The sequence below is a fragment of the Sphingomonas sp. CCH5-D11 genome (assembly GCF_001557395.1).
Classification (GTDB): Bacteria; Pseudomonadota; Alphaproteobacteria; order Sphingomonadales; family Sphingomonadaceae; genus Sphingomonas.
Map to the genome: position 1 here is coordinate 1 of NZ_LSKH01000130.1, position 57,273 is coordinate 57,273.

Consider the following 57,273-nt stretch of genomic DNA (forward strand, 5'->3'; position numbering starts at 1 on the left):
TCTCGTGGGCTCGGAGATGTGTATAAGAGACAGCCGAAAAGGGCCGCGCCTTGCGTGAGACTGCGCTTCATGTGCCGGATACGATGGCGGATGGCTATGATCCGGCGGGCCTGGAAGAATTGCGTGAGCGTGTCACAGCGCTCGTCGCGATCCTGGCACAACATGACGGACGGGGACGTCCCCAGGATGGCGCTTGAGCGATAATTGACGCAACGGCGCCAGCGATGCCACATTCAACGTTGCTCAAGCGGAGCTCGCAAGAGCGCGGCGCTTTTCAATTGCCGTGGCTCCGCCATTTGCCAGGTCACGCAGCATATCTCTTGAACGTGCGTTCCGTGCGGTTGAGCAACGCAGTTTCCTGACGAGCCATGCCCTTCCTGATCAGTCCGACGCGGTTTCTGCTGCATTACGTGGCCGCGCGGCCCTGGATATTCCTGCTTCTTGGCTTGCTCGTCGCCGGCGCCTCGGTGAGTTCCATCGGCGTACAATATGCTATGAAGCTGTTGATCGATGCGATGACGAGCGCCGATCGCATTCGCTCGCTTGTTTATACTGCTTTGGCCCTGTTCCTGAGCCTCGTCGTTCTGGAAAGCCTGCTCCAGCGCCTCGCCGCGATGACCCTGGGACATGCCACCGTTGTCTCTGGGGTCGGCATCCGACTGGACATGGTGGATTACCTGACCGGCCATCAGATGCCGTTCTTCCAGAACCAGCGCGCTGGCTCGCTCGGCCATCGGATCTCCGGGCTTGCCGGTATCTTCGGCGCGATCATTCATCGGCTGCTGCAGGAAGTGACACCACCACTGATCGCCTTTGTCGGTGCCATGATCATCTTCGTGGCGATCGACCCGATCATGGCGGCAGTGCTGGGCGGCATCTTTGTTTTCGTGACGATCGGTCTCGTGCTGCTCGGATTCCGCGGGCACGTGCACCACAAGGCGTTTGCAGAGCACGCGGGCACCGTCGGCGGCGAACTTGTGGACCTGATCGGCAACATCTGGGTCGTAAAAGCATTCGCCGCGGGCGAGCGTGAGATTTCGCGATTGCGCGAGTTCATGGATGATGAGGCGGTTGCACAGCGCCGCGGATGGTTCTTTGTCGAGCGGATGCGCGGTCTGCACGATCTGTCGCTGGCCATATTCGTGGGTGGCACGCTGATCTGGGCCATTGGGCGATGGTCAAGCGGCGCGATCACCACGGGCGATGTCGTGATCATCAGCACGATGACCTTCCGCATTCTTCATGGTTCGCGCGATCTGGCAATGGCGTTGATCGATGTCAGCCAACAGTTCAGCTATTTGCGCGAAACGCTCGACATCATCGGCGTGCCCCAAACGCTGAACGACGCTCCCGGCGCAGCGCGTCTCCGGGTGGGTGAGGGCAGAGTGGAGTTCAGTCACGTCACCTTCGGCTATGATCCGCGCCACCCCGTCCTTCATGATCTCACGCTCGAGATCCCGGCGGGGCAGAAAGTGGGCATCGTCGGTCCGTCGGGAGCCGGGAAATCATCGCTGCTTCAGCTAGCGCAACGGTTTCACGATCCGCAGGCGGGCCATGTTGCGATCGACGGTCAACGCGTCGACTCGGTAACGCAGGAGAGCCTCCGCGACGCGATCGCCGTGGTGCCCCAGGAGGTTCTGCTGTTCCACCGATCGGTGATGGAGAACATCCGCTTCGCCCATCCGGAGGCGGATGACGAGGAGGTCTTTCGCGCCGCGGAGGCGGCCGGATGCGATGATTTTATCCGCCGCCTCCCGCATGGCTATGACAGCATCGTCGGCGAGCGGGGCACCAATCTATCCGGAGGGCAGCGACAGCGGATTGGGATTGCACGTGCCTTCCTGAAGAACGCACGCATCGTGCTGCTGGATGAGGCAACGTCGGCACTTGATTCCGAATCGGAGCTTGAAGTTCAGAACGGGCTGGAGGCGCTGATCCAGAACCGGACGGTCATCGCGGTCGCGCATCGCCTTTCGACCGTCGCGAACTTCGACCGCGTGGTGGTCCTTTCGGAAGGGCGTATCATCGAGGACGGGCCGCCGCAGCAACTGCTGCGCCGACCGGGCGGAGCGTTCCGGCAGCTCTGGGTCATGCAGGTCGAGGGCATGGATCGGTCCTCCGGCATATCGGCGGCCGGGGAGCGCCTGCGTGCACTCTCCGAACGAAGCCGTGCGCGCGTGCAGCAGATGGTGCGCAGCGCCTGGCAGAGCAGGACAGACCGGCCCTGATCCATGCACGCGAGGTGCAGGGGGGAAGATCCGCAATCAGCTTCTAAGCGGTAGACGATCTCGGGCGCTTTGCTCTCTTTGTCTCTCGTTCCGCCACGACCTGAGCTCAGAAGCGCAAGTCAAGTCACCGGATCAACCCTGAGCGGCGAAGCAAGCGGTTCGCTCACGACTCTGTCGTTGAGGCAACTGATTGCAAACGGGAATGGGGGGTAAAGAAAAGCCCGCCCGGCAAGGTGCCGGGCGGGCCTTGTCTCTCAAGGCGACAGGCCGGGCGATCAGCCCTGCGTCGACTCCTCGCGTGCCTCTGCGCTCGCGCCAGGCTCGGCGTTCGCGTCATAGTCCTCGGTGAAGCCGCCCTGGTCGCGACCTTCTTCGAAGACCTGCGCCATCACGTCCACGCCCTGCGACTGCAGCTCAGCCTCTTCCGGCGAACGAGCGATGTTGACCTTGACGGTAACGGAGACTTCCGGGTGCAGTGCGACGCGCACGTCGTACACGCCGATTGCCTTGATCGGGCGATCGAGCACAACGGCCGACTTGGCGACCTTGTGACCCGCTTCGTTCAACGCCTCGACCAGATCACGAACAGCAACCGAGCCGTACAGCTGGCCGGCGTTCGACGCCTGGCGGATGATCGTGACCGATGCGTCCTTGAAGGTCTTGGCTTCCTTCTCGGCCTCGCCGCGACGATTCGCGTTCTCGGCTTCGATGCGGGCGCGGTTCGCCTCAAACACCTTGCGGTTGGCTTCGTTGGCGCGCAGCGCCTTCTTGTTCGGCAGCAGGAAGTTGCGGGCGAACCCGTCCTTCACCTTCACTACGTCGCCGATGCCGCCGAGCTTCTCGACGCGCTCAAGCAGAATGACGTCCATCTGCTCTTCTCCTTACTTAACGACGTAGGGCAGCAGGCCCAGGTGACGGGCGCGCTTGATCGCCTGAGCGAGTTCGCGCTGCTTCTTGGCGCTCACCGAAGTGATGCGCGACGGGACGATCTTGCCACGCTCGGACACGAAGCCCTGCAGCAGACGCACGTCCTTGTAATCGATCCGGGGGGCGTCCTTCGCCGAGAAGGGGCAGCTCTTGCGGCGGCGGAAGAAGGGACGGGCCATTATGCGTTCTCCTCTTCACGACGGCGACCGCGCTCGCGATCCCGCTCCTGCTTGCGCATCATCACCGACGGGCCCTGCTCATGCGCATCGACCTTGACGGTCATGTAGCGGATGATGTCCTCGTTGATGGAGTGCTGACGCTCGATCTCTGCGACAGTGTCGCCCGGTGCGTCGATCTCGATCATCACATAGTGAGCCTTGCGATTCTTCACCATGCGATAGGCGAGGCTGCGCAGACCCCAGGTCTCGGTCTTCACGACCTTGCCATTGTGATCTTCTACGATCTTGGTGACGGCTTCCGCCATCGCGTCCACCTGCGCCTGTGCCAAATCCTGGCGCGCAAGGAACACGTGCTCATACAGAGCCATGTGCTTTCCTTCGTTGGCCGATCGCTGACATGGCCCCGTGCCATGCCCCTCCGACTGTCGTCCAAAACAGCGAAGGCGGGGAGGCCATGCTCCCCGCCCGTGCTGCCGGATCCCCTACTCAGATCTGGAGAAAAAGCAAGTCTTACCGCAGGGCATTCGCCAGGACGGCGGCCACGATGCCACTGCCGACCGCGACCAGCACGGCATCGTTGCCGGAGCGCACCCACTGATGGCCGCGCGGCGGGGCGTAAAGATGGCGGCCACGATATTGGCGATAGTCGACGACTCGATAATTGGCGGCGTAGCGGCGATCGAAGCGCTGGCCCTTGCGCCAGGCGCGATTGTTGCTTTCACGGCGAACGGTCGTCGTCTTCTTTACCACGGTGCCGTTCGGGCGCTGCTTGATCGTGGTGACCTGCCGCTCCTGCTGACGCGACTGAGCCTGTGCGCTGGTGCCGATCATGGGCGTAGCGATCAGCGAGGCTGCAATGGTAGCCTGAACGATCTTGCTGAACATGGGTCAACTCCTTTGAACTTCTCACCGGCGCCGGAAGAACCGCGCCGTCGAGAACCTATCTGAGCCTCAACTGTCGCTACCGAATGGCGGCAGGCGCGCCATTTCGTCTCAGATTGTCGCATTGGCAGCACCAGGATGAACGGCGGTTCAGCAAGGCAAGCATTTCTATACTGCACCAGCCTATGGCATCGCTGATGAAGACCATGCCCGAGACGATCCCAGTTCATCGGTACACGACTGCGGGAAGCGGGCGTGCAGGCGCATCGTCGTGGTTGCGATTGGCTGGCTGGATCGCGGTACTCGGCGCAATCATGCTGGCTGCGCTCTTCATCGGCTGGATCGGCTTCATGGCGTCCGATGATTCGCTTTACCATGCGGGTGCGATACGGTGGCTTACCGATCCGCCGTTCCCCGGCAGCGATCATTGGTCGACGCGATTTCCGCTGACGCTGACCTTTGCGGCAGTGATCAGAGTGATGGGCAACAACTTCGCGGCATTCGCGGCTACTGCCTTGTTGTTCTACATCCTGTTGGTGGTGGTGGTCGGCGGCATCATCGCCGCCATAGACACTCCGCGGGCCGGGTGGATCGCCGCACTGCTCACCGCCACTTTCCCGGTAGTGGTCGCACATGCCAGCACCGTCAGCGTCGACCTGCTGGAAGCGACTGCCCTGGTGGTCGGAGCGTGGCTTGTGGGTTCGGCGAGTGAGAGCCGGGCAGGGCTGCTGCGAGCCGGCCTTGGCGGCGTCATGTTCGGGATTGCAGTGCTTTGTCGGGAGACGAGTGTTCTCGCACTGGCGGTTCTCGGCCCGCTTATGCTGCTGGGCCGTCCGGTGCCGCGCAGCGCAATAATGGCCTGTGGTCTTGGTGCCATGTTGGTTTTGCTCGGCGAAGCGGCGTTTCAATATACCCTCACCGGTGATCCGCTGCGGCGCTACGCCATCGCCTTCCATCACGACGAGCATATCGATCGCGCGGCGAATCATGAGGGGAACTTCCTGCTCTGGCCACCGATCGATCCGCTGCTCGTCCTGTTCGTCAACGATGACTTTGGCCTGCTGTTCTGGGCGATCGGCGCCGCTGGGCTGGGTCAGGGCTGGGAGCGGATGCTGCCGGATCGTCAGGTTCCGTTCCTGCTTCTTGCCGCCATGGCGATCGGCAGCTTTCTGCTCGTATCGGCGCTTTACACCAAGCTGGTGCTCAATCCCCGGTACTTCATGCTGCTGGCTCTTGCCGCCTCGATGATGCTGGCGATCTGGCTTGATCGTGCCGCGCGGACGACACGAATGCTGGTCCTGGCCGCTCTGATCGCAAGCAATCTGTTGCTGATCAGCGTCGGGAATGCCCATCCAAGGTGGTCGCTGGAGGCGCTGATGCTGGCCGCGGAGGCACATCCCGATGTCACGATCGCTGGGGCGGCGAACGACGTAGCTCGCGCGGACATCCCAATGGCGTTTCTTCGGCGAGCCAATATCCGGTCGCTTCCCGCCCGTCCCGGTGATCTCGTTCTTGCAGCGACCGATTCGGCGCCGGCCGGGCAGGTGATCGCGCGATACCCATCTCCGCCGACGCGGCTTGGGGCGGTGATCCAGTGGCTCGGTTTGAAACCCTTTGTCCCGAACGCGATATCCAGGCGCATGTTCGCGCCAAATGCGGACATGGTGTTGGTTCGGCCGCACGGCGGTTGACCCCGCGCCCCTGACGCGCCTACCGGGCCCCTCTTCGAATTGGGAGAGGCTGATGCGAGCGTTCATCTTTCCGGGTCAGGGCAGTCAGGCCGTTGGCATGGGTCAGGCGCTGGCCGCCGCTAGTTCCCATGCACGCGAGGTCTTCGGCGAGGTCGACGAAGCATTGGGTCAGAACCTGTTCCGGCTGATGACTGAAGGGCCCGCCGATGAACTGACGCTCACCGAAAACGCTCAGCCAGCCATTATGGCGAACGCCATCGCGACGCTGCGCGTGTTGGAAAGAGAAGGCGGCGTTCGGCTGGCGGAGAAGGCAGATTTCGTCGCCGGTCACAGCCTTGGCGAGTATAGCGCCTTATGTGCGGCGGGCGCATTCGATCTTTCCACCGCGGCACGGCTGCTGAAGCTGCGCGGGCAGGCGATGCAGGCCGCCGTGCCGGTGGGCGAGGGCGGCATGGCCGCACTGCTCGGCGCGGACCTTTCCACAGCGGAAACGATTGCCGCCGCCGCCGCCGAGGGCGAGGTCTGCACGGTTGCCAATGACAATGATCCCAGTCAGGTGGTGATCTCGGGTGCCAAGGCCGCCATTGATCGCGCCATCGCGCTGGCCAAGGAACATGGCGCCAAGCGCGCCGTCGCGCTCCCGGTGTCGGCCCCATTCCACTGTCCCTTAATGCAGCCCGCCGCTGACGCGATGGAGAAGGCGCTGGCAGAGGCCCCGCTCAGCGCGCCGCTTGTTCCCGTATACACCAATGTCACGGCGGCACCGGCGAGCGATCCTGACACGATCCGGCGCCTGCTGGTCGAACAAGTCACCGGCATGGTGCGTTGGCGTGAGTCCGTGCTGGCAATGGTCGATGCGGGGGTCACCACCTTCGTGGAGTTCGGCGGCAAGGTACTAACGCCGATGGTGAAGCGGATCGCGCCCGATGCGACGGCGGTAAGCCTGGTATCGATGGACGATGTCGAAGGCCTGCTCAAGGAGCTGTGATGCAGGCAGCATGCCGCTTCCATCGTTTGGAGGCTACGCTGACGGTGGCAGTGGTTCGTGTGAATTCAGGAGAATTGGATGTTTGACCTCACTGGTATGACGGCTCTGGTGACTGGAGCGTCGGGGGGCATCGGTTCTGCCATCGCGCAGGCTTTGGCCGCACAGGGCGCTCGCCTTGCCGTCTCCGGATCCAACGCGGAAAAGCTCAGCGCTTTCTGTTCGCAGCTCAGTGGCGACCATGTCGCTGTGCCGGCGAACCTGTCAGATGCGTCCGCTGTCGACGGGCTTGTTCCTGCAGCGCTCGAGGCTTTGGGTGGCCGCCTCGACATTTTGGTGAACAACGCCGGTGTCACGCGCGACAACCTGACCATGCGCATGAAGGACGACGAATGGGACCAGGTCATTCGCGTCAACCTGGAGGCCGCTTTCCGGCTGATGCGCGCCGCTTCAAAGCCGATGATGAAGCAGCGGTTTGGGCGGATTGTGTCCATCACCTCCGTCGTCGGTCAGACCGGAAATCCCGGTCAGGCAAATTATGCGGCGTCAAAAGCGGGCCTCGTCGGCATGTCCAAGGCGATCGCGCAGGAGCTTGCCAGCCGTAACGTTACGGTTAATTGCGTCGCCCCCGGCTTCATCCAATCCGCCATGACGCATGTGCTGCCGGAAGCGCAGAAAACCGCGCTTCTCACCAAGATTCCGGCAGGGGACCTGGGTAAGGGAGAAGACGTCGCGGCAGCCGTTGTCTACCTGGCATCACGAGAGGCCGGATATGTCACCGGGCAGACACTGCACGTGAATGGCGGCATGGCGATGGTCTAAAGCAGACTTGTATCGGGGCGCACCCCGTTCTACCTGCGTTCAGAATTCAACAACCCCCCGAATGAAACAAAGGGAATTTATATGAGCGAGACCGCCGACCGCGTGAAGAAGATCGTCGTCGAGCATCTCGGCGTCGAAGCCGACAAGGTGACCGAGGACGCGAGCTTCATCGACGATCTCGGCGCGGACAGCCTCGACATCGTCGAGCTGGTGATGGCGTTCGAGGAAGAGTTCGGGGTGGAGATTCCGGACGACGCCGCGGAGAAGATCACCACCGTGCGTGATGCGATCACCTATATCGACGAGCACAAGGGCTGAGCGTGAGCGCGGCGGAAAGGCCTTGAGCCTGCCGCTGCCACGGCCACGGATTTGAGCGGCTCCCCGTCCACGGCTAGAGGGCGGGGAGCCGTTTCGTTGTAACGTTCATGGAGTAGCGCAATGCGCCGCGTCGTCGTCACCGGTCTTGGCCTCGTCACCCCGCTTGGGGCGGACGTGGAAACTGCTTGGGCCAACATCATCGCCGGCAAATCAGGCGCCGGGCCGATCACGCGCTTCGACGCGTCCGACTATAAGTGCCGCATCGCCTGCGAGGTGAAGCCGGCAGACCATGAATATGGTTTCGACGCTTCAAAGCGGGTCGACCACAAGATCCAGCGTCAGGTCGATCCGTTCATCGTGTACGGCATCGATGCCGCGGGCCAAGCGCTCGAGGATGCGGGCCTGACCGAGATGAGCGAGACCGAGCGGTATCGCGCCGGCTGCTCGATCGGGGCCGGCATCGGCGGCCTGCCCGGCATAGAGAGCGAATCGATCGTTCGCCATGAGAAGGGGCCGGGGCGCGTCAGCCCGCATTTCGTGCACGGGCGCCTGATCAACCTCATCTCGGGGCAGGTCAGCATCAAATACGGCCTGATGGGGCCGAACCATGCGGTGGTCACCGCTTGCTCGACCGGCGCGCATTCGATCGGCGACGCAGCGCGCATGATCGCGATGGACGATGCCGATGTCATGCTGGCCGGTGGCGCAGAGGGTGCGATCTGCCCGCTGGGGATTGCCGGCTTCGCGCAGGCACGGGCACTCAGCACCAACTTCAACGACACGCCGGAGAAGGGCAGCCGTCCGTATGACAAGGACCGCGACGGCTTCGTCATGGGCGAGGGTGCCGGCGTCGTGGTGCTTGAGGAATATGAGCGGGCAAAGGCGCGCGGCGCAAAGATCTACGCCGAGGTGATCGGCTACGGCCTCTCCGGCGACGCCTATCACGTCACGGCGCCGCACCCGGAAGGCTCGGGCGCGTTTCGGTCGATGGAAATGGCGATGCGCAAGAGCGGACTATCGCTTTCCGATATCGACTATATCAATGCTCACGGCACCTCGACGCCGCTCGGGGATGAACTCGAGCTCGGCGCCGTGCGCCGGCTGTTCGGCGATCATATCGGCTCGCTGTCCATGTCGTCGACCAAGTCGGCGATCGGCCACCTTCTTGGCGGCGCGGGCGCAGTCGAAAGCATCTTCTGCATTCTCGCCATGCGTGACCAGATCGTCCCGCCGACGCTGAACCTCGACAATCCGAGTGACAATTGCGCGGGAGTCGACCTCGTCCCGCATGTTGCCAAGAAGCGTCAGGTGCGCGCTGTGCTGAACAACAGCTTCGGCTTTGGCGGTACCAACGCCTCGCTGGTCATGAAGGCCCTCTGATTCCATCGTCCGGCCCGGTCTCGACCGGGTCGGTCCATCCGGCCCGCTTTCTTTTCGGGGCGGAGCGACGCCTGAGGTAAGATGATGCGCAAGGCGGGTTGCCTGGGACTGATCGCCGGATTGGTGCTGATTGCCCTGTTGTTCTGGGTGGGTCGGGACTGGTCCGGAGAGGGACCGGCGAGCAAGCCGCTGGCGGTGGTCGTTCCGGAAGGTGCAAGCCTCGCGCGAGCGGCCGGAGAGCTTGAGAAGCAGGGCGCGATCCGCTCAGCATTGCGTTTCCGCGGGTACGCGCGCGTGTTCGGTGGCGGCAAGCCGATCAAAGCCGGCGAATATGCGATACCGGCCCGCGCCAGTGCGGCTGACATCCTGGCGTTGCTTGAGGATGGAAAGGTCCGCCAGCGTCTGGTTCCAGTACCCGAGGGCTATCCTTCCGTTCTGGTGCACGAGGCGCTGATGCGCGCGGAAGGGCTCACGGGAGAGGTGTCGGTTCCGCGCGAGGGCTCGGTGCTGCCGGACAGCTACGCCTATCAGTTGAACGACACGCGAGCGGCCGTCGTCGGCCGGATGCAGAAGGCGATGGCGGATTATCTCGCGGCCGCCTGGAAGAGGCGCAAGCCGGGGATCGCGGTCACGACCCCGCAGGAAGCCGTCGTCCTCGCGTCGATCGTCGAGAAGGAAACGGGCAAGCCGTCCGAACGGCGAATGGTGGCGGCGGTCTATACCAACCGTCTGAAGACGGGCATGCCGCTGCAGGCCGATCCCACCGTCATCTATCCGATCACCAAGGGAAAGCCGCTTGGGAGGCGGATCAAGCGATCCGAACTGCAGGCGAAGAACGGCTATAACACCTATGCGAGCGCCGGCCTGCCGATCGGCCCGATCGCAAACCCCGGTCGTGCCTCGATCGATGCCGTGCTGGATCCCGCGAAGACGTCTGCGCTTTACTTCGTGGCCGATGGCACCGGCGGGCATGTGTTCGCGGACACGCTCGATCAGCATAACGCGAATGTGGCGAAATGGTATGCGATCCGCCGTGCGCGCGGAGAGATGTAGGCTGTTCACTTTGCGGCGCGCGGGCGTAGAAGTGACGAACATCACCACGGACTCGCCGCTTTCTTGACCACGCCCATGCTGATCGCCGCCGGCGCTGTTTTGTTGTTGCTGATTGGTGCGGCTACCATGGTGCTCAACCGTGGTCTCCGGGCGCTTACCGCGGCTGCCGAGCAGCGGGATCGTCTGCACCTCGCAGAAGGGTTGCTCGCCGGTGCGCCGATGCAGCCGATCCTGGTGATGGCCAACCACCGGCTGGACATGCCGGCACGCATCGCTGACCTTTTCGGGCTGGTGCAGCCGCCGACCGACTTCGACGGCCTGAGTGCCGCCGGGGGTGGCTTGACCCCGCTCGATGCAGAGCAACTTCTGAACGACGTGATCTCCGTTCAGCGATCCGGCAGGCCATTCATCCGGCAGGTTCGGCCGCGGGGCGCCGCACGCACGTTAACGCTGCGCGGCGCGCGGGCGCCGGTCGGCGCCGGCAGCGCCGAGGTCGTGATCTGGGTGCACGACGCCAGTGAGGCACAGGAGGAGGTGGAGCGCCTCGCCGCAGAGCAAACGCAGGTACGAGAAGCGTTTGACGCTTTGACGGCCCTGATCGAGGCAGCGCCCCTTCCAATGTGGTATCGCGGGCCTGACTTGCGGCTGGCGATGGTCAACACTGCCTATGTTCAGGCCGTGGAAGGCGCGGATGCGGCCGATGTGGTGGCGCGCGGGCTCGAGCTGATCGAAGGTTCCGGCCAGGGTGGTCCGCTCGCGGGCGCAACAGTTGCACGTCAGACCGGTCGGCCCGAAATCCGCGTGTTGCCTGCAACGATCGGCGGCGCGCGACGGTCGATGCAGTTGTTCGACGTTCCTCTTCCCGGCGGCGGCGTCGCCGGGTTCGCCATCGACGTGGAGGAACTGGAGGAGGCGCGTGCCCGCGAACAGCGCTTTGCCGTGGCGCAGCGGGCCATGCTCGACCGACTTTCCGCCGGCGTTGCGCAGTTCGGTCGCGACCGCTCCATGGTGTTCTGCAATCAGCCTTTCCGGCGCATGTTTGCGATGCGCAGTGAATGGATGGCGGACCGCCCCGAATTTGATCGCGTGCTGGAACGCATGCGCGAGGCGAATCGGCTGCCTGAGGTGCGGGACTTTCCAGGCTGGAAGGCGGAGCGGCGCGACTGGTTTACCCGAACCGATGCGGCCACGGAGGAAACGTGGCACTTGCCTGGCGGTGTGCATATCCGCGTGCTGGCGCAATTGCTGCCGGACGGCGGCTTGCTTCTGATCTTCGAGGACCGAACGGAAGAAGTTCAGCTCGCCTCTGCGCGGGATACGCTGCTGCGCGTACGCACCGCTACGTTCGACAATCTGTTCGAGGCGCTGGGCGTGTTCGCGGCGGATGGTCGGCTTCAGCTATGGAACAATCGCTTCCGCGCTTTGTGGGAGTTCGAGGAGGAGTTCCTGAGCAGTCACCCGCGCGTCGACGCGGTGGCCGAAAAGATTGCTCCCAAATTGCGGACGCCCAATCGCGCGACATTGGTGACCGAGCTGGTCCGTTCCGCGACCAGCGATCGGCAGCAGCGCAGCGGGCGCGTGGCGTTGGCGGACGGCCGCCACTTCGCCTTCGCCGCCGTTCCACTGCCGGATGGCAACGCGCTGTTCACGATGCTGGACATCAGCGATAGCCGGCGCGCTGAACAGGCGCTGCGGGATAGGGCAGCGGCGCTTGAGGCCGCTAACAAGGTGAAGACGGCTTTTGTCGCGAACATGAGCTACGAACTGCGCACGCCGTTGACGTCGATCAGCGGCTTCGCGGAAATGCTGCACGCGGGTTATGCGGGCAAGCTGACCGAGCAGGCCGATCAATATGTGACCGCGATCCTCTCGTCAGTCAGCCGACTGGGGATGTTGATCGATGAAGTGCTCGACCTGACGCAAGGCGAGCGGGACATGCCTCTGAGGCGCGAACTGGTCGATCTTGCCGATGCGGCGCGTGCCGCAGCAGAAGCAGTGGACCAGGCAGCGGCAGAGCGAAATATCGACTTCGCCGTGGAGATCGACGCGAGCGCCGGACAGGTGAACGGCGACGTGCGGCGCATCCGCGAAACGATGGAGCACCTTCTTCGACACGCCATTAACGCCACCATGGCGGGCGGGCGCGTGCTGCTTCATGTCGATGGCGACGCCGACAGGGCGCGCATCATCGTGTCGGACGACGGCGGCGGCATGGACGAGGATGCGGCCAAGCACGCCTTTGACCGCTTCGCCCAGCCGACCACCACGCGCGGAGTGCGTGCGCTCGATCTCGGGTTGCCGCTTGCCAAGCAGTTCGTCGAAGCACACGGTGGACAGATCTCGCTCGTCAGCGAACTTGGTATCGGTACGCTGGTGAAGGCGGAACTGCCCCGATGACGAGCGGCAGCCTGCGCCTCGCCGATGCGCGCGAGACCGAGGAGGTGGGTGCCCGGCTTGCCGACCTGCTGCAGCCTGGTGATATCGTCACGCTCACCGGGCCGCTGGGCGCCGGCAAGACCAGTATCGCGCGCGGGCTGCTCGCCGGCCTCGGTTTGGCGGGTGAGGCTCCGTCGCCCAGCTTCGCGATCGTTCAACCCTATGACCCTCCGGAGGTCCGGCTGCCAGTGCTGCACGTCGATCTTTATCGGCTGGATGGGCCGGAGGAGCTGGAAGAACTCGGGCTGTCGGAAGCGCTGTTCGATTCCGCGCTGGTCGTGGAATGGCCTGATCGGGCAGGGCCGAGTGCGTGGCCCCAGGCGTTGCGCTTCGCGCTGGCGATCGAACCGGATGGCGCGCGGCGCTTGACTTGGGAAGCGCCGGCGGCATGGGAGCGCCGATGGTCCTAGACATGACGCCGCCCGCCGAAGCGCCCGATTTCCTCGCTGCGCACGGATGGGGTGGAGCAACAGTGCTGCCTCTCGCCGGCGACGCCTCCTTTCGACGCTATTTTCGCATCGTGGATGGGGGGCGCAGCGCCGTGCTGATGGACGCGCCTCCGCCGCACGAGGACCCGCGCCCGTTCATCGCGGTCGCACAATGGTTGTCGGAACGCGGTTTCGGCGCGCCGAGGATCCATGCAATCGATGAAGCGCGCGGCCTGGTGCTGATCGAGGACTTTGGCAACGATCGCATGCGGGAAGCAATCGATGCTGATCCCGAAGCCGCCTTGGGGCTTTATGCCAATGCCGTCGATGTTCTGGTCGCCCTGCGCGATCACCCGGCCGGCGCCTGGCGCCCATATAATCGAGCCGAGCTGCAGCGCGAGGCCGGGCTGCTGGTGGAATGGTATTGCCCCGCCCTCGGCCTTGACGTCGACACGGCAGGCTATGTCACGGCGTGGGACGAGGTCCTGCAGCACGCGCGCTACGATCGCGCCGTTACGGTTCTTCGTGATTATCACGTCGAAAATTTGATGCTCGTCGGCGCGTCCCGGTCACTCGGGCTGCTTGACTTCCAGGATGCGCTCGCCGGGCATGCAGCCTATGACCTGGTTTCATTGTTGCAGGATGCGCGGCGCGACGTGGATCCTGCGCTCGAACGCGCGATGCTGGATCGCTACCTCGCGGCAACCGGAGAGGGCGAGGCGTTCATGCGCGCCTATCACGTGCTCGGCGCGCAGCGGAATGCCAAGATCATCGGCATTTTCACCCGATTGTGGAAGCGCGACGGCAAGGAACGCTATCCAAGCCTTTGCCCGCGCGTCTGGGCCTATTTGGAGCGCGATCTCGCCCGTCCGGAGCTAGCCCCGGTCGCGCGCTGGTTCGATGCCAACATCCCCGCCCAACTCCGTGGTGACCCTCTGCTGCTGAGCGTACAATGACGAAACCGCGTGTTTTGCGGCCGGAACTTCCGGCGCTTATGCCGCAGACGGCGATGGTGATGGCAGCCGGCCTCGGGAAGCGGATGCGACCCCTGACGGCCACCCGTCCGAAGCCGCTGATCCAGGTGGCGGGCAAGACGCTGCTCGATCACACGCTGGATCACCTTCGCACCGCCGGCGTGAAGCGCGCGGTGGTCAACGTCCACTATCTCGCCGATACGTTGGAAGGGCATCTTCGCGCTGTCGACGGGATCGACATCACGATTTCTGACGAGCGCGCGCAGCTGCTGGAAACAGGCGGCGGCCTGATGAAGGCAAAGCCTCTGCTCGGCAGTGAGCCCATCTTTGTCGTGAACAGCGACAATTACTGGCTAGATGGGCCAATCGATGCCTTGTCGCTGCTGGCGGCGCGGTGGAACGCGGCGGAGATGGACGTCCTGCTGCTGCTGGTTCCCCTTGCTCGCGCTCATTGCCATCGCGGGCAGGGTGATTTCCACATCGCCGCGGACGGACGAATTACCAGCCGACGCCGCTCCGGCCGGCTTGCGCCCTTTGTGTTCATCGGCGTGCAAATCCTGAACCCCGCCATTCTCGTCGATGCGCCGGAAGGGCCGTTCTCCACCATGCTGTTCTGGGAGCGTGCGATCGCGGCCGGTCGCGCTTACGGTGTCGTGCATCAAGGCTTGTGGGTTGATGTCGGCACGCCTGCTGCCGTCACCAGAGCGGAAGCCTTGCTGATCGATGGGTGAGCGCACTACACCCCGGCTTTTTACCATACCCGCGCACCGCGGGTTTGCGGATGCGCTGGCTGCCGGATTGATCCGGCGGTTCGGCGATGAGCCGCTCGGGCTGGCGCGCGGCTTGGTGCTTCTGCCGAACAATCGTGCGAAGCTCGCCGTCACCAACGCTTTCGTCCGCGCCAGCGGCGGTGCGCTGGTGCTGCCGCGCCTGGTTGCCATCGGGGCTGATGATCTTGGCGAGGCGATCGGCGCCGCGCTCGACCCGGCTGACGCGCCTGATCCGCCACCGCCAGCTATCGGATCGCTCGGCAGACGCATGATCCTGGCGCGACTGGTCAAGGAGGCAAAGCCGGCGCTGGACGCGACAGAGGCGGTGCGGCTGGCGGGAAATCTGGCGGCTACGCTTGACCAGCTTGTCGTGGAAGAGGTCGATCCGGCTCGCTTGGCCGCGCTGGATCTGGGCGACCTGACTGAGCATTGGCGGCAAGCGCTTGAACTGTTCCAGGTGGTGCTGGATAAATGGCCCGGCGAACTCGCCAGCATGGGCCGGATCGACGCGGCCGCCCGCAGAACGCTGTTGCTGCGGCGCCTGGCGGAACGATGGGGTAAGACGGCACCCACCGGCTTTGTCTGTGCCGCTGGCATCACGGATGCGGCGCCTGCCGTCGCCGCCCTGCTAGGCCGCGTCGCCATGCTCGACAACGGTCTGGTTGTCCTGGCGGGTCTCGACCGAGTGATGGATCAGGCGGAGTGGGACTCGCTTGGTCCGCATCAGCCCGATCCGATCACGGGGCGCACCCCGCGTGCGATCGAGGTGCACCCGCAGTTTCACCTGAAGCAGTTGCTATCGCGCATGGGTATGGCCCGCGACGATGTCGCGCCATGGCCGGATGGGAAGGATCATCAGGCGTCCGCCGCGCGAGGACGAACAATCGCCAATGCGCTTGCCCCGGCTGAATATACCGCGCGATGGACTGAGTTGCGACCTCAGCAGCGCCAGCTTGGGGGCGTCCGCGTCGCGGAGCTTGCCAGTCCTGCCGAGGAAGCGCAGGCGATAGCGCTGGCCTTGCGCCAAGCCGTGGAGGAGCCGGAGCGCACCGCCGCGCTGGTCACGCCGGACCGGGCCCTGGCGCGGCGCGTTTCGGCGCATTGCGCCCGCTGGGGCCTCGATGTGGATGACAGCGCAGGCCGTCCTCTCTCCATCACGCCACCGGGAACGTTGCTCACCGCCATCGTGGAGGCGGCGACTGACCGCTTCGCGCCGCTCGCGCTGCTGACGCTGCTCAAGCACCCGCTCGTGCGGGCGGGGGAGCAGCGCGGCGCGTGGCTCGAGCGCGTTCGCCGCCTTGACCGCAGCCTGCGGGGGCCGAGGCCCGCACCCGGGTTGGACGGGATCGAAGCGCATCTGGGGGATCGCGCGGGTGCCTGGTGGGCAGACGTACGTGCATTGCTGGATCCGCTTGCCAGCGCCTTCGCGGGCGGGGTCACGCAGCTTCCTGCCCTGATTGCCGCCCTGCGAGATGCAGCAACGTCGCTCGCGGGAGACGACGCGTGGCGTGGCCCGGCGGGCCGTGGGGCAGCCGACTTGCTGGCCGAACTGGAAGCCGACGCCGTCCTGGGCCCGCCCGACGTTGCGGTGCAGGAACTCGCGCCGATGTTGCGGCTGCTGATGGATGAGGTCGCCATCCGCCCGCCTCAGGGCGGGCACCCGCGCATCGCGATTTACGGCCTGATCGAGGCGCGCCTGCAATCTGCGGACCTGATGATTCTCGCAGGTCTGAATGAAGGTGTGTGGCCGGGAAGCGCCGCGCCAGATCCATGGCTCGCCCCGCGTATTCGCGTCGCCCTCGGTCTGCCTGGGCTGGAGCGGGCGATCGGCGTGGCCGCTCATGATTTCGGCCAGGGACTGGGCGCGCCCGAGGTGTTGATTACCCGGTCACGCCGGGATGCCCGCTCACCGGCGATCTCTTCACGACTATGGCTCCGCCTCGCCGCCATGGCGGGCGACGAGTTCGACCGAGCCCGCGATCGCAAGCTGGAAGGATGGAGCCGACTGATCGATGACGGCGGAAGGCCGCGACCGGTCGCGCGCCCGGCTCCAAATCCGGCCGCCGCGTTGCGCCCCAAGGCCATGTCCGTGACGCAAGTTGATCGTTTGAAGGCCGATCCGTTCGCCTTTTACGCTCAGCGCATCCTGCGGTTGGCGGCGCTTGATCCCGTCGATGCCGATCCGACGGCTGCCTGGCGCGGTACGGCCGTACATGGCGTGCTGGAGGCCTGGGCACGCGACGAGGACTGCCGCGTGGACGCGCTTCGACCGCTCGCGCTGTCAATGCTAGGCGATCCCGGCACGCATCCACTCGTCCGCGCGCTCTGGCAGCCAAGGCTGTTGGCGGCGGTCGAATGGATTGCCCAGCGCATGGCTGCGGAGCAGGACGCGGGCCGCAATGTGCTGGCGGCGGAGGGCAAAGGCGGGACCGTAATCGCCGGCATCGAGCTTTCTGGCCGCTTCGACCGGATCGACTCCATGCCGGATGGTACGTTGGCGATCGTGGACTACAAGACCGGGAAGGTGCCTTCCGCGGCGGCCGTGCGCGCGGGCTTTTCAATGCAGCTGGGGCTGCTGGGCGCCATCGCCGAGGCCGGCGGATTCGCGGGAATCAGTGGCCGAGCGGGCAGCTTCGAATATTGGTCGCTCGCCAGGAACCGCGAACGGTCGTTTGGCAGTGTCAGTACGCCGGTCGACCCGAACGGCAAGAGCGATCGCATTCCGACCGCCGAATTCGTGGACCGCGCTCGCGCCGTATTCGCGGAGGCGGCGGGACGCTGGCTGACCGGGGACGAGGCGTTCGTCGCCAAACTGCATCCCGAATATGCACCCTATGCGGAATATGATCAGCTGATGCGCCGAGACGAATGGTACGGCCGTGACAACTAAGGTCTTTTATAGTCTTCAGGGACCCCGGTGAACAGCTCCTCGGGGACACGCCCGCTTCCACCACTCCGGGGCGAGCAGCGTCGTGCCAGCGCGCCCGATGCCCATGTGTGGCTCTCCGCGTCTGCCGGCACCGGCAAAACACAGGTGCTGTCCGCGCGCGTCTTCCGCTTGCTGCTGCGGGGCGTCGATCCCTCAGCCATCCTCTGCCTCACGTTCACCAAGGCGGGCGCGGCAGAAATGGCGGCCCGCGTCAGCCAGCGGCTGGCCGCGTGGGTGCGGATGAAGGATCGAGACCTGTTCGCCGATCTGACGGCGCTCGGCGAAACAGGAGATCCCGAGCAGCGCGACCGTGCGCGGACGTTATTTGCCAAAGTACTGGACGCACCTGGCGGCGGTCTTCGTATTCAGACCATCCACGGTTTTTGTCAGGGGTTGCTTGCCGCCTTTCCAGCCGAGGCCGAACTCGTCCCGGGCTTTCGCCCGATCGAGGCGCGCGAGGAAGCCGTTCTGGCGCGCGCCACTCTGGCCGATCTTCTCGTCAGCGCGGAGGCGGAAGGCCGCACCGGGCCGTTGGAGGCGATCGGCAAGCTGAGCATCCGCTTGGGAGAGGCCGGTGCCGAGCGCTATTTGCACGACTGCGCCCGAGCCGCGCTTGCGCTGGAGGAGCTGCCCACGGGTATCCAGCCGTGGCTTCGCCGTGAGCTGGATCTTCCGTCTGGCGATGTGGAAGAACATATCCGGCACGCCTGCAGTGATGACGAGATAGATCTCACCGCGCTGGAAACCATTGGCGCGTTGAACAGAGCCTGGGGCGGAAAGAAGGGCAGCGCGCGAGCCGCGACAATCGCAACATGGCTTGGCGCAGGCGCGGAGGAGAGGGCAGCTGCGCTCGAAGAGCTGCATATGGTCTGGGCGAAAACCGATGGCGATCCCCGGTCGTTCGTGAAGGGACAGGCGCCGCCAGATCCCGATTATGCCGATCTTGCCATGCAGATGCACACGACGTGCGCAGAACTGCTCGGATTGCGCGTACGGGCGGCGTTCGCCGATCTGCTCGCCGAGGGGCTGACCGTTGGTCGGGACTACGCGAGGGCCTATGCGGCGGCAAAGCGGCGACGCGGGCTTGTTGATTTCGATGATCTGATTGCGGCCACCGTCCGGCTACTCGAAGTGCCAGGGATTGGCGATTGGGTCCGGTTCAAGCTGGACCAGACGACCGAACACGTCCTGATCGACGAAGCGCAAGACACTAACGTATCCCAGTGGCGCATCGTGCGCGCGCTGGTGGACGAATATTTCGTTGGCCGCGGTGTATACGCGCCCCCGGTGCGTACGCTGTTCACCGTGGGCGATCACAAACAGGCCATTTTCGGCTTTCAAGGGACCGATCCGGTCAACTTCCGAGCGGCAGAGACCTTTTTCGCGCGCAAGGCTGCCGATGTCGCTGGCGACGATCGGATGCCCGACGACGAACGCGGCTTGCCGTTCGAACAGCTGTCGCTCGTGTCATCGTTCCGCTCCACGCGGCCAGTTCTGGAGTTCGTGGACGCGGCGGTGGAAGGGCTGGGCTCTGGGGCACTCGGGCTCGACACCGACATGCCGCCCCATGCCAGCGAAGTTCCTGGGCCGGGCTGCGTTGAGCTGTGGCCGCCGATCGCAGCTGGTAGCGGCGAGGACGACCTTGGCGACGAGGAATGGATCGACGATGCGGTCCGCGCAAACGCCACCCGGATCGCGCGTCAGATCCGGACGTGGCTGGACAATGGCACCATGCTGGAAAGCAAAGGCCGCCCGATCCGCCCGGAAGACATCATGGTGCTGGTCAAGCGGCGGGGAGAGATCGCCCAATTGCTGGTGGCCCGCCTCTATGCCGAGGGTGTTCCCGTGGCGGGTGTGGACCGGCTGCGGTTGAATGCACCGCTCGCCGTGCAGGATCTGCTGTCCGCAATCCGCTTCGTTCTCCAGCCAGAGGATGACCTCAGCCTGGCGAACCTGCTGGTGTCTCCGCTGATCGGTTGGAGCCAGGACGAGCTGCTCGACCGCGCCGTTCCGCGTGCCGGCAGCTTGTGGCGTCATCTTTCAGAGCACCATCGCGCGCTCCTGCAACCGCTCGACGCGATGCTCGCCCGTGCGGACTTCACGACTCCACACCGCTTTCTGGAGGAAATACTTTCGGGCCCTCTCCATGGTCGTCGACGGCTGCTTGCTCGCTTGGGGGAGGAAGCACGCGACCCCATCGAGGAACTCCTCAGCGCGGCACTCGATTTCGAGACAACGGCAACCCCTTCGCTGCAGCGCTTCCTCGACTGGTTCGATCGCGGCGAAGTGGAGGTGAAGCGCGAGGCGGAGGGTGCCCTGAGCGCCGTGAGGGTGATGACCGCACATGGTGCCAAGGGCCTCCAGGCCCCGGTCGTGATCTTGGCCGACGCGACCGCAGATCCAGACGCGACCCGCGGCGGAACGTTGATGTGGACGCCCGAGGGGCTTACCCATCCTATCCCGGTGTTTCCGCCTCATCCGTCTGAACGCGCCGGCCCGATTGCCGATGTCGCGTCCGAGGCCGCCACCCGTGAGCGGCAGGAGCATTGGCGCTTGTTCTACGTCGCGGCGACGCGGGCGGAGGAGCGACTGGTTATCACGGGCTCGCTGAGCCCGAAATATCGTGCTGGCCCGCCGGAGCCGAGTTGGTACGCGGCTGCGCAACGAGCCCTTGACCTGCTGGCGGTGCCTGCGGGCGAGGTACGGGCGTTCCACGGAACGACGCCGGGCCAGCCCGTGGCGCCGAAAACTGCTGACACTGCGAGCCCGCAGGAGCAGGATCCTCTGCCAGATTGGGCGCACCTGCCTGCCCCGCCGGAGGCACGTCCTCCTCGCCCGCTGGCGCCGTCTGCGATCGGGCAGGACAAGGTCTCGGACCCGCCGCCTACGCCCGAGATGCGTGCGGCGGCAGAGCGCGGACGGTTGATCCACGGACTGTTCGAGCGTTTGCCCGCGGTCGCGGCAGAAGACCGCCGGGTGGCAGCGGATCGCTGGCTGGCGCAGGTCGGGCAAGTGACTGACGCAGCGGAGCGCGCCCGCCTGACCGAAACTGTCTGCGGCATCCTAGCCAACCCACACACCGCCTCGCTCTTCGGCCCGGGATCACTGGGTGAGGTCCCGATCAGCGCGGTCGTTGAAGGTGGCCTGGTCATCGCAGGTACGGTCGATCGACTGCTGGTGACGCCTGAGCGCGTGCAGGTGGTCGATTTCAAGACGGGTCGGTTCGCGCCCGGGGGGCTGGATGCCGTTCCGGTCTATCATCTTCGGCAGATGGCCGCCTACGTAGCGGCTCTCTCGATCATCTTTCCGGACCGCCCGGTGGAGGCCTCACTGCTTTACACGTCGGCACCCGTGCTGATCCCGCTGCCTGCGGATCTGCTGGCCGCGCACAAGCCCGGCTTGACCGCCCCGGAGCAAAGCTTGGCCGCTGGTCGTTGAGTGTCTCGTTCCGCGGACCTAGATTGTGCGCAAAGGAGATTGTTGAAATGGCCACCAAGCAGATCACGGACGAAAGCTTCCACGCGGACGTCATCCAGTCGGACAAGCCAGTCCTGGTGGATTTCTGGGCGGAATGGTGCGGTCCCTGCAAGATGATCGGGCCGAGCCTTGAGGAGATCTCGGAGGAGCTTGGCGAGCAGGTCACCATCGCGAAGATCAACATCGACGAGAATCCGGATGCTCCGGGTCGTTACGGCGTTCGCGGGATCCCGACCATGATCCTGTTCAAGGGCGGCAATCCGGCTGCCACCAAGGTCGGTGCCGAGCCGAAGGGGCGGATTAAGGCCTGGCTCGAGGGCGCGCTCGCCTGAGGTCTGGTGACCGTTGATTGATTAAGACACGGGCCCGGTCAGCCATTGACCGGGCCCGTTTCGCATTTGGTCAGCGCGCTTTAGCCTGTCGCGAGATCGCGCGACAACTCAGCTGCGATAATCGGCGTTGATGGAAATGTAGCCGTGCGTCAGATCGCACGTCCACACCGTCGCGCGTCCTTCTCCCAGTCCGAGGTCAACGCCGATCTCGATCTCCTGACTTTGCAGGTGCGCCGCCACCGGCGCTTCATCATAGTCCGCGACGGCGAGTCCCTGAACCGCGACCTGCGTTTCCCCGAAGCGGATCGACAGTTTATCGCGCTCGGCCGGCTCTCCCGCTTTACCAACGGCCATCACGACGCGCCCCCAATTGGCGTCCTCACCCGCAATCGCCGTTTTCACCAGTGGCGAGTTGGCAATCGACATGGCGATACGATGCGCCGATCGGTCGCTTTCCGCGCCTTCGACGCTGATCTCGATAAGCTTTGTCGCTCCTTCGCCGTCTCGCACGACGAGCTGCGCCAGCTGGTGGCACAGATCAGCCAGTGCCGCCCGAAACGCATCGGCACCCGCACTGTCGTCGCTCGCCAGGGGCGTGTTGCCGGCCTTGCCAGTCGCAAAAGCGAGAACGGTGTCGCTCGTGGACGTGTCGCCGTCGACGGTAATACATGAAAAGGTGCGATCACTCGCCGCGCTCAGCGCCGCCTGAAGGAAGGGCGCCTCTACCGCGACATCGGTAAAGATGAACCCGAGCATCGTCGCCATATCCGGCGCGATCATGCCTGACCCCTTGATCACGCCAACAAGGGTGATGTCGCGCCCATCGACCAACGCTTTGGTGACCGCGCCCTTCGGATAGGTGTCGGTCGTTCCGATAGCTTCAGCAATCTGGCGCCAGTTGGTGGGTGCGGCACCGAAGGCGGCATCAAGCCCGGCCTCTGCCTTGTCTACCGGCAGAGGCACGCCGATCACGCCGGTCGAAGCAACGAACACATCGGATGGCTGGCAATTCAGGTGGGCGGCCGAACGGGCGGCGATCGCTTCGACGGCGGCGCGTCCGCGGTTACCGGTAAATGCATTGGAGTTGCCGGCATTGACCACCAACGCCCTCGCTTGCCCCAGCACCAGCGTCTTGCGGCACCATTCCACTTCGGGCGAGGGGCATTTCGATTGGGTCAGCACGCCCGCGACGGTGGTGCCGGCGTCAAGCGTGACGAAACTCAGGTCGCAACGGTCCCACTCCTTGTATCGAGCGCGCGCCACGCGCGGCGTGGCTCCTGCAATGACCGGCAGCTCGGGAAAGGGCAGGGCAAGCGGGGAGATGGCGGTAGACATGCCAGCCGCCATGCCGCGCGTGAGGCGATTTGTCACGCGATGCGGCTCTGGTCAGCTATGCTACCGCTGTTCTATGAACCTCTCTATCTTTCATGTCTCTTTCAGAAAGATGTGCTGCGGAGGGATTTACGATTGGCACCAGGATCGTTCGCTATTGCTTCGTTGTTGCTTCTTGCAAGTGAAGCCCCCAGCGGGGGCGCGGCTACGACGCCGCCAAAATTAATCTCGGGTGAAATTACACCGGACGACTATCCCGCCAACGCCCACGGAGTATCCGGAACAACTATAGTCAGTATTTCCGTGGACGAGACCGGTGCCGTAGTCGATTGCAAGATTGTGGCGCCTAGTGGATCGACTGCCCTAGATGATCATTCCTGTTCGCTGATCCGGCAACGCATGCGCTATGAGCCCGCCAGATCGGCTGATGGCAAACCAGTGATCTCTTCGATTACCCGTCGGGTTTTGTGGAAAGGATCGTCACGGCCTGTCGGACTTGCGTTGCTGCAGCCAGTCTGGGTCGAGATCGAGTTGATTGTTGCTCCTGACGGTCTGCCCCGCTCCTGCAAGGTCGTAAAATTCGAGAACACGACAGGAGAGTCACCGTCTGTGGCTTGTCCGTGGGCTATACAGGGAATGAGATTTCCCCCGATTGCGGGAACCAAAGACCGCTTGGTCAGGTACCGTAACTCGGTCCAGATCAGTGAAGTGCCGTAGCTTTGTGGAACGTCTGCGGCATGCCTGAAAGCCAGTTACGCCGATCCCAGATGGTTTTGGGTTGGCCGCGCGGGTCTGTCATCCTATGTCCGGCGCAATGAACCTCCTGCTCCTCCTTTCCGCGCTGCTATCGGCGCTGACCGGCGTCGGCGGGAGCGTGCGCGCGCAGGGCCGCGCCCAGGCGGTTGCCCAAGGTGCAATTGCCGCTGCGAGTGTCGCAACCGCGCCCCGCGTCGCGGCTCTACGGCCGAAGGCTGCTGTGAGCTCACTGGTTCAAGCTGCAGCAGCCGATGTCGAGGTCACATTTTCGCTGATGCGGAGTGAGCCGGCGTTTGCCACCCGCCGGCGGGAATAGGTTTCGCCCGACCGACCCTGTCGGAACAGCACCGCTTTCTCTGGCGCGCGGCCGCTTCGCTGCCGCGCCGCATCGATATCAGGATTTCCCCCATGTTCGGCAACATCGCCAAGTCGCTCTTCGGCTCGTCCAACGATCGCTACGTCCGCTCGCTCAATCCCGTCCTCGCCAAGATCGCCTCTTTTGAGCCGTCTCTGCAGGCGATGGACGACGCCACCCTCGCCAACCAGACGGTGCTTTTCCGTGAGCGTCTGGCCAATGGCGAGAAGCTGGATGCGCTTCTTCCCGAAGCGTTCGCCTCCGTCCGCGAGGCCGCGAAGCGCGTGCTTGGGCAGCGACACTACGACGTTCAGATGATCGGCGGCATCGTGCTTCATCGCGGCGAAATCGCCGAGATGCGCACCGGTGAGGGCAAGACGCTGGTGGCGACCCTCGCGACCTATCTCAATGCGCTTCCGGGCGATGGTGTGCACGTCATCACCGTGAACGACTATCTGGCCGCGCGCGACGCAGACTGGATGGGCCGGGTGTATCGCTTTCTTGGCCTTACCGTTGGCGTGATCGTCCCGAACCTCAGCGACGAACAGCGTCGCCAGGCCTATGCAGCGGACATCACCTACGGCACGAATAACGAGTTCGGGTTCGACTATCTGCGCGACAATATGAAGTACGACCGTGCGTCGATGGTGCAGCGCCCGTTCGCGATGGCGATCGTCGATGAGGTCGATTCGGTGCTGATCGACGAGGCGCGGACGCCGCTGATCATCTCCGGGCCAACCGACGACAAGAGCGATCTCTACATGAAGGTCGATGCGGTGGTGAAGCAGATCACCCCCGACGATTACGAGAAGGACGAGAAGCAGAAGACCATCGTCCTGACGGAAGAAGGAACGGAGCGGATCGAGCGCCTGCTCGAAGCCGCCGGTCTCCTCGAAGGCGCAAACCTCTACGATTTCGAGAACACCCAGGTGGTGCACCACCTGAACCAGGCGCTGCGGGCGAACGTGATGTTCAAGCGTGACACCGACTATATCGTGAAGGATGGCAAGGTTGTCATCATCGACGAGTTCACCGGCCGTATGATGGACGGCCGGCGCTGGTCGGATGGCCTCCACCAAGCCGTCGAGGCGAAGGAAGGGGTGCAGATCGAGCCCGAGAACCAGACCATGGCTTCGATCACCTTCCAAAATTATTTCCGTATGTACCCGAAGCTTGCTGGCATGACCGGCACCGCCGCCACCGAAGCGGCGGAGTTCTTCGACATCTACAAGATGAACGTTGTCACCATTCCCACGAACAATCCCATTCGGCGGATCGACGAGGAGGATGAGTTCTACAAGGACACGCACGACAAGTTCCGTGCAATCGCCAAGCGGATCCGTGAACATGCCGAGAAGGGGCAGCCGGTGCTCGTCGGCACCGTGTCGATCGAGAAGTCGGAACTGCTCAGCGATTTCCTGCGGCAGGAGGGTGTCGACCATTCGGTGCTGAATGCTCGCTATCACGAGCAGGAAGCGCATATCGTGGCGCAGGCGGGTCGCCTGGGTGCGGTGACCATCGCCACCAACATGGCCGGCCGCGGTACCGACATTCAGCTCGGCGGCAATCTGGAATTCCGCGTCGAGGACGAACTGGCGGGCATGCCCGAGGGACCGGAGCGCGTCGCGGCGGTTGAACAGATCAAGGCGGAGATCGCGGCGGAAAAGGCCCGAGTGCTCGAGGCAGGCGGCCTCTTCGTGCTAGGTACCGAACGGCACGAAAGCCGGCGCATCGACAATCAGCTGCGCGGCCGTTCCGGCCGTCAGGGCGACCCTGGGCTCAGCCGCTTCTACCTCAGCCTGGACGACGATCTGCTGCGCATCTTTGGTCCGGATACGCTGTTCGCGCGCATGATGCGCAACAACATCGAGGATGGTGAGGCGATCGGCAGCAAGTGGCTGACCAAGGCGATCGAGACCGCGCAGAAGAAGGTTGAGGCGCGCAACTACGACATCCGTAAGCAGGTCGTCGAATATGATGACGTGATGAACGATCAGCGGAAGGTCATTTACGAGCAGCGCGCCGACATCATGGACGCTGACACCGTAGGCGACGTGGTGGAGGACATGCGAGCCGAGACCGTCAACACGATTGTCGGCGAGGCTTGCCCGGTCGGCTCCTATCCGGAGCAATGGGACGTCGAGGGAATGAAGGCGCGTCTCGCCGATGTGCTCAACGTGCAGCCCGCGATCGACGATTGGCTGAAGGAAGACGCCATTGACCCGGAGATGGTGACGGAGCGCGTGCGCGTCGAAGCCGACACCATGGTAGCCGCCAAGGCGGCCGAACTGGAGCCGGAGACCTGGACGCAGGTCGAAAAGTCCATTCTGCTCCAGAACCTGGATCATCACTGGAAGGAGCATCTGGCCACGCTCGATGCGTTGCGGCAGGTGGTTCACCTGCGTGCTTATGCTCAGAAGACGCCGATCAACGAATATAAGCAGGAGGCCTTCGCGCTCTTCCAACGCATGCTCGATAACATCCGGGAGGATGTGACGAAGACGATCGCGTTTGCACAATTCCAGCTGCAGGCGCCGCCGCCGCTTCCCGATCTGCCGGACTTTATCACCACCCACTTTGACCCGTTCTCAGGTGAGGATAATTCCGCCGATGTCGATGGCGGCACGCTTGGCCTCATTCAGACCCAGGTTCCGCCGATGCAGATCCCGCAGCCGTCGGCCGCGGAACTTGGGGAGGATCCGGAGAACTGGCGCGGTCAGGTGAGCCGTAACTCTCCGTGCCCATGCGGTTCAGGGCGCAAGTACAAGCATTGCCACGGCGCCGTCTGATCGAACGGGCAGGGCGGCGCGCCGGTGGCTGATCATGCCGGCGCGACGATCTTCATGATAAGTAGCGGCTGTTTCCCGCAACGCACTGAACTGAGTACGAAAAACCCTCGCCGAGCTGGCGAGGGCTTCTCCTTAAATGCGCAGATCAGCGGCGGCGTTGCTGTTCCGGCAGGATTATCGTGGGGCCAAGCCGCTCCACCACATCGCGGGCGTTGAAAGCGCGAACCTCGCCAGCGGGCGGGGCGCCCTTGCCCATCAGGATCTCGGCAGAGGCTTCGTAGCGATCCACGGTTCGAACATCGAAGTCGTTGAAGCCGCCGCCCCATGGGCCCCAGCCGCCCCAGCCGCCCCAAGGCCGGCCGTAGAAGCGCCACGACGGGCCCCAATATCCGCCCCAGCCGCCATAGCCCCAGCCTGGGCCAAATCCGGCGCCGGGGGTGGAATAGGTCCGTGCCTGGCGGTCGGTCTGCCGATCGACAGTCACGAAATAGTCGAAACCGTTCTGAAGCGTCAGCTCTGCGGCGCGGAACAGCAGGTAGCGTTCCACCGTGTCGCGATCAGTGACGGTGTTGCCCGCAAAGTTCACGAGGAAGCGATTGGCTTCAACTTGGCGCTCGCTGAAACCCGTACGGTAGAAACCCGATCCGGTTGCGGGACGATACGGCGTTTCCGTCGCGCACCCCGCCACCAGCAATGCACCAGAAACGGCCGTGGCCATCAGCAGGCTGCGGCCGGTACGCAAAATTCTCATTATGACGTCTCCGAGATCCGCCGGAACGGCGGAGTAGATCGCTTTTAGCTGTTGGTGACGGAACGTCCGATGAACGGATTGGCTCCGAAATCTACCGCTCCGTCGCTCGCGCTACGAGCCGGAGCCGCTACAGCGCTCGCCGGCCACTGCATCTCGCAAATAGGTCTGCAGGACCGCCTCGTTGATGACGTCCCAGCGGTAGGTTGAGGCCTTCGCATTCCCTGCTCGGCCGATCTTCTTCCGCCGCTCCGGATCCACGATCAGCGTCGTCAGCGCGTCCGCATAGCCGGCGATATCCCGAGGTTCGACAAGGAAGCCCGTGACTTCATCATCCACCAGCCCGACCGCGCCGGATGCCCTGGCTGCGACAACCGGCACGCCCGCCGCCATCGCCTCCAGGGTCACGTTTCCGAAAGTCTCGGTGACGCTCGGATTGAAGAATATGTCCATGGAAGCAACGGCGCGGCCAAGCTCGTCGCCGGTCTGAAAGCCAGCGAAGGCCGCGTCCGGAACCTGCGCCGCAAACCAGTCCCGCGCTGGCCCTTCACCGATGACGAGAACGCGGTGCGAGACGTTGCGCCGCTTCAGCTCGGCCGCCACCGCGGCAAAGACGTCGAGCCCCTTCTCCTTCACCAGCCTGCCAAGAAAACCGATCGCCACCTCATGATCGGCGATGCCCAGCTGTCGCCGCCACGCAAGATCGCGGCGCCCTGGCGAGAAGCGGTCGTGGTTGACGCCGCGAGACCAGACGGTTGTCGGCGTTTGCACCCCCCAGTCGTGCAGGATCTCACCGATCAGCGGCCCTGGGACCAGTACCCGATCGACACGGTCGTAGAAGCGGGCAAGCATGCGTTCAAAAAGAGGCTCGATGAACGCCATCCCGTAATAACGGGGGTATGTTTCGAAGCGCGTGTGAAGCGACGCCACACGGGCGATGCTATGGCGCCGTGCGTAGCTGACAGCACGATGACCGAGAATATCCGGCGCCGATACGTGGATCAGGTTCGGTGCGAACGTTGCCAAGTCGCGGCGCACCTTTGCGGGCAGGCCGCGCGCCAGCCGATATTCTCCGCGTTCGCCCGGCAGCGGTATGGCGGGAACGTCAACAAGGTCGCCAGTGGCCGGAAAAGCCGGCTGCGACACCGTTGGCGAATAGACCCGCACGTGCACGCCGCGGCTGAGAAGGTGACCGACCAGCAGATTGAGCGCCTGATTCGCGCCGTCTCGCGTGTAATTATAGTTGCCGCTGAATAATGCGACACGAAGGTCCGACGGCTGCATGATCGTGGCCGAGTAACAATCGATTGCGGCGATCGCTAGGCAGATCGTCCATTAGATTCTTCGCGCGCAGCAATCTCGCTCTGGCGCGGCACGCGCCGGATGCGCGGCTCGCGGCTAAGCTTCGATTGCTGACGGATCGTCTGGCGAAGCTCGTCGCGCTTTTCATGGATGGAGGCGATGACCGGACCCATAGCGACGCCGAGATCGACCAGCACCGCCTCCGAAAGCTGCAGTGAACTCTCCAGCGTCTCCGGCACGGCGTCAGTCACCCCGGCGCGGTAGAGCTCTGCCGCATGCGCTGCATCGCGGGCGCGCGCGATGATCGGCAGGTCGGGTGCGAGCGCCCGTACACGGCGGGCAAGTCGCACGGTAAGCACGGGGTCGTCCATCGTCAGCACCAGTGCCCGCGCCGCCGGAAGGTTCAGCCTGTCCACCAGTTGCGGACGGATCACATCGCCATAAATCACCGATCGTCCGCTTAGCCGTGCCGTCTTCACGACGTCGATGTCGGCCTCCACCGCCACATAGGGCTGCTGGTGCACGTCCAGCAGTTCTGCGACCATCCGGCTAACCCGCCCAAAACCAATGATCACGGTGTGTTTCCCGTCGTCGGGCGGTCCGGCCGAGACGTCGTCTCCGCCCTCGATTCGCTTGGAAATAGCGCTGCCCGTTTTGGCAAGAACCGGCGTGATGGTCAGCCCGATCGCGGTGACGGTCTGCCAGAATGCCGCCGTGGATGCCTGGATGAGCTGGGCCTGAGCGGCCGTGGCGAGCACGATCAGCGTGGTTTCCGACGGGCTGCCCATAAGCAGGCCTGTTTCCGCGGCTACGCCACGGCGGGCATTGGCGATGCGCAGGAAAAGGTACGTGACCACCGTCTTCACCGCGACCACGCCCGCTACGGCGAGCAGCAGGTCCGTCCAGTTCTTCGCGATCAACCTGAGGTCGAGGCTCATACCGACGCTGATCAGAAAAACGCCCAGCGCGAGGCCCTTGAAGGGCGCAGTGATCACCTCGACTTCGGTGTGATACTCGGTTTCAGCGATCAACAGTCCGGCAAGAAGCGCACCGACGATCGGCGACAGGCCGGCGGCCGTGGTCGCAACGCTCGCCACGATGACGACCAGCAGCGAAGCGGCAAGAAACAGCTCGGGGCTCTTCGTTCGGGCGGCCTGAGCGAACAACCTCGGCAGGACCATGCGACCGCCGATGTAGATCGCCACCACTGTGATCCCGCCGCGCAAGGCCACCATGCCGATGTTGCCGAACCCGCCATCCCCCGCTGAGGGCGCCAGCGCGCCGAGAGCAAAGATGATGGGCACCAGCGCGAGGTCTTCGAACAAGAGCATGGCGAAGGCGCCCCGGCCTACCGCGCTAGTTGTGCCCACGAGTGGAAGCACCAAGGCAGTGGATGAGAGCGCCAATGCGAGACCGAGCCCGATCGCACCCGGCCAGCCCTGACCCAGCAGGTGCAGCGCCGTGCCGATCAGCAATGCCGAGCCCAGCAACTCCGCCGGCCCGATGCCGAACACCAGTCGGCGCATCGCCCACAAGCGCCGGAACGACAGCTCAAGCCCGATGGAGAAGAGCAGCAGAACGATGCCGAACTCTGCAAAGGGTTCGATCGACTCCGGGTTCGAGATGGTCAGGTAATAGAGCCACGGCGCGCGTTCCACCTGGCTGCCAAGGCCCGCAGGACCGACAAGCAGGCCGACGAGGATGAAGCCGATTACCGGGCTGATGCGGAAACGGGCAAAGGCGGGAATGACGAGGCCGGCAGCGCCGAGGATCACTAGTGCATCAGAAAATTGCGGATTCTCAAGACCAATCGCCATTCAGTTCCCTTGCCCCGATCCAACCCGATTGTCAGCAACGCTTGTCGTTCGGCCGGTCCTTTGTTCCTCACGATACCACCCGACCAGCGCTGTCACGACGATTGCCGCGACGATCATCAGATAATACGAGAGATAACCGCCACCTCCGCGATTCCAGGCGACTCCGAAAACATAGGTCACCACGACGCCTGCGGCGAAACAGTCCAGACTGTGGCGGCCGATCGTGCCCAGAACCCTCATCGGCGCCGCACGAAGGAGCGGACCGGCCGCTGCGAGGAGTGCAGCATAGAGCATCAGCACGAGGATGGCGTGCCCCAGCCGAAGAACATGCAGGCCGTAACGCGGCATCAGCCAGGCCGGCAGCGCATATTCGGTTACCTTCGCTGCCGCTGCGATCAGAAAGATGGACACGAATGCGATCAGCGGGGCGCGTTTGCGCTCTAACCAAAAGAACAGGCCGACGTGGACCTTTCTCGCGCCAAGCGCCATGGGCACGAAGAACAATATCTGCCAGCTCAGCAGCTTCAGAATGCCATCGTCCGTCGCTGTTGGGGATGCAGAGACGTGAGCGATCGTGAAGATCTGCGCGGCGACATATAGCGCAATGGACACGGCGATCATGGCAGTGGGCGATCGTCGGTGGATGGCGATCGCCACCGGCGCACTTAGCATCAAGGTCACGTAGAGAAGCAGAATGTCGAGCAGCCGCGGCGCGGCCTGAAGCGTTGCCATGCGGAAGATCACCTTGCCGGGATGATCGGCAAGCTCGCTCAAGCGCCAGAAAACCAGCTCGGCCGGGCTCATGACGAGCACAAGCGGGGCGATCACGGCGAGCAGCGCGAGATTATAGACCCACAAGGTTGCCGCACGACGCAGCACGGCGCGGGCAGGGCTAGGTCGTGCGAGATAAACCAGCCCAACCATATAGCCCGACAGAATGACGAATAGTTCCGCGGCGGTGGAATAGCCGTAGCGAGTGGGTGTCGGAACGAGCCATGTCGTGATCCCGCCAGCCTCGGCGATCTGGCTCAGGTGGTTCACGACGATGGTAACGAGCGCGCATCCGCGAAGGATGTCGATGCGCGGCTCGCGGGCAATGGTCGGTCCCGGCGCGATGCCGGGACCTCCGTTGTTTGACGAGACCGAGCTTATGCCCAGCTCGCCATCTTGTTCTCGAGATTGACGCGAACCGCTTCGAAGAACTGCTCGGTCGTCATCCACTTCTGGTCCGGCCCGATCAGGATCGCGAGATCCTTGGTCATGTCGCCGTTTTCGACCGTCTCGATGCAGACCTGCTCCAGTGTTTCGGCGAAGCGCGTCACGTCGGGCGTGCCGTCGAACTTGCCGCGGAACTTGAGGCCACCGGTCCAGGCGAAGATCGACGCGATCGGATTTGTCGACGTCGCCTTGCCCTGCTGGTGCTGGCGATAGTGGCGCGTAACGGTGCCGTGCGCCGCTTCCGCCTCGATCGTCTTGCCATCGGGCGTCATCAGCACGGAGGTCATGAGACCCAGCGAACCAAAGCCCTGCGCGACCTGGTCGGACTGCACGTCGCCGTCATAGTTCTTGCAGGCCCAGACGAACTCGCCGTTCCACTTCAGCGCCGATGCGACCATGTCGTCGATCAGGCGGTGCTCGTAAACGATGCCCAGTTCCTTGAACTTCTCGACGAACTCGGCCTCGTACACCTCGGCAAAGATGTCCTTAAAGCGGCCGTCATAGGCCTTCAGGATCGTGTTCTTGGTCGAGAGGTACACCGGCCAGTTGCGGTTGATTCCATAGTTCAGCGAGGCGCGCGCGAAATCGCGGATCGACTCGTCCAGGTTGTACATGCCCATCGCGACGCCGGCGCCCGGGAAATCGAACACCTCATGCTCGATCTCCTGACCGTCTTCGCCCGTCCACTTCATGGTCAGCTTGCCGGCGCCCGGCACCTTGAAGTCGGTCGCGCGATACTGGTCGCCGAACGCGTGACGGCCGACGACGATCGGGTGCGTCCAGCCCGGAATCAGGCGGGGAACGTTCTTGATCACGATCGGCTCGCGGAACACGACGCCGCCCAGGATGTTGCGGATCGTGCCGTTGGGCGACTTCCACATCTTCTTGAGGCCGAATTCCTCGACGCGCGCTTCGTCAGGGGTGATCGTCGCGCACTTCACGCCCACGCCATACTTCTGGATGGCCTTGGCGCTGTCGGTCGTCACCTTGTCGTCGGTGTTGTCGCGATGCTCCATGCCGAGGTCGTAATAGTCGAGCTCGATATCGAGATACGGCTTGATCAGGCGCTCACGGATCCATTCCCAGATGATCCGCGTCATTTCGTCGCCGTCGATCTCCACGACGGGCGTTTTCACCTTGATCTTCGCCATTGTCCGTTTCCTTTAAGGGAGGGTCTGGCGCGGTCGATACGGGTAAGGGGGCGGGGGATCAACCATCGGTGCGCCTGCGTTGTGCGCATCGGCTCCCCCCGCTACACGAGGCCACATGCCTTCACTACCGAAACCCGAAGAACAGGGTCTGCCCGTCACCACCACCGTCAAGTGGCGCTTCCCCGCCGTTCATCCGGAGGGGCAGAAATTCACTGCCATCGCCTTCGGCATCACGCTGCTGATGACCATCGTCCACAACGTCTTCTTCTGGCCCTTGCTGGGAATCACCATCTGGGTCGCCGCCTTCTTTCGCGATCCGATCCGCACCACGCCGCGCGGGGAAGATCTGATCGTCTCTCCAGCCGACGGTCTGGTAACGATGATCGCCGAGGTGCCGGTCCCGCGCGAACTCGCAGCGGATCTGGGCGCCACCCATCTCACCCGCGTGTCGGTGTTCATGAGTGTGTTTGACGTTCACATCAACCGCTCGCCGATTGCAGGAACGATCCGGCAGGTCGTCTATATCTCGGGCAAGTTCCTCAATGCCGATCTCGATAAGGCGTCGGAGGAAAACGAGCGCCAGCATTTCGTTGTTGAAGGTCATGACGGCCGAAAGGTCGGCTTCACCCAGATTGCCGGTCTGGTGGCGCGGCGCATCATGGGGTTCGTGAAGGTCGGAGACATGGTCGCCGCCGGTCAGCGCGTGGGGCTGATCCGCTTCGGCAGCCGCGTCGACGTGTATCTTCCCGCCGGCTATGCGCCGCAGGTTGCCCTCGGTCAGCGCGCGATCGCTGGCGAAACGGTCCTGGCACGCGCCGGAGCCGTTCCGGCCACGGGCGTCGCTCAGTGAGGCGCCCGATCCGTCCGCGACGGGGGCTTCCGCTCCGCGCGGTCGCTCCCAACGCGATCACGGCGCTCGCGCTTTGCTCCGGCCTCAGCGGCGTGCAGTTCGCCGTCAAGGCGCGCATGATGGAAAACGATCTGCCTTTACTGCGCGGGGCAGAGCTTGCCACCTTGGCGGATCGGGTCGCCACTCACTGGCAGCTTGCAGTCGCCTTCGTCCTCATCGCTGGGCTGCTCGACGGGATTGACGGCCGCATCGCGCGGCTGCTGCATGGGGAAAGCCGCTTCGGGGCCGAGCTGGACTCGCTGGCGGACGCCATTTCCTTCGGGGTCTCGCCTGCCTTGATCCTGTACCTTTGGTCGCTGTCATCGCTGCCACGGTTCGGATGGATGGCGGCCCTGATGCTGGCGGTGTTCGCGGCGCTGCGCCTTGCCCGATTCAACGCTAACATTGATGCCGACGATCAGCCGCACAAGTCCGCCGGCTTCCTCACCGGCGTCCCGGCGCCGGCTGGCGCGGGGCTTGCCCTGCTTCCGATGTTCCTGTGGTTCTGGACCGAGGAGCCGGTGCTCCGCTCGCCCTATATCGTGGCGCCTTGGACGGTGCTCGCCGCCTTGCTGATGGTGTCCAGCCTCGCGACCTGGTCATGGGCTTCACTACGCTTGCGCCGCAACATCCGCTTTGAAGCGCTGGCGCTGGTCGTGATCGTTGCCGCTGCTGCCGTGACTGCGCCCTGGCATACGGTTAGCGTGCTGGGGATCGCCTATCTGCTGGCGCTGCCGTTCAGCATCGCCAGCTACGCGCGGGTCAAGCGGCTGCGCGCGGCCGGTATGCAGGCGCCGGTCGTGCCTGCGCCGCCCACCGCCTGACGGCGATTCGCTGTTCGGCCCGAACCAACGCTGCGAGAGGCTGGCGATCGGCGGCCGGTCGTTTGCACAAGGCGTCGATGATCCGGTCAACGCGCGGCCCAATCGTGGTCGCAAGAGCATAGGCTGAAGCTGCGAACGCACCGGCAAAAACTGCGAAACTCACAATCGCCATCATGATATGCCTCCATGGCACTTGCGAACCATTACGCGCAAACCGCTGAAAACGCCCGTCGTTCCAACTCCGCCATCTACGTGGCGGTATTTGCTGGAGAAAACAGGCTTAACCAGGTGTTTGTTCGACCGGTTCCCCTTCTGTTCCGACGCTTGTTCCATGTATGTTCGCGCGGGTCAAGAGGGCAGGTTGCGCTTGCCCGGCTTGAGGCATTCCTGTAAGGGCGCGGGCCTCAACTCCGCATGGGAAGTATAAACCACCGGTGCGCTGGCCTTTCAGGCTCGCGCCATCCGCTTCCCAGAGGCCTAACCGGAAGGAATAAAGACTATGGCGGCTCCTGTCGTCACGATGCAGCAGCTTATCGAAACCGGCGCGCACTTCGGCCACCAGACCCACCGCTGGAACCCGAAGATGAAGCCGTATCTCTTCGGCGAGCGCAACGGTGTCCACATCATCGACCTGTCGCAGACCGTTCCGCTCTTTGCGCGCGCGCTCGAGTTCATCAGCTCCACTGTCGCCTCGGGCGGCAAGGTGCTGTTCGTCGGCACCAAGCGTCAGGCGCAGGAGCCGGTCGCTGATGCGGCGCGTCGTGCGGGCCAGCACTTCGTCAACCATCGCTGGCTGGGCGGCATGCTCACCAACTGGAAGACGATCTCCAACTCGATCAAGCGCCTGAAGGCCCTGGAAGAGCAGCTGTCGGGCAACACCGCCGGCCTCACCAAGAAGGAAGTTCTCCAGCTGACACGCGAGCGCGACAAGCTCGAGATGAGCCTGGGCGGCATCCGCGACATGGGCGGCATTCCCGACATCATGTTCGTGATCGACGCGAACAAGGAAGAGCTGGCGATCAAGGAAGCCAACACGCTCGGCATCCCGGTTGTGGCGATCCTCGACTCCAACGTTTCGCCGGACGGTATCGCGTTCCCGGTTCCCGCGAACGACGACGCCAGCCGCGCGATCTGGCTCTATTGCGAAGCCGTGGCGATTGCCGCGACCCGTGGTAATGCGGAGCAGCAGCGCCGCGGTGGTGTCGACTTCGGTGCAATGGCCGAGCCGCCTGCCGAGGAAGCGCTGGGCAGCGACCCGGTCGTCGCCGAGGCAGGTGCAGAGGAATCGCGCCAGATCGACGCGTAAGACTGCGGCTTCGACAAGCCAGTCACCTTATTCGTGCCGAGTTTGTCGAAGCACTGTCTCTTTCCTGCAATGACGCGGAGAGAAGGGCGGTACTTCGGTAGGCTCGGCACGCGCGGTTTTCATACGGGCTGATCCCACCTCACCGGATCCACAGGAAGGATTGTACGATGGCCGATATCACGGCAGCGATGGTCAAGGACCTGCGCGAGAAGAGCGGCGCAGGCATGATGGACTGCAAGAAGGCGCTGAACGAAACGGGCGGCGACATGGACGCCGCGCTCGACTGGCTGCGCACCAAGGGCCTTGCGGCCGCCGCCAAGAAGTCCAGCCGCACCGCGGCTGAGGGCCTGGTGGGCATCGCGACCAGCGGCACCAAGGGTGCGGCGGTCGAGGTGAACTCGGAAACCGACTTCGTCGCCAAGAACGATCAGTTTCAGCAGTTCGTCCGTGAGGTGACTCAGATCGCTCTTGCGACCGGCGGTGATGTCGACGCGCTGAAGGCTGAAGCGATGCCGTCGGGCACGACCGTCGAGGAAGTGCTGACCAAGAACATCGCCACCATCGGTGAAAATCAGTCGCTGCGTCGCTCAAAGCGTCTCGAAGTGTCGAAGGGCGCTGTCGTGGGCTATGTCCACAATCAGCAGGCGCCGGGTCTCGGCAAGATCGGCGTGCTCGTGGCACTCGAGAGCGAGGCTTCGGACGAGGTGCTTCAGGGTCTCGGCAAGCAGCTTGCCATGCACGTCGCAGCCGCCTTCCCCAAGGCGCTGAACGAGGAAGATCTGGACGAGGCCGAGATCGAGCGCGAGCGTGCCATTGCCGCCGAAAAGGCTGGTGAGAGCGGCAAGCCGGCCGATATCATCGCGAAGATGGTCGAAGGTTCGATCGCCAAGTACCGCAAGGAGCACGCGCTGGTCAGCCAGCTGTTCGTCATGGACGGCAAGACCCGGATCAGCGACGTCGTGGCAAAGGCTGGCAAGGATGCCGGTACGCCGATCGTGCTGAAGGACTATGTCCGCTTCCAGCTGGGCGAGGGGATCGAGAAGGAAGCGTCCGACTTCGCCGCTGAAGTTGCCGCGGCCTCCGGCGTTCCGCAGAACAAGCAGGCCGAACCGACGGCCTGATCTGATCGGGCGGCGCCAGCGTCGCTCTGAAATCGTCATCCCGGTCTCGCCGGAACTCTGGTCCAAGGTGGTCTTTGCACCGCCTTGATCTGGGGTGAAGGCACGAGGCCGGGATGATTTTTGTTTAACGGTCGGCGCTTGGACCTGACACCGCCCGCCACGTAGTGGTTGCGGCAGTTGAAGGGGTTCCCTAAGGTCCCGCCGCCCGACCTCAGCCGTATCGGATCCGATGACCAGCCCTCGTTACAAACGCATTCTCCTGAAGCTTTCGGGCGAAGTTCTGATGGGACCGGATGGCCTGGCCATCGATCCTGCCGTGACCGGGCGCGTCGCGGAGGAGATCGCGGACGTAAAGGCCCAGGGCTATGAGCTTTGTGTCGTCGTTGGTGGCGGCAACATTTTCCGTGGCCTCGCCGCTGCCGCCAAAGGCTTTGAGCGGGCGACTGCGGATTACATGGGCATGCTGGCGACCGTGATGAACGCGCTCGCCGTTCAAAACGCGCTGGAGCAGATTGGCGTCGATACCCGGGTCCAGTCGGCCATTCCGATGCAGTCGGTGTGTGAACCGTTCATCCGCCGCCGCGCCGTTCGCCATCTGGAGAAGGATCGGGTGGTGATCTTCGCGGCTGGAGTTGGCTCGCCCTTCTTCACGACGGACAGTGGCGCCGCCCTGCGTGCCGCCGAAATGAATTGCGATGCGCTGTTCAAGGGGACCAGCGTCGACGGCATCTATGACGCGGATCCCAAGAAAGTAGCCGGGGCGACCCGCTATGAAACGATTTCCTATGACACTGTGCTGTCAAAGAACCTCAAGGTTATGGATGCGAGTGCCGTGGCGCTATGCCGCGATTCGAACATCCCGATCGTCGTTTTCAACATCCGCGAACACGGCAATTTCGCTGACGTGCTTCGCGGTGAGGGCGTATCGACGGTCGTCATGAACGAACAGGAGATGATCGATGCCCGCGTATGACAAGGCGGATTTGGAGCGCCGTATGGCCGGAGCGGTGGAATCGCTGAAGAGCGATCTGGCTGGTCTTCGCACCGGCCGCGCGTCCACTGCGCTGCTCGATCCGGTAACGGTTGAAGTTTATGGCGCGCACATGCCGCTGAACCAGGTTGCGACGGTCTCCGCGCCCGAACCGCGAATGCTGTCGGTGCAGGTCTGGGACAAGAGCAACATCGGCCCCGTCGAAAAGGCGATCCGTTCCGCTGGTCTCGGGCTGAACCCGATCAACGACGGCCAAACGCTGCGCCTGCCCATTCCGGACCTCACGGAAGAGCGCCGCAAGGAGCTCGCGAAGCTCGCCGGCTCCTACGCCGAAAAGGCGAAGGTTGCCGTACGCAACGTGCGTCGAGACGGCATGGACAGCCTGAAGATCGACGAAAAGAAGGGCGTCTTCGGAGAGGACGATCGTAAGCGTCACGAAGTTGAGGTCCAGAAGCTGACCGACGCCACGATCGCGGACATCGACTTGGCCGCCAACGCTAAGGAAAAGGAAATCCTGGGCAAGTGAGCTCGGGAACTCCCGTTTCCTGCCTTTGCACGCTGCTAGCAGCGGGCGCCGCGCCATTCCTGTCGAGGAGCGTGCGATGAGCGGCGCGCCGGCCCTTCAGACGCGTGCGCTGAACCTGCCGCGCCATGTCGCCATCATCATGGACGGCAATGGCCGCTGGGCGAAGAAGCGGTTGCTGCCGCGTGCGGCCGGGCACAAGGCGGGCGTCGATGCGGTCCGTCGCGTCACGCGCCATGCTCGCGCGATCGGGATCGAGGCGCTGACGATCTACGCTTTCTCTTCGGAGAATTGGCGCCGCCCTGAAGAAGAGATCGGTGATCTGATGGGGTTGCTGCGGCTGTTCATCCGCAGCGACCTCGCGGAGCTCGTTCGAGAGAATGTGCGCCTGAAGATCATTGGCGATTATCGCCGTTTCCCCGGCGACGTGGTTGCCCTGATCGATGATGCCGTCGCACGCTGTTCGGCGAACACTGGGCCGATCCTGGCAATCGCGCTCAACTATGGCGCACAGGCGGAACTCGTCCGTGCCGTGCGCCGGCTGGCCGAACGGCTGCCCCCTGAACAGATCGATGCCGCGGCGATCGAGGGCGAACTCGAGACGCGGGACATGCCGCCGCTCGATCTTCTCATTCGCACGTCGGGCGAGCACCGCCTGTCGAACTTCCTTCTGTGGCAGGCAGCTTATGCCGAATTGCTGTTCGTCGATACGCTGTGGCCGGATTTCGGCGAGGCCGATCTGGACGAGGCAGTAGCGGCCTTTGGCACGCGCAATCGCCGGTTCGGAGGCTTGTGACGCCGCCTGACGCCAAGTTCCGCACGCCGTCCAACCTACGCCTGCGGATGATCGCCAGCGTGGCGATGATTGCAGTGGCCAGCGCCGCGCTCTGGTTTGGCGGCATTGCGTTCTGGCTTCTGGCCGTCGTCATCGCCTTGTTCATGATGGCGGAATGGTCGGACCTGCAGAAAGTCGCGCCGCGGGATAAGCGCATTGCGCAATATGGCTTGTCGGTGCCGCTGGCCGTCATGGCACCCGCATCGCTGGTGCTCGAAGAGCACAACTTCTTCTCGCTGGGGCTGATCGCCGGCGCGGCCTTCTTTGTCGCGATCGTCACCGGCCGGTCGGCGTTGGGGAAGGGCGTGGTCTATTGCGGATTGCCCGTACTCGCGCTCGTCTTCCTGCGCCGGCAGGAAGAAGGCCTGCTCTTCGCCTTTTGGGCATTGGCGCTCGTCTGGGCGACCGACATCGGCGCGTTCTTCGCGGGACGGACAATCGGTGGTCCGAAGCTGGCGCCGAAGCTTTCGCCCAATAAGACCTGGGCCGGGCTGATCGGGGGCGTCGCGGCGGCAAGCGTGCTCGCGCTTCTGCTGCATGTCCGCTATGGTTTGCCGTGGCGCATGACGATTGGCACGCCGCTGTTGGCTGTTCTGGCCCAGGGCGGTGACCTGTATGAGAGTTGGTTGAAGCGGCAGGCTGGCGTGAAGGACTCGGGCAACATTCTCCCAGGCCACGGCGGCGTTCTGGATCGGCTGGACGGCGTTGTGCCGGTCGCGCCCGTCGCAGCCCTGCTCGTATTGGCGCCATATCTTTTCCGATGAAAACAGTAACGATACTTGGCGCGACCGGCTCGGTCGGTACATCGACGCTCGACCTTGTCGAACGCTCGCCCGAGGCATTTCGCGTCGTGGCGCTCACGGCAAATTGCGACGTGACACGGCTGGCCGCTGCTGCGCTGCGGACACGCGCGCAGCGGGCGGTCGTGGCGGACGAAAGCTGCCTGCCCGCATTGCGTGAGGCGCTCGCGGGAAGCGGTATCGAAGCGGCCGGCGGAGAGGCAGCGGTGACCGAAGCAGCGGCACTGGGTGCAGATGTTACGGTTGCGGCCATTGTGGGATGCGCCGGGCTCAAACCGGCCATGGCTGCGGTGAAAAATGGCGGCACACTCGCGCTTGCCAACAAGGAGGCACTTGTCTCCGCCGGAGAGGTGATGAATGCCGCCGTTCAGCAAAGCGGCGCTATCCTGCTCCCCGTCGACAGCGAACATAGCGCGATATTCCAGTGTCTTGACGCCCAGCTTTCGCATCGTGTCTCGCGTATAATTCTAACGGCCAGTGGCGGTCCGTTTCGTGATCGTACGCTGGATGAGATGCGTGGGATCACGCCGGCGCAGGCGGTCGCGCATCCGAACTGGTCGATGGGGGCAAAGATCTCCGTCGATTCAGCCACTATGATGAACAAGGGGCTCGAGTTGATCGAGGCCTTTCACCTGTTCCCCGTCTCAGCGGACCAGATCGAGATCGTCGTGCATCGACAGTCAGTCATCCACTCGATGGTTGAATATGTCGATGGCTCCATGCTTGCCCAGCTCGGTACGCCGGACATGCGCACGCCGATCGCCTGTGCGCTCGCCTGGCCGGATCGGATGGCGACGCCGGGAGAGCGGCTCGACCTTGTGCGTGTCGGACGCCTGGATTTCGAAGCGCCCGATCCGGCGCGTTTCCCCGCGTTGCGCCTGGCGCGCGAGGCCCTGGAGGCTGGCGGAGCACGGCCGGCGATCCTGAACGCCGCTAATGAAGTGGCAGTAGGCGCCTTTCTGAAGGGCCGCGTCGGCTACCTCGAAATTGCCGCAATCGTCGCTGATACGTTGGATCGCTGTAATCCACCCGCTCCCTCGTCACTGGACGAGGTTCTCGAGGTGGATCGTGAGGCGAGAGCTTTGGCGGAAGAGCGTGTGAAGGATCGCGTCGCTTGATCGAAACTCCCGGCCTGCCGCTGACGCTGCTTGCCTTCGTGCTGGTCATTGGTCCGCTCGTGTTTGTGCATGAGATGGGCCATTATCTGGCCGCCCGATGGTTTGGGGTGAAGTCGGACGCTTTCTCGATCGGCTTCGGCCGGGAGATCGCCGGCTGGACGGACAAGCGCGGCACCCGGTGGAAGATCGGATGGCTACCGCTTGGCGGCTATGTCCGCTTCGCCGGCGACATGAACGCCGTAAGCCAGCCTTCGGCCGAATGGCTCGCCTTGCCGGCAGAGGAGCGCAACCGGACCTTTCAGGCAAAGCCGGTGTGGCAGCGGGCGATCATCGTCGCGGCCGGGCCGATCGTGAACTTCATGATCGCAATCGTCATCCTGGGCGGCTTTGCGGTGGCCTTCGGCGATACGCGAACCCCACCGATTGTCGGTACGGTGGTGCAGGAGAGCGCGGCTGAGCGGGCGGGGTTGCAGGCGGGTGACCGCATCATGCGGCTCGGCGATCGCGACATCGCCATCTTCGAGGACATGCTCTCCTACACGCGCATCCATCCGGGTGAGGCGACCCAGGTGACGTTCCAGCGCGGCGCCGAGCGGCTGACCAAACCCGTCACCATCGGCGTTCAGCAACAGACGGATCGCTTCGGCAACAGCTATCGCATCGGGATGCTGGGGATCGCCCGCGGCGCGCGCGTTACCGTGCCGGTCAGCATCGCGGAGGCGCCGGGCGTCGCGATCCAGCGTACGGGCGAGATCGTGTCCATGATGGTGGAAACGATTGGCCAAATCATCACCGGCCGTCGCTCGGTGAAGGAGCTTGGCGGGCCGCTCTCGATTGCCAAGGTGTCGGGGGAGCAGATCACGCTTGGCCCCGAAGCCTTCGTGTTTCTGATCGCGCTTGTGTCCATCAATCTGGGGTTCATCAACTTGCTGCCAGTTCCCATGCTGGATGGCGGACACTTGCTCTTCTATGCGATCGAAGCGCTGCGCCGGCGGCCGGTTGGCCCGGAAGCGCAGGAATGGGCGTTTCGCGGCGGGCTTGCGGCCATCCTCGGCCTCATGCTGCTCGTGACCTTCAATGATCTTGGGAATTTCGGCCTTTGGCGCAGCCTCGCCCGCTTGATCGGTTGACGATTCAAGGGCAGGGCGCAGCGCTCACGGGCTTGTTTGGGCTTACCGGGGTGGATTTGGTGACTGTATTGAACACTTCGTTTGCTCGACCGCGCGCGGCTGCGCTCCTGCTTGGCTGCACGATGCTGGCTGGCGTTCCGTCGGTGGCGGCAGCGCAGGAGCGTGCGGCGCAGCAGCAGGCGGCACAGCAGCAGACGCAGCAGACGCCGGCCGCGCCTGCGATCGCTCCGTTGGTCGAGCGAACCATTCGGTCGTTGCGGGTCGAGGGTTCGCAGCGCATCGAGCCTGACACGGCGCTGAGCTATACCAAGCTGCGTGTCGGCCAGACGTACACCAACGAAACGCTCGATCAGGCGATCAAGGATCTCTACGCCAGCGACCTGTTCGCGGACGTCACGGTGTCCGGCGCGGAATTGGGTGACATCATCCTGCGGGTGCGCGAAAACCCGATCATCAACCGGGTGATCCTCGAGGGCAACAAGCGCCTGAAAGAGGACAAGATCACCAAGGAGATCCGGCTGAAGCCGCGCCAGGTCTTCACCCGCTCCGCCGTGCGTCAGGACGTCGCGCGTATCGTCGAGCTGTACCGCCGCCAGGGTCGCTTCGCCGCCAGCGTCGAGCCCAAGATGGTGTCGCTGGATCAGAACCGCGTCGATGTGGTGTTCGAGATCAGCGAAGGCCCGAAGTCCAAGGTCCGCCAGATCAACATCATCGGCAACGAGGTGTTCGATGACGACAAGCTGCGCGAGCAGATGGCGACCAAGCAGGCCCGCTTGTTCCGCATCCTGTCGTCCAACACGACCTATGATCAGGATCGACTGGCCTATGACCAGCAGAAGCTGCGTCAGTTCTACCTGACGGAGGGGTATGCCGACTTCCGCGTGACGAGCGCGGTGGCCGAGCTGACGCCGGACAAGGAAGACTTCATCATCACCTACGTGGTGGAGGAAGGGCCTCGTTATAAGTTCGGTGACGTCACGGTCGACAGCGACATTCGTGACTTCGACGACAAGGCGCTGGCCAAGACGCTCGCCGTGAAGAAGGGCGATTGGTACAACGCCAAGCTGGTGGAAGACACGGTCGATGGCCTCAGCCAGACGACCGGCCTGTTCGGCTATGCCTTCACCGAGATCAATCCCGAGTTCCAGCGCGATCGCGAAGCGCTCACCATGTCCATCAACTTCCACATCGCGGAAGCGAAGCGGACGTACGTTGAGCGGATCGACATCACCGGCAACACGCAGACGCAGGACAAGGTGATCCGTCGCGAAATACGCCTGGCGGAGGGCGATGCGTTCAACAGCTTCCAGGTGCGCCGATCGCAGGATCGCATCAACAGCCTGGGATATTTCCAGGACAAGTTCGAGATCAAGCAGACGCCAGGTTCGGGTCCGGACCGCGTGGTTCTGGGCGCCAATGTAGAGGAGCGCGCCACTGGCGAGCTTCAGCTGTCGGCCGGTTTCTCGAGCCTTGAGCGCTTCATCCTTCAGTTCAACCTCACGCAGCGCAACTTCCGCGGCAAGGGGCAGGAGCTTCGCTTCGGCGTCAATTATTCGAGTTATTCGAAGTCGGTGGAGGCAGGGTTCACCGAGCCTTATCTGTTCGACAAGAACATCGCGGTTGGCGTCGACGTGTTCCGTCGCGACTATAATGCGTTCAACTTCATCAACAACAATCGCGAAACGACCTACAGTCAGGTTTCCACCGGCTTCCAGGTCCGCGCGGGCGTGCCGCTGACCGAATATTGGTCGCTTTCCGCTCGTTATGGCCTCTCCTACGACGAGGTCAGCCTGGACGAGGACCAGTTCTTCCGCGACGGCGCCTGCGATCCGCTGTTGGCCGGACGCTACCTCTGCGACGCGCTCGGCAATCGCCTGACCTCGTCGGTCGGTTATTCGCTGATCTACGACAGCCTGAACAGCCGTCTGCGGCCGTCGTCGGGCCAGCGCTTCACCTTCAGCCAGGATTTCGCAGGTCTCGGCGGCGACGTGAAGTATCTGCGCACGCGTGCCGATGCGGCGAAATATTGGGGCATTGGCGGCGGATTCATCCTCTCGGCCCTGGCCGAAGGTGGGTACATCCACCCACTGGAAGACAGCCCCAGGGATGGCGTTGATCCGATCCGGATCACCGACCGCTTCTACCTCGGCGAGCCGCAGTTCCGCGGCTTCGACATTCGCGGCGTCGGCCCGCGCGTGCTGCGTCAATATTACACGACCGATGCGACCGGCGCCCAGGTGCTCGTCACCGATCGCGATCAGATCGTCGATGACGCACTTGGTGGCACCGCATATTACCTCGGCCGTCTCGAGCTGGAGATCCCGCTTGGCTCCGGCGCGCGGGAACTTGGTCTGCGTCCTTCGGTCTATGTGCAGGCGGGCAGCCTGTTCAACATCACCCGGCCGCAGCCCACGGCCGTGTTCCCGACGACGACCGACGCGAACGGGAACACGATCTACCTGCCGCTCCCGCAGACGGACACTGCGGGCAATCCGCTCTATTATTACACCAACCCGGCGGGTAGTGTGATCTCCACCACTTGTGCGGCGGGCATTCCCGACGGCAGCGGCGCTTGCAACGGCATCATCCCGAACACGGCGCAGATTGCGTCGCAGCCGTTCAAGGAAAGCTTCCTCGGCAATTCGGCCAAGCCTCGATTGTCGGTCGGCTTCGGTGTCAACTGGACGTCGCCGTTCGGCCCGCTTCGCATCGACATCGCGCGCGCCCTGATCAAGCAGGAAGGCGACGACGACAAGCTTATCACCTTCAACGTAGGGACTCAGTTCTGATGACCAAGTTCAAGCACATGCTGCTCGCCGCAGCGCTTGCGGCTCCTGCCGCTTTCACCGCCGGCACCGCCACGGCGCAGGTGTCCGGGATCGCTGTTGCCAATCCGGAGCAGGCGGTCGCCAGCTCCAAGGCGTGGACCGCGGCTCGTTCGCAGATCCAGACGCAGTACAAGGCGCAGCTCGACCAGGCGAACACCCGCCGCACGGCGATCCAGGCCGAGCTTCAGCCGCTCGTGACCGCATATCAGACCGCGGCACGCGCGCCGGGTGCTAGCGAGGCATCGCTGCGTCCGCAGGCACAGGCGATTCAGACCAAGCAGCAGGCCGCGCAGCAGGAACTCGCCCGCCTGACCCAGCCGGCGCAGCGTGCGGAAACCTATGCGATCGAGCAGATCAGCGCAAAGCTGTCCGACGCGGTTCAGGCCGCCGTGCGTGCCCGCAACGTGACGCTGCTGCTTCGTCCGGAGGCCGCGCTGTTCGCCCAGCCGGCAGCCGACATCACCTCGTCGATCACCGCTGAACTCGACAAGCTGGTTCCCAGCGTCGGCATCACGCCGCCGGCAAACTGGCAGCCGGGTGGCCAGGGCCAGACCGCTGCCGCGGCACAGCCGGCGCAGCGCGCGCAGCCGCAGGGCCGCTGATCCTGGTCATGACGGATACGCCTACTTCGACGGCGCTTGGGCCTTTTGACGTCACCAAAGTGATGGCGGCGCTGCCGCATCGGTATCCGATGCTGCTCGTGGACCGTGTGGAACAGCTGGTGCCGGACGTGTCGATCACCGCGATCAAGGCGGTGACGATCAACGAAGGTTTTTTTCAGGGCCATTTCCCGGGGCGTCCGATCATGCCAGGCGTTCTGATCGTGGAGGCGCTGGCGCAAGCCGCTGGCGTCCTCGCGGTCGAAAGCCTCGGCCTGTCGGGAACCGGCAAGCTGGTCTATTTCATGTCGATCGATGGCGTGAAGTTCCGCAAGCCGGTGGAACCGGGCGTGCTGCTCCGTCTGGAGGTTTCCTTCGTTCAGAAGCGGGCACGGGTGTGCAAATTCGCTGGTCGCGCGCTGATCGGCGATGAGCTCGCGGCTGAATGTGAGTTCACCGCGATGATCGCGGATCCGCCTGCCGCCTGACCCAGGTCCACGGCGCAACGTCTGCATTGCAGGGGAAGCGCTCGTCTGCTAGGCGCGCCGCTTCCTTCAGGCTGGTCGGAACCAGCCATTTCGGAGAAGAAGACGTGAAGAAAGATACCCACCCCGACTACCACATGATCAAGGTGCAGATGACGGACGGCACCGTGTACGAAACTCGCTCCACCTGGGGCAAGGAAGGCGACACGATGACGCTCGAGATCGATCCGCTCGCTCACCCGGCGTGGACTGGTGGTCGCGGTCAGATGCTCGACCAGGGTGGTCAGGTCGCACGCTTCAACAAGCGTTTCGGCGGGCTCACGCTTCGCAAGTAAGCATCCGGATTGCCGCCGCGAACATGACTTGTACGTGATGTTCGCGGCGGAGTTCGAACCTGCGGATACGACTGGCCGGCGCCGTAACCCGCGTGCGCCGGCATCGTTTGATGTGCGGCTGGGTGACGATGCCTTCAGCCGAACTTTGTGCCGAATCGTCGATCTCTCTGTCGACGGCGCCCGGATGAAAACGCATTCCACGCTGCGTGCCGGAAACATGATCTGGCTCACCTTGCCCGTCGTGGGCACCGTCGCGGCCGAAATTATCTGGGCCGACGATTTCAGCGCCGGCTGCCGCTTTCAAAAGCCGCTTCAGCAGAAAATACTAGAGCAGCTCCGCGCGCTGCAGGACTGACGGTCCATTGCCGCCTGGGCCGTCGTGTTTCACACATCCTTTGTTGGCCCGATAGTGGGCAATGTCTCGACCGAAACGTCGCTGCGCCGCTATGCGCCGGTAACGGCATGGACATCCGGGCCGCGCAAAACGGCATAGCCCGGTGGCAGGGCGTTCTGGTGGACCAGCTCCGCCAGGTGCCGCATTAGCCCGCCATAGATCGCGCTCTGCGCCTCGAGCTGTGGATGGTTGAAGGTCTCGAACCGCTCGCCCGCATAGACGGACGTGTACACCGATTCCCAGCCACGTTTCTCCACCCAGGCAAACCCGCGATATTCCATGTCGAGGAAAAGGGTGTCGGTCTCCGCGCAAAGCTCCTGCAGGATCGAATTCCACACACGATAACTGGCAACCCCATCGACTGCCACGCCCGACCCGTTCCAATCGCGTCTTTGTGTCTGCCGCGATGGCGGAGGATCGAGGACGGGCTCGAGGTCCGGCGCGTAATGCTGAACAAAGGCGTCCAGGTCTCCCGATTGCTGGATATCACCGGCTTCGATCCGAAGCCGCTCTGGCGACAGCCGCTCAGCAATGCGCAGAGTTCGTCCATCATTCAGGCCGCCGCCCGACAGAACCCTTAGCTGCGAACCCGCGCTCAGAAAGCGCCCCGGTCCGGTACTGAAGCTCCCGTCGCGGGCGACAAGGTCATTCGCGCCCTGGTCGAACCGCAGGGGGACGCGCTGATACAATGTCGCCGAACTTGCCGGCCAGGCAACGCCTTCCTGAAGCGCCGAATTGATCGAGGCTGGCGTGATCTTCTCCGGCCAGGGATGGATCGTGTTGCACAGTATCGGCCGCGCTCCGTCCTTCTTGATCTGCTGGATCAGGTCTCGCAGAATGCGTCGCGTGTAATCGGCATTGGGGCCCCGGCCGTGTACGCCGTAGGCGCTACCGCTGTTCATTCCCAGGCCGAGGAACACAAGGTCGAAGGACTGCCCCGCGACCTCGGCATATTGGGTGGGCGTGTCGTTGTCGAACGAGCCGCCGACTGCGCGATTCACTTCGCTGATCGTACCGCCGCCCCCTTGGCCGCGAAGCGCCTCTAGGCGATCGACGAAGTAGCGGACGGGCGCACGTGCCTGCATGAATGCTGCACGGTCCGGATAATTGCCTCCAACGAGATCGGCCCCCAGAAACACCGACATGCCAAGCGTCAGGACCGAGCGGAGGGCGCTCACCGGCGTCGGGACGGGTGTGGGCGTTGGAGCGGGAGCCGTAGGTGGAGCCGGAGCAGGTGATGGCGCGCCCGAGCCATCCTCTCCACCGCAAGCAGCAAGGAAATAGGTCGCGCCAATGCCGGAAAGGACGCTGCGGCGAGTCATCGTCATATCAGCGAACCTTTTGAAAGCACGTGCTTATCGTAGGTCGCCGATGTTCACCAGTTCACCACAACAGGCAATGCCACCATTGGTCGCTCAGAAGCCCCGCATCACCGCCAAGGTGGGTACCTCTTCGAGGGGCAATTGCCATCCGGCCTCGCGCAGGCGCTCGGTCATGAGCAGGGCAGAGGCTCCGCCTCCGCCCGGACGACGACTGCCGGAGCCGTGCCAGCACGTGATGGCGGATGGGGTGGGATTCGAACCCACGGTGAGCGTGAACCCACGGCGGTTTTCAAGACCGCTGCCTTAAACCACTCGGCCACCCATCCGGCTCGCACGCCCTGTGGCGTGGTGCGGCGATACGTGCAAGCCCGTCGATGATTGACGGTTCCGAATAAGCGGCGGCTGTGTCACACAGAAAGGGTGAGGGGCATCAACATCACCAGCTATTTCGTTCGCATCGCCACTGCTCTGGCGGCAGGATTCGCCTTTGCGGGCGCGGCCCAGGCTCAGGATGAGGCAGGGTTTCAGGCCTATCTGCCTGAGTTGAGGGCCCAGGCGCTGCGGGAAGGCGTGCGCCCGTCGACCGTTGACGCGGTGCTGCCCACGCTGACGTACAGCGCCCGCGTGGTGGAGCTGGATCGTGCGCAGCCCGGCAACCCAGGCTCCACGGCCATCCCGCCTTTTGCACCGTATAAGGCGCGCCACGTCGATGCGGCACGGATCTCGCGCGGTCGTTCCGCTTACACGGCGAACCGCAGCCGGCTGGCGCGTGTAGAGGCGGAGACCGGCGTGCCAGAGTCGATCATGGTGGCCATCTGGGGCCATGAGACGAACTATGGCGGCTACACTGGCAATTTCGATTTGCTGCGCAGCCTCGCCACCCTCGCCTATGAAGGCCGGCGACGGTCGCTGTTCGCGGGTGAGTTCATCGCCACGCTCAAGATCATGGATCGCGGCATTTCGCGTGAGACGTTGAAGGGAAGCTGGGCAGGGGCCACGGGTAACCCGCAATTCCTGCCGTCGATCTACCTCCGTCTGGCGAAGGACGGCGATGGCGATGGGCGGGCGGACATCTGGAACAGCCAGGCCGACACGCTTGCATCGATCGGCAATTACTTCGTCAATGCCGGATGGCGGCCGGGGCAGCCTTGGGGCTTTGCCGTGTCCGTCCCATCCAGCTTCAACCGATCGGGGCTGCGCAACCGGCTGGTGTCGCCGCGGTGCCCGCGCGTGTTCGAGCGGCACAGCACCTGGCGTACCATGGCGGAATGGCGCGCGCTCGGCATCGTGCCTCAGGGCCGCGCCTGGCCGGCGGACGATGTGCTCGCCACGCTGATGGAGCCGGACGGCCCCGGTCAGACGGCGTATCTGCTCACCGGCAATTACCGGGTCATCCTGGATTACAATTGCTCGAACTTCTACGCGCTGTCGGTCGGGCTTTTGGCTGATGCCGTGGAGCGTTGACCGGCCCTTGGCGCTGGTCGGACTTGCCTTAGCCTCGCTGACGACAGCGCCAGCCACATCGGCGCAGTCTCCCGGCTCAGGCGCGGTTACGCTGCCCCCTGAGGCTGGTACGCCAACAGGCCCGGCGGGCACCTCCGGCATGGGTCAGCCTCGCTATGACGCGGTAGGTCTGGCGGTGCTGCAGCCAACCCGACCCGGATCGACAGGCAATCCGGTCACCGCTGCACATCGCCAGCTACCGCCCGGATCAGTGGCGGAGATCACCGCGCTCGCTACCGGACGCACGATCCTGGCCCTGATCGACGAAAAGACATCGCTCACGACAGACAAGGCGGAGATCGCCCTGTCGCCTGCCGCCGCCCGACTGCTCGACCTTTCCGGAGAGACCAGCGCTCCGGTTCGTGTGCGGACCACGATCGCCAGCCCGGCTGATCTGAACGCGCTGAGGTCAGGGCAGGCCGCGGCAAGGCGGCTGGATGCACCGCCGGCGCTGCTCGCCGCCCTCCGCCTACAATTGTCGCCGCCGCAATCGGTGTCCGCGGCCGCGCCCGCGAACGCTCTGCCTGTAACGGCTACGTCGATGCGCAAACTGCCCGACCCTACGCCTGCTCCCACGCGCCCGGCTGCAACACCGCTCGCCCGGCCGCAGCGCGGACAATATTTGGTCCAGGTCGCCGCCTTGTCCCACCCGGTGCGTGCGCAGGGCCTCGCACGCACACTCGGCGGCTTCGTGGAAACTGCCGGCTCGCTGCACCGTGTTCGGCTCGGTCCGTTTGCCGATGCGAAATCCGCCCAACGCGCACGTGACGCAGCCCAACGCCGCGGCTATGGCGGTGCCACGATCATTGTTCAGCCCTGAAGAAGCACCGAGTAGAGCGTCATGACCAAGCTTTTGTCCTTTCTCGCGGTGCCGGCGATTGCCCTGTCGGTCGCCTATCCGTCCGCTGCCTCTGCACCGCAGTTCCAGACCGTGGCTCCGGTCGCGTTCCTGAAGGATCTGTCGTCCGGCGCCGTGCTCTTCGCCAAGGACGCCGACCGCCGGATGCCGCCGGCATCCATGGCGAAGATGATGACCGCCTACGTGGCGTTCGACCTCATCAAGCGCGGCGAGCTGAAGCTTGACCAGGAATTGGAGGTACGCCCAGAAACCTGGCAGAAGTGGCATGGCCCGGCTGCTGGCTCGACCATGTTCCTGTCTCCCGGAGAGCGCGTCTCCGTGGCGAACCTGCTGTACGGTATCGTGGTCCTCTCTGGGAATGACGCATGCGTCGTTTTGGCCGAGGGCATTTCCGGCACCGAGGAAGCCTTTACGCAGCGGATGAACGAAGCCGCCAAGAAGCTCGGGCTTTCGAACAGTCACTTCGGCACTTCCAACGGCTGGCCCGACAACGGCGTGACTTATGTTACGGCACGTGACCTGGCGAAGCTCGCCGCTGCCACGATCGAGGATCATCCCAAGCTCTACAAGCAGTTCTACTCGCGCCGGGAATTTACCTGGGGCAAGACGCTTGGCTCCGGCGATGCGATCACGCAGGCAAACCGCGATCCGCTGCTTGGCCGGGTGGCCGGCGCGGACGGTCTGAAGACAGGGCATACCGAGGAAGCAGGTTACGGCTTCACCGGGTCTGCCGAGCAGAATGGCCGTCGCCTCGTGATGGTGCTTGCCGGTCTCACCAGTTCCAACCAGCGGATCAGCGAATCGGTCCGCTTCATGGATTGGGGTTTCCGCGCATGGCAGGCGAAGCCCGTGGTGAAGCAGGGCCGCAAGGTCACGGATGCGGACGTACAGCTTGGCGATGCCGCCACGGTCGGCCTTGTCGCACCACGCGATCTGAAGGTGGCGCTGCCCTCCGGCGCGGTGCCGGCCATGACGGCAAAGGTCGTGTATCAGGGCCCGATCAAGGCACCGATCAAGGCCGGCGCGCATGTCGCGGATCTGGTGATCACCTCGCCCGGCCTGCCTGTGCAAACGATGCCGCTCGTCGCCGAAAGCGACGTGGAGGAAGCCGGCTTCTTCGGGCGTGCCTGGGCGGGGCTCACGGGATTGTTCGGATGAACGGACGCTTCCTCTCGCTTGAGGGCGGGGAGGGGGCAGGGAAGTCGACGCAGGCTCGGGCGCTGGCGACGGCGCTCGAATCGCGTGGGCTGACCGTGCTCGTCACCCGCGAGCCTGGCGGCAGTGAAGGCGCCGAGGCGATCCGCACGTTGCTGATGCAGGGCGATGTGACTCGATGGGGGCCACGCGCCGAATCATTGCTCTTCGCCGCTGCACGTTCGGATCACGTCGATCAGGTGATCCGTCCTGCGCTTGAAGCGGGCAAATGGGTGATCACGGATCGCTTCATCGATTCGACCCGCGCCTATCAGGGGGCGGCGGGCGGCATTGATGATGCGGCGATCATGGCGTTGCACGGCTTTGGGTCGCGCGGGCTGCTGCCGGATCGTACCTTCATTCTGGACCTGCCGGTAGCCGAAGGCGTGCGCCGCGCGGGCATCCGCGATGGTGGTATGATCGACCGCTTTTCGAAGCGCAGTGAACACTTCCATGCCGATGTGGGTCGTGCCTTCCGTACCTTCGCCGCGCGGGAGCCCGGTCGCTTCCGGATCGTGGACGCCAGCCGCTCTCCCGGCGATGTCACCGCGATGTTGCTGGCTGAACTGAGCGATCTTCTGCCGTGACGTCGCTGCGCGGCAATGCGGCGGCGCGTGGGGCATTTCAGTCGGCGGTGGCTGGCGGTACCATGCACCACGCATGGCTGTTTGCCGGGCCGCAGGGGATCGGCAAAGGCAGCTTCGCCCGCGAAGCCGCCATCGATCTTCTGGCCCGCTCTGCTGGCGATCTTGGAGCGGATCGAACGCGGGCGCTGGTGGAGGCGGGGTCCCACCCCGATTTTCGCGTCCTTGAACGGCTGGCTAAGGACGGCAAGCCAGACGGCGATCTCGCGCGCAGCATCACCATTGCGCAAGTGCGGGGGCTCCAGCCGCTCTTCGCCACCACGCCTTCGCTCGGGCCAAGGCGGGTCGTCCTCATCGATGCCGTGGATGATCTGGAACGGTCGGGTGCCAATGCACTGCTCAAGAATTTGGAGGAGCCGCCCGCAGGAACGGTTTTCCTGCTGATCAGCCATGCGCCCGGGCGTTTGCTCCCGACGATCCGGTCGCGTTGCCGCCTCCTGCGCTTCGATCCGCTCGATCGCGCCGACATGCAGGCGGCGCTTGCCGGATTGCTGCCGGATGCGACGGATGACGAGCGTGAGTCGCTGGTGCGGGTAGGCGGGGGATCCCCCGGACGGGCGCTCCGCTTTGCAGGCCTGGAGCTCGACCGGATCGATGCGGCGCTGTCGGCGATTGCCCGCCACGGGGATCGCGACAATGTCGAACGAGTGAAGCTCATGCGCGCCTTGTCGCTCAAGGCGGCACAACCGCGCTACGAGGCTTTCCTGGACCGCGTGCCCACCTTTATCGCGGAACAGGCACCTTATCGCTCGGGTGCTGGTCTGCGCCTGGCGCTCGACGCCTATGACGAAGTCCGCCGTATCGCCACCAGCGCACGCGGGCTTTCGCTGGATCCGGGAACCACCGTGTTTGAGTTGGCGGGGGTGGTCGCGCGGCTCGCACGATAGTAGAGGCGGCTTCCTATGGGCGACCCCTTCTACATCACCACCGCGATCAGCTATCCCAACGGCAAGCCGCATATCGGTCACGCATATGAAGCGATCGCCGCCGATGCCATTGCGCGGTTTCAGCGTCAGTGCGGCCGCGACGTACGCTTTCAGACCGGAACCGATGAACACGGCCTCAAGATGGTTCAGACCGCGCGCGATCGCGGCGTTCCCGTTGAAGATCTTGCAGCGGAGATGTCGTCTCATTTTCGTGCGATGTGTGATGGCCTCAACATCTCTTATGATCGGTTCATCCGCACGACCGATGCCGATCATTATCGCGCCAGCCAGGCAATCTGGAAGGCGATGGAAGCGGCCGGCGACCTGTACCTCGACCGGTATGAGGGATGGTACTCGGTTCGGGACGAGGCCTTCTATGACGAAAAGGAGCTCGTGGACGGCGAAGGGGGCGCAAAGCTATCCCCTCAGGGCACGCCGGTGACCTGGACGGCGGAGGAAACCTGGTTTTTCCGCCTGTCGAAGTACCAGCAGCCGCTGCTCGATCTTTACCAAGCCAATCCCGATTTCATCCGGCCGGAATCGCGCCGGAACGAAATCATGCGGTTCGTGGAAGGTGGCCTGTCCGACCTCTCGGTTTCGCGTACCAGCTTTGACTGGGGTGTTCCCGTTCCGGGCAGCCCGGGACACGTGATGTACGTCTGGGTTGACGCTCTTACCAATTACCTGACCGGTTCCGGCTATCCTGAGGCCGAAATGCGCCACTGGCCGGCCGATCTGCACCTGATCGGCAAGGATATTGTCCGCTTCCACGCCGTTTACTGGCCGGCGTTCTTGATGTCTGCCCAGCTCCCGCTTCCTCGATCGGTGTTCGGACACGGCTTTGTCCTTCACCGCGGTGAAAAGATGTCGAAGAGCCTGGGCAACGTCGTTGATCCCGCCGACCTCGTCTCGGCCTTCGGCGTGGATCCACTGCGCTACTTCCTCCTGCGCGAAGTCAGCTTCGGGCAGGATGGCAGCTATTCTGCAGAAGCCATTGTTACCCGGGTAAATGCAGAGCTTGCGAACTCGTTCGGCAATCTCGCCCAGCGCACCCTGTCCTTTGTCGCCAAGAACCTGGGCACGCTCCCGGAAGCCGGCCGTGCGGATGAGGCGGATGGCGTCCTGATGGAGGAAGTCTTCGTTGCAGCGGCAGGGCTTAAGGCTGCATTCGGAGATCTGATGTTAAGTCAGGGTATCGAGGCGTGGATGCGCGGCGTGTTCGCCTGCAACCAGTATATCGATGCCCAGGCGCCCTGGAGCCTGCGAAAGACCGATCCCGAGCGGATGAACGCTGTCCTGCGCACGCTCATTCGCGCGATCCGCATCCTTGCTATCGCCATCCTTCCCGTCGTCCCGTCAGGCGCGGCGGCCATCCTCGATCAGCTCGGCGTGGCGGAAAACGAGCGCGATCACGCCGCGATCGACGATGATGGATGGTACGCGCGCCGGGCGGAAGGCAGAGCGCCCTTGCTACCGCCAACGCCGGCGTTCCCGCGGCTCGAATTGCCAGTGGAGACCGACTGATGCTGGCCGACAGCCATTGCCACCTGAATTACAAGGGGTTGGCTGAGGAACAGCAGGCCGTGCTTCAACGGGCACGTGCGCGCGGGGTGACGGCGATGCTCAACATCGCCACACGGGAAAGCGAGTGGGACGACGTACTCGCAACTGCGGAGCGCGAGCCGGATGTCTGGGCCACCGTGGGTATTCACCCGCATGAAGCCGATCAGCATCCGCACGTCGACACGGCCAAGCTCGTACAGCGCGCTCGCCATTCACGGATCGTCGGGATCGGTGAGACCGGCCTCGATTATTTCTACGACCATTCCGATCGTGAACAGCAGCAATCAAGCTTTCGCGCTCATATCGCCGCTGCACGCGAAGCCGCCGTGCCGATCGTGGTGCACACGCGAGAGGCGGAAGAGGATACCGCGAAGATCCTGCGGGAGGAGTTGGGGAAGGGTGCCTTTACCGGCGTCATCCATTGTTTCACCGGAACCCGCGCGTTTGCCGATATCGCCCTGGATCTCGGCTTCTACATTTCAATTTCTGGCATCGTGACGTTCAAGAGCGCACGCGATCTGCAGGCGACGGCGGCGCACCTGCCACTGGATCGCTTGTTGATCGAGACGGACGCGCCATTTCTTGCGCCGGTGCCTCACCGCGGCAAGACTGGCGAACCGGCCTATGTTGCCGATACTGCAGCCTTCCTTGCTAATCTGCGCGGTGAAGAGCTCGAACAACTTCAGCAGGTTACGGCACGAAACTTCCACAGGCTCTTCGCCAAGACGGCCGCGTGAAGATCCGGGTTCTCGGTTGCGGGACGTCCTCTGGCGTGCCGCGGATCGGCAATGACTGGGGCGCCTGCGATCCGTCCGAACCGCGCAACCGGCGGCTGCGGGTTTCCGTGCTGGTAGAGCACGAGAACACCCGGATCCTGGTCGATACTGGCGCGGACATGCGTGAGCAGCTGCTGGCTGCGAACGTCGGCACGGTTGATGCCGTGATCTGGACGCACGAACATGCGGATCATGTGTTCGGCATCGATGATCTGCGGCAAGTCTTCCATCAGCTTGGCAGGCCGGTGCAGGGCTATGCGCGCCCACGGACAAAGGCGCAGCTGGAAAGCATGTTCAGCTACGTGTTCGAAGGACATGATGGTTACCCGCCAACCGTCACGCTGGAGGAATTACCAGATGAGCTGAACATTGGGTCGATGACGGTACGCGTCACAGACCAGCCACACGGGTCAATCACCTCTGCCGGCCTGCGCTTCGACGCTGATGGGAAATCCTTTGGCTATGCCACTGACATCAGCGGAATGTCTGGCGGAATGATGAACCTGTATCGAGGGCTGGACCTTTGGATTGTCGACGCTCTCCGGCGACGACCACACCCGACTCATCCTCATCTCGACCAGGCACTGACGTGGATCGACGAGCTGGCGCCTCGGCGTGCAGCGCTGACCCATATGGATCAGTCGATGGATTATGCGACACTCGCGGCCGAACTGCCGCCGGGCGTTGAACCCGGCTTCGACGGTCAGGAGTTCGTCTTATGAACAATGGTGCGGAGGCGCTGCTTCTACTCACCATGCTCGTGCTACCGCTATCTGCGCTGTTGGCGCGGCGGCTTCCGGTCAGCAGGGTAATCCGGCTCGCCGCCATCTGGATCCTCATCTTCGCTGCTGCCACCGCGGCAATCCTCCTTTTCCAGACCTGGAGGATCGGCTGATGATGAGGGGGAGCAACTCCGCCTCCAATCGCGAAGGCACCGTCCCTTAACATAATGCGTATTATCGGATAACCGCACATGTAGGCGCTAAGTAGAAATGACACTGCTCCGCTAGATAGAAAAGGCACACAGTG

Annotated in this window: 52 protein-coding genes and 1 tRNA gene; 41 read left to right on the plus strand and 12 right to left on the minus strand. The window is 63.9% G+C overall.

Translation table 11 applies throughout. The features are described 5' to 3' along the window. Positions 1–50: 50 nt before the first annotated feature. Positions 51–197 carry a hypothetical protein gene (locus AX702_RS22015; protein WP_156455414.1) on the plus strand — a complete coding sequence of 49 codons (147 nt, stop codon included), beginning with the start codon at positions 51–53 and terminating at the stop codon, positions 195–197. Between the two features lie 171 nt (positions 198–368). Beyond that, positions 369–2,228, plus strand: coding sequence for an ABC transporter ATP-binding protein (locus tag AX702_RS08545; protein WP_066778503.1), 1,860 nt, complete (start codon positions 369–371; stop codon positions 2,226–2,228). Positions 2,229–2,503: 275 nt separating this feature from the next. Here AX702_RS08545 and rplI read toward each other — a convergent pair whose 3' ends face one another. The 4 genes from rplI to AX702_RS08565 form a co-directional block, all read right to left on the minus strand. Continuing rightward, complete coding sequence (rplI, locus tag AX702_RS08550) at positions 2,504–3,097, minus strand: 50S ribosomal protein L9 (protein ID WP_066778505.1); 594 nt, start codon at positions 3,095–3,097, stop codon at positions 2,504–2,506. A gap of 12 nt (positions 3,098–3,109) precedes the next feature. After that, on the minus strand, positions 3,110–3,334 hold the full coding sequence (gene rpsR / locus AX702_RS08555) for a 30S ribosomal protein S18 (protein WP_007403456.1): 225 nt from the start codon (positions 3,332–3,334) through the stop codon (positions 3,110–3,112). Further along, complete coding sequence (rpsF, locus tag AX702_RS08560; protein ID WP_066778506.1) at positions 3,334–3,702, minus strand: 30S ribosomal protein S6; 369 nt, start codon at positions 3,700–3,702, stop codon at positions 3,334–3,336. The genes rpsR and rpsF overlap by 1 nt, the downstream gene beginning before the upstream one ends. 142 nt (positions 3,703–3,844) lie before the next feature. After that, on the minus strand, positions 3,845–4,219 hold the full coding sequence (locus tag AX702_RS08565; RefSeq protein WP_066778507.1) for an RcnB family protein: 375 nt from the start codon (positions 4,217–4,219) through the stop codon (positions 3,845–3,847). 194 nt (positions 4,220–4,413) lie between these two features. On the opposite strand from AX702_RS08565, the gene AX702_RS08570 reads away from it, so the two are divergent. From AX702_RS08570 to trxA, 13 genes are all read left to right on the plus strand, one after another. Further along, the gene (locus AX702_RS08570) at positions 4,414–5,907 is read left to right on the plus strand and encodes a hypothetical protein (RefSeq protein WP_156455415.1); all 1,494 of its coding nucleotides are present in this window, start codon (positions 4,414–4,416) and stop codon (positions 5,905–5,907) included. A gap of 52 nt (positions 5,908–5,959) precedes the next feature. Continuing rightward, positions 5,960–6,895: an ACP S-malonyltransferase gene (fabD, locus tag AX702_RS08575; RefSeq protein WP_066778509.1), complete on the plus strand. Its 936-nt coding sequence runs from the start codon at positions 5,960–5,962 to the stop codon at positions 6,893–6,895. Between the two features lie 78 nt (positions 6,896–6,973). Beyond that, a complete protein-coding gene (gene fabG, locus AX702_RS08580; RefSeq protein ID WP_066778511.1) occupies positions 6,974–7,714 on the plus strand; it encodes a 3-oxoacyl-[acyl-carrier-protein] reductase in 741 nt (246 codons plus the stop codon). A gap of 81 nt (positions 7,715–7,795) precedes the next feature. Continuing rightward, positions 7,796–8,032, plus strand: coding sequence for an acyl carrier protein (locus AX702_RS08585; RefSeq protein WP_046410516.1), 237 nt, complete (start codon positions 7,796–7,798; stop codon positions 8,030–8,032). 120 nt (positions 8,033–8,152) lie between these two features. Beyond that, positions 8,153–9,412 (plus strand): beta-ketoacyl-ACP synthase II, encoded by a 1,260-nt coding sequence (gene fabF, locus AX702_RS08590; protein WP_066778513.1) that lies wholly within the window; start codon positions 8,153–8,155, stop codon positions 9,410–9,412. 84 nt (positions 9,413–9,496) lie between these two features. Continuing rightward, the gene (mltG, locus tag AX702_RS08595) at positions 9,497–10,465 is read left to right on the plus strand and encodes an endolytic transglycosylase MltG (protein ID WP_066778584.1); all 969 of its coding nucleotides are present in this window, start codon (positions 9,497–9,499) and stop codon (positions 10,463–10,465) included. Positions 10,466–10,540: 75 nt separating this feature from the next. Beyond that, entirely contained in the window at positions 10,541–12,862 is a 2,322-nt protein-coding gene (locus AX702_RS08600; protein ID WP_066778515.1) for a sensor histidine kinase, read from the plus strand. Further along, positions 12,859–13,311, plus strand: a complete 453-nt coding sequence (gene tsaE / locus AX702_RS08605) for a tRNA (adenosine(37)-N6)-threonylcarbamoyltransferase complex ATPase subunit type 1 TsaE (RefSeq protein WP_066778517.1) — start codon at positions 12,859–12,861, stop codon at positions 13,309–13,311. Before AX702_RS08600 ends, tsaE begins: the two co-directional genes overlap by 4 nt. Then, positions 13,302–14,285, plus strand: a complete 984-nt coding sequence (locus AX702_RS08610) for an aminoglycoside phosphotransferase family protein (RefSeq protein WP_231731785.1) — start codon at positions 13,302–13,304, stop codon at positions 14,283–14,285. Before tsaE ends, AX702_RS08610 begins: the two co-directional genes overlap by 10 nt. Then, positions 14,282–15,034 carry a nucleotidyltransferase family protein gene (locus tag AX702_RS08615; RefSeq protein ID WP_066778523.1) on the plus strand — a complete coding sequence of 251 codons (753 nt, stop codon included), beginning with the start codon at positions 14,282–14,284 and terminating at the stop codon, positions 15,032–15,034. The genes AX702_RS08610 and AX702_RS08615 overlap by 4 nt, the downstream gene beginning before the upstream one ends. Next, positions 15,027–17,963, plus strand: a complete 2,937-nt coding sequence (addB, locus tag AX702_RS08620) for a double-strand break repair protein AddB (protein WP_066778525.1) — start codon at positions 15,027–15,029, stop codon at positions 17,961–17,963. Before AX702_RS08615 ends, addB begins: the two co-directional genes overlap by 8 nt. 27 nt (positions 17,964–17,990) lie before the next feature. After that, positions 17,991–21,440 carry a double-strand break repair helicase AddA gene (gene addA / locus AX702_RS08625; protein WP_066778526.1) on the plus strand — a complete coding sequence of 1,150 codons (3,450 nt, stop codon included), beginning with the start codon at positions 17,991–17,993 and terminating at the stop codon, positions 21,438–21,440. Positions 21,441–21,487: 47 nt separating this feature from the next. Beyond that, positions 21,488–21,811, plus strand: a complete 324-nt coding sequence (trxA, locus tag AX702_RS08630; RefSeq protein WP_066778529.1) for a thioredoxin — start codon at positions 21,488–21,490, stop codon at positions 21,809–21,811. Positions 21,812–21,919: 108 nt separating this feature from the next. Here the strand turns inward: trxA and argJ are convergent, their stop codons facing one another. Beyond that, positions 21,920–23,146, minus strand: a complete 1,227-nt coding sequence (gene argJ, locus AX702_RS08635; RefSeq protein WP_066778585.1) for a bifunctional glutamate N-acetyltransferase/amino-acid acetyltransferase ArgJ — start codon at positions 23,144–23,146, stop codon at positions 21,920–21,922. Between the two features lie 57 nt (positions 23,147–23,203). Between argJ and AX702_RS24270 the strand changes: the two genes are divergently transcribed. Together AX702_RS24270 and secA are read left to right on the plus strand one after the other, a co-directional pair. Next, a complete protein-coding gene (locus AX702_RS24270) occupies positions 23,204–23,860 on the plus strand; it encodes an energy transducer TonB (protein ID WP_197420535.1) in 657 nt (218 codons plus the stop codon). Between the two features lie 447 nt (positions 23,861–24,307). Then, positions 24,308–27,043 carry a preprotein translocase subunit SecA gene (gene secA, locus AX702_RS08645; RefSeq protein WP_066778531.1) on the plus strand — a complete coding sequence of 912 codons (2,736 nt, stop codon included), beginning with the start codon at positions 24,308–24,310 and terminating at the stop codon, positions 27,041–27,043. A gap of 145 nt (positions 27,044–27,188) precedes the next feature. Here the strand turns inward: secA and AX702_RS08650 are convergent, their stop codons facing one another. From AX702_RS08650 to AX702_RS08670, 5 genes are all read right to left on the minus strand, one after another. After that, on the minus strand, positions 27,189–27,794 hold the full coding sequence (locus AX702_RS08650; protein WP_231731786.1) for a CC0125/CC1285 family lipoprotein: 606 nt from the start codon (positions 27,792–27,794) through the stop codon (positions 27,189–27,191). Between the two features lie 111 nt (positions 27,795–27,905). Next, entirely contained in the window at positions 27,906–29,075 is a 1,170-nt protein-coding gene (locus AX702_RS08655; protein ID WP_066778532.1) for a glycosyltransferase family 4 protein, read from the minus strand. A 35-nt stretch (positions 29,076–29,110) separates the two neighbouring features. After that, complete coding sequence (locus AX702_RS08660; RefSeq protein ID WP_066778534.1) at positions 29,111–30,910, minus strand: cation:proton antiporter domain-containing protein; 1,800 nt, start codon at positions 30,908–30,910, stop codon at positions 29,111–29,113. Continuing rightward, positions 30,911–32,131: an OpgC domain-containing protein gene (opgC, locus tag AX702_RS08665; RefSeq protein ID WP_082746147.1), complete on the minus strand. Its 1,221-nt coding sequence runs from the start codon at positions 32,129–32,131 to the stop codon at positions 30,911–30,913. Further along, complete coding sequence (locus tag AX702_RS08670; protein WP_066778538.1) at positions 32,059–33,279, minus strand: NADP-dependent isocitrate dehydrogenase; 1,221 nt, start codon at positions 33,277–33,279, stop codon at positions 32,059–32,061. The genes opgC and AX702_RS08670 overlap by 73 nt, the downstream gene beginning before the upstream one ends. A 115-nt stretch (positions 33,280–33,394) precedes the next feature. Here AX702_RS08670 and AX702_RS08675 point away from each other — a divergent pair, with 115 nt between their 5' ends. From AX702_RS08675 to AX702_RS08745, 15 genes are all read left to right on the plus strand, one after another. Beyond that, entirely contained in the window at positions 33,395–34,129 is a 735-nt protein-coding gene (locus AX702_RS08675) for a phosphatidylserine decarboxylase (protein ID WP_066778540.1), read from the plus strand. Beyond that, entirely contained in the window at positions 34,126–34,992 is an 867-nt protein-coding gene (locus AX702_RS08680; protein ID WP_066778543.1) for a CDP-alcohol phosphatidyltransferase family protein, read from the plus strand. The genes AX702_RS08675 and AX702_RS08680 overlap by 4 nt, the downstream gene beginning before the upstream one ends. A 499-nt stretch (positions 34,993–35,491) precedes the next feature. After that, positions 35,492–36,298, plus strand: coding sequence for a 30S ribosomal protein S2 (gene rpsB / locus AX702_RS08685; RefSeq protein WP_066778545.1), 807 nt, complete (start codon positions 35,492–35,494; stop codon positions 36,296–36,298). Between the two features lie 167 nt (positions 36,299–36,465). Continuing rightward, positions 36,466–37,419 carry a translation elongation factor Ts gene (gene tsf, locus AX702_RS08690; RefSeq protein WP_066778547.1) on the plus strand — a complete coding sequence of 318 codons (954 nt, stop codon included), beginning with the start codon at positions 36,466–36,468 and terminating at the stop codon, positions 37,417–37,419. Positions 37,420–37,648: 229 nt separating this feature from the next. Continuing rightward, the gene (gene pyrH / locus AX702_RS08695; protein WP_066778549.1) at positions 37,649–38,392 is read left to right on the plus strand and encodes a UMP kinase; all 744 of its coding nucleotides are present in this window, start codon (positions 37,649–37,651) and stop codon (positions 38,390–38,392) included. Continuing rightward, the gene (gene frr, locus AX702_RS08700) at positions 38,379–38,936 is read left to right on the plus strand and encodes a ribosome recycling factor (RefSeq protein WP_066778552.1); all 558 of its coding nucleotides are present in this window, start codon (positions 38,379–38,381) and stop codon (positions 38,934–38,936) included. The genes pyrH and frr overlap by 14 nt, the downstream gene beginning before the upstream one ends. Before the next feature lie 76 nt (positions 38,937–39,012). Next, positions 39,013–39,729 (plus strand): polyprenyl diphosphate synthase, encoded by a 717-nt coding sequence (gene uppS, locus AX702_RS08705; protein ID WP_066778555.1) that lies wholly within the window; start codon positions 39,013–39,015, stop codon positions 39,727–39,729. Positions 39,730–39,776: 47 nt separating this feature from the next. Then, complete coding sequence (locus AX702_RS08710; RefSeq protein WP_066778592.1) at positions 39,777–40,532, plus strand: phosphatidate cytidylyltransferase; 756 nt, start codon at positions 39,777–39,779, stop codon at positions 40,530–40,532. Next, entirely contained in the window at positions 40,529–41,686 is a 1,158-nt protein-coding gene (locus tag AX702_RS08715) for a 1-deoxy-D-xylulose-5-phosphate reductoisomerase (protein WP_066778557.1), read from the plus strand. Before AX702_RS08710 ends, AX702_RS08715 begins: the two co-directional genes overlap by 4 nt. Further along, positions 41,683–42,816, plus strand: a complete 1,134-nt coding sequence (locus tag AX702_RS08720; protein WP_066778559.1) for a M50 family metallopeptidase — start codon at positions 41,683–41,685, stop codon at positions 42,814–42,816. Before AX702_RS08715 ends, AX702_RS08720 begins: the two co-directional genes overlap by 4 nt. A 122-nt stretch (positions 42,817–42,938) precedes the next feature. After that, a complete protein-coding gene (bamA, locus tag AX702_RS08725) occupies positions 42,939–45,605 on the plus strand; it encodes an outer membrane protein assembly factor BamA (protein WP_082746150.1) in 2,667 nt (888 codons plus the stop codon). After that, positions 45,605–46,246, plus strand: coding sequence for an OmpH family outer membrane protein (locus AX702_RS08730; RefSeq protein ID WP_066778560.1), 642 nt, complete (start codon positions 45,605–45,607; stop codon positions 46,244–46,246). Before bamA ends, AX702_RS08730 begins: the two co-directional genes overlap by 1 nt. A gap of 8 nt (positions 46,247–46,254) precedes the next feature. After that, positions 46,255–46,731 (plus strand): 3-hydroxyacyl-ACP dehydratase FabZ, encoded by a 477-nt coding sequence (fabZ, locus tag AX702_RS08735; RefSeq protein ID WP_066778562.1) that lies wholly within the window; start codon positions 46,255–46,257, stop codon positions 46,729–46,731. A 104-nt stretch (positions 46,732–46,835) separates the two neighbouring features. After that, positions 46,836–47,063, plus strand: a complete 228-nt coding sequence (rpmE, locus tag AX702_RS08740) for a 50S ribosomal protein L31 (protein ID WP_066778564.1) — start codon at positions 46,836–46,838, stop codon at positions 47,061–47,063. Positions 47,064–47,100: 37 nt separating this feature from the next. Beyond that, a complete protein-coding gene (locus tag AX702_RS08745) occupies positions 47,101–47,418 on the plus strand; it encodes a PilZ domain-containing protein (protein WP_066778566.1) in 318 nt (105 codons plus the stop codon). Positions 47,419–47,507: 89 nt separating this feature from the next. Here the strand turns inward: AX702_RS08745 and AX702_RS08750 are convergent, their stop codons facing one another. Together AX702_RS08750 and AX702_RS08755 are read right to left on the minus strand one after the other, a co-directional pair. After that, the gene (locus tag AX702_RS08750; protein ID WP_066778568.1) at positions 47,508–48,602 is read right to left on the minus strand and encodes a hypothetical protein; all 1,095 of its coding nucleotides are present in this window, start codon (positions 48,600–48,602) and stop codon (positions 47,508–47,510) included. A gap of 413 nt (positions 48,603–49,015) precedes the next feature. Next, positions 49,016–49,105 (minus strand) — tRNA-Ser (locus AX702_RS08755). 94 nt (positions 49,106–49,199) lie between these two features. Here AX702_RS08755 and AX702_RS08760 point away from each other — a divergent pair. From AX702_RS08760 to AX702_RS22020, 9 genes are all read left to right on the plus strand, one after another. Beyond that, positions 49,200–50,243, plus strand: a complete 1,044-nt coding sequence (locus tag AX702_RS08760; protein ID WP_082746148.1) for a lytic murein transglycosylase — start codon at positions 49,200–49,202, stop codon at positions 50,241–50,243. 139 nt (positions 50,244–50,382) lie between these two features. Further along, a complete protein-coding gene (locus tag AX702_RS08765) occupies positions 50,383–51,102 on the plus strand; it encodes an SPOR domain-containing protein (protein ID WP_231731787.1) in 720 nt (239 codons plus the stop codon). A gap of 21 nt (positions 51,103–51,123) precedes the next feature. Continuing rightward, complete coding sequence (locus AX702_RS08770) at positions 51,124–52,299, plus strand: D-alanyl-D-alanine carboxypeptidase family protein (protein ID WP_066778571.1); 1,176 nt, start codon at positions 51,124–51,126, stop codon at positions 52,297–52,299. Then, the gene (gene tmk, locus AX702_RS08775) at positions 52,296–52,922 is read left to right on the plus strand and encodes a dTMP kinase (protein ID WP_066778572.1); all 627 of its coding nucleotides are present in this window, start codon (positions 52,296–52,298) and stop codon (positions 52,920–52,922) included. Before AX702_RS08770 ends, tmk begins: the two co-directional genes overlap by 4 nt. After that, positions 52,919–53,866 (plus strand): AAA family ATPase, encoded by a 948-nt coding sequence (locus AX702_RS08780; protein WP_066778573.1) that lies wholly within the window; start codon positions 52,919–52,921, stop codon positions 53,864–53,866. The genes tmk and AX702_RS08780 overlap by 4 nt, the downstream gene beginning before the upstream one ends. Before the next feature lie 15 nt (positions 53,867–53,881). Next, positions 53,882–55,429: a methionine--tRNA ligase gene (metG, locus tag AX702_RS08785; protein WP_066778575.1), complete on the plus strand. Its 1,548-nt coding sequence runs from the start codon at positions 53,882–53,884 to the stop codon at positions 55,427–55,429. Further along, entirely contained in the window at positions 55,429–56,205 is a 777-nt protein-coding gene (locus AX702_RS08790) for a TatD family hydrolase (protein ID WP_066778580.1), read from the plus strand. Before metG ends, AX702_RS08790 begins: the two co-directional genes overlap by 1 nt. After that, a complete protein-coding gene (locus AX702_RS08795; RefSeq protein ID WP_066778582.1) occupies positions 56,202–56,966 on the plus strand; it encodes an MBL fold metallo-hydrolase in 765 nt (254 codons plus the stop codon). The genes AX702_RS08790 and AX702_RS08795 overlap by 4 nt, the downstream gene beginning before the upstream one ends. Next, the gene (locus tag AX702_RS22020) at positions 56,963–57,139 is read left to right on the plus strand and encodes a hypothetical protein (RefSeq protein ID WP_156455417.1); all 177 of its coding nucleotides are present in this window, start codon (positions 56,963–56,965) and stop codon (positions 57,137–57,139) included. The genes AX702_RS08795 and AX702_RS22020 overlap by 4 nt, the downstream gene beginning before the upstream one ends. Positions 57,140–57,273 lie beyond the last annotated feature (134 nt).

What these genes read in the sequence shown, in the direction of transcription:
- frr (WP_066778552.1), top strand. Translation starts at nt 38,379, where the DNA reads ATGCCCGCGTATGACAAGGCGGATTTGGAGCGCCGTATGGCCGGAGCG.
- AX702_RS08610 (WP_231731785.1), top strand. Translation starts at nt 13,302, where the DNA reads ATGGTCCTAGACATGACGCCGCCCGCCGAAGCGCCCGATTTCCTCGCT.
- rpsF (WP_066778506.1), bottom strand. Translation starts at nt 3,702, where the DNA reads ATGGCTCTGTATGAGCACGTGTTCCTTGCGCGCCAGGATTTGGCACAG.
- AX702_RS24270 (WP_197420535.1), top strand. Translation starts at nt 23,204, where the DNA reads ATGCTACCGCTGTTCTATGAACCTCTCTATCTTTCATGTCTCTTTCAG.
- uppS (WP_066778555.1), top strand. Translation starts at nt 39,013, where the DNA reads ATGAGCGGCGCGCCGGCCCTTCAGACGCGTGCGCTGAACCTGCCGCGC.
- AX702_RS08745 (WP_066778566.1), top strand. Translation starts at nt 47,101, where the DNA reads ATGTTCGCGGCGGAGTTCGAACCTGCGGATACGACTGGCCGGCGCCGT.
- argJ (WP_066778585.1), bottom strand. Translation starts at nt 23,146, where the DNA reads ATGTCTACCGCCATCTCCCCGCTTGCCCTGCCCTTTCCCGAGCTGCCG.
- trxA (WP_066778529.1), top strand. Translation starts at nt 21,488, where the DNA reads ATGGCCACCAAGCAGATCACGGACGAAAGCTTCCACGCGGACGTCATC.
- AX702_RS08715 (WP_066778557.1), top strand. Translation starts at nt 40,529, where the DNA reads ATGAAAACAGTAACGATACTTGGCGCGACCGGCTCGGTCGGTACATCG.
- secA (WP_066778531.1), top strand. Translation starts at nt 24,308, where the DNA reads ATGTTCGGCAACATCGCCAAGTCGCTCTTCGGCTCGTCCAACGATCGC.
- rplI (WP_066778505.1), bottom strand. Translation starts at nt 3,097, where the DNA reads ATGGACGTCATTCTGCTTGAGCGCGTCGAGAAGCTCGGCGGCATCGGC.
- AX702_RS08675 (WP_066778540.1), top strand. Translation starts at nt 33,395, where the DNA reads ATGCCTTCACTACCGAAACCCGAAGAACAGGGTCTGCCCGTCACCACC.
- tsaE (WP_066778517.1), top strand. Translation starts at nt 12,859, where the DNA reads ATGACGAGCGGCAGCCTGCGCCTCGCCGATGCGCGCGAGACCGAGGAG.
- AX702_RS08545 (WP_066778503.1), top strand. Translation starts at nt 369, where the DNA reads ATGCCCTTCCTGATCAGTCCGACGCGGTTTCTGCTGCATTACGTGGCC.
- AX702_RS08650 (WP_231731786.1), bottom strand. Translation starts at nt 27,794, where the DNA reads ATGAGAATTTTGCGTACCGGCCGCAGCCTGCTGATGGCCACGGCCGTT.
- AX702_RS08765 (WP_231731787.1), top strand. Translation starts at nt 50,383, where the DNA reads ATGGGTCAGCCTCGCTATGACGCGGTAGGTCTGGCGGTGCTGCAGCCA.
- addB (WP_066778525.1), top strand. Translation starts at nt 15,027, where the DNA reads ATGGGTGAGCGCACTACACCCCGGCTTTTTACCATACCCGCGCACCGC.
- pyrH (WP_066778549.1), top strand. Translation starts at nt 37,649, where the DNA reads ATGACCAGCCCTCGTTACAAACGCATTCTCCTGAAGCTTTCGGGCGAA.
- rpsR (WP_007403456.1), bottom strand. Translation starts at nt 3,334, where the DNA reads ATGGCCCGTCCCTTCTTCCGCCGCCGCAAGAGCTGCCCCTTCTCGGCG.
- AX702_RS08655 (WP_066778532.1), bottom strand. Translation starts at nt 29,075, where the DNA reads ATGCAGCCGTCGGACCTTCGTGTCGCATTATTCAGCGGCAACTATAAT.
- AX702_RS08790 (WP_066778580.1), top strand. Translation starts at nt 55,429, where the DNA reads ATGCTGGCCGACAGCCATTGCCACCTGAATTACAAGGGGTTGGCTGAG.
- AX702_RS08600 (WP_066778515.1), top strand. Translation starts at nt 10,541, where the DNA reads ATGCTGATCGCCGCCGGCGCTGTTTTGTTGTTGCTGATTGGTGCGGCT.
- AX702_RS08750 (WP_066778568.1), bottom strand. Translation starts at nt 48,602, where the DNA reads ATGTCGGTGTTTCTGGGGGCCGATCTCGTTGGAGGCAATTATCCGGAC.
- AX702_RS08565 (WP_066778507.1), bottom strand. Translation starts at nt 4,219, where the DNA reads ATGTTCAGCAAGATCGTTCAGGCTACCATTGCAGCCTCGCTGATCGCT.
- AX702_RS08585 (WP_046410516.1), top strand. Translation starts at nt 7,796, where the DNA reads ATGAGCGAGACCGCCGACCGCGTGAAGAAGATCGTCGTCGAGCATCTC.
- bamA (WP_082746150.1), top strand. Translation starts at nt 42,939, where the DNA reads ATGCTGGCTGGCGTTCCGTCGGTGGCGGCAGCGCAGGAGCGTGCGGCG.
- AX702_RS08710 (WP_066778592.1), top strand. Translation starts at nt 39,777, where the DNA reads ATGATCGCCAGCGTGGCGATGATTGCAGTGGCCAGCGCCGCGCTCTGG.
- fabF (WP_066778513.1), top strand. Translation starts at nt 8,153, where the DNA reads ATGCGCCGCGTCGTCGTCACCGGTCTTGGCCTCGTCACCCCGCTTGGG.
- fabG (WP_066778511.1), top strand. Translation starts at nt 6,974, where the DNA reads ATGTTTGACCTCACTGGTATGACGGCTCTGGTGACTGGAGCGTCGGGG.
- tmk (WP_066778572.1), top strand. Translation starts at nt 52,296, where the DNA reads ATGAACGGACGCTTCCTCTCGCTTGAGGGCGGGGAGGGGGCAGGGAAG.
- rpsB (WP_066778545.1), top strand. Translation starts at nt 35,492, where the DNA reads ATGGCGGCTCCTGTCGTCACGATGCAGCAGCTTATCGAAACCGGCGCG.
- AX702_RS08615 (WP_066778523.1), top strand. Translation starts at nt 14,282, where the DNA reads ATGACGAAACCGCGTGTTTTGCGGCCGGAACTTCCGGCGCTTATGCCG.
- AX702_RS08570 (WP_156455415.1), top strand. Translation starts at nt 4,414, where the DNA reads ATGAAGACCATGCCCGAGACGATCCCAGTTCATCGGTACACGACTGCG.
- metG (WP_066778575.1), top strand. Translation starts at nt 53,882, where the DNA reads ATGGGCGACCCCTTCTACATCACCACCGCGATCAGCTATCCCAACGGC.
- mltG (WP_066778584.1), top strand. Translation starts at nt 9,497, where the DNA reads ATGCGCAAGGCGGGTTGCCTGGGACTGATCGCCGGATTGGTGCTGATT.
- fabD (WP_066778509.1), top strand. Translation starts at nt 5,960, where the DNA reads ATGCGAGCGTTCATCTTTCCGGGTCAGGGCAGTCAGGCCGTTGGCATG.
- AX702_RS08730 (WP_066778560.1), top strand. Translation starts at nt 45,605, where the DNA reads ATGACCAAGTTCAAGCACATGCTGCTCGCCGCAGCGCTTGCGGCTCCT.
- AX702_RS22020 (WP_156455417.1), top strand. Translation starts at nt 56,963, where the DNA reads ATGAACAATGGTGCGGAGGCGCTGCTTCTACTCACCATGCTCGTGCTA.
- AX702_RS08660 (WP_066778534.1), bottom strand. Translation starts at nt 30,910, where the DNA reads ATGGCGATTGGTCTTGAGAATCCGCAATTTTCTGATGCACTAGTGATC.
- tsf (WP_066778547.1), top strand. Translation starts at nt 36,466, where the DNA reads ATGGCCGATATCACGGCAGCGATGGTCAAGGACCTGCGCGAGAAGAGC.
- fabZ (WP_066778562.1), top strand. Translation starts at nt 46,255, where the DNA reads ATGACGGATACGCCTACTTCGACGGCGCTTGGGCCTTTTGACGTCACC.
- AX702_RS08670 (WP_066778538.1), bottom strand. Translation starts at nt 33,279, where the DNA reads ATGGCGAAGATCAAGGTGAAAACGCCCGTCGTGGAGATCGACGGCGAC.
- AX702_RS08770 (WP_066778571.1), top strand. Translation starts at nt 51,124, where the DNA reads ATGACCAAGCTTTTGTCCTTTCTCGCGGTGCCGGCGATTGCCCTGTCG.